At 69.0% G+C, this 56,199-nt stretch carries 55 protein-coding genes and 1 pseudogene (2 of these 56 running past the window's edge); 23 read left to right on the top strand and 33 right to left on the bottom strand.

The features are described from left to right. The 5 genes from ACOCEP_RS17980 to ACOCEP_RS17960 all read left to right on the top strand — a co-directional run. Positions 1-83, top strand: partial view of a carbohydrate ABC transporter permease gene (locus tag ACOCEP_RS17980; RefSeq protein ID WP_482338583.1) — the final stretch only. It extends 904 nt beyond the left edge of the window; the window shows 83 of its 987 coding nt (coding positions 905-987); its start codon lies beyond the left edge, outside the window; the stop codon is at positions 81-83. Next, entirely contained in the window at positions 80-910 is an 831-nt protein-coding gene (locus ACOCEP_RS17975; protein ID WP_482338582.1) for a carbohydrate ABC transporter permease, read from the top strand. Before ACOCEP_RS17980 ends, ACOCEP_RS17975 begins: the two co-directional genes overlap by 4 nt. A gap of 3 nt (positions 911-913) precedes the next feature. Beyond that, on the top strand, positions 914-2,356 hold the full coding sequence (locus tag ACOCEP_RS17970; protein WP_482338580.1) for a glycoside hydrolase family 3 protein: 1,443 nt from the start codon (positions 914-916) through the stop codon (positions 2,354-2,356). A gap of 205 nt (positions 2,357-2,561) precedes the next feature. After that, complete coding sequence (locus tag ACOCEP_RS17965) at positions 2,562-4,481, top strand: GTP-binding protein (RefSeq protein WP_482338579.1); 1,920 nt, start codon at positions 2,562-2,564, stop codon at positions 4,479-4,481. Between the two features lie 15 nt (positions 4,482-4,496). After that, positions 4,497-5,462 (top strand): LLM class flavin-dependent oxidoreductase, encoded by a 966-nt coding sequence (locus ACOCEP_RS17960; RefSeq protein ID WP_482338577.1) that lies wholly within the window; start codon positions 4,497-4,499, stop codon positions 5,460-5,462. Between the two features lie 54 nt (positions 5,463-5,516). On the opposite strand, the gene ACOCEP_RS17955 is transcribed toward ACOCEP_RS17960, so the two are convergent. From ACOCEP_RS17955 to ACOCEP_RS17940, 4 genes are all read right to left on the bottom strand, one after another. Then, positions 5,517-6,371 (bottom strand): NAD(P)-dependent oxidoreductase, encoded by an 855-nt coding sequence (locus ACOCEP_RS17955; protein ID WP_482338576.1) that lies wholly within the window; start codon positions 6,369-6,371, stop codon positions 5,517-5,519. 197 nt (positions 6,372-6,568) lie between these two features. Continuing rightward, positions 6,569-7,306, bottom strand: coding sequence for a GNAT family N-acetyltransferase (locus tag ACOCEP_RS17950; protein ID WP_482338574.1), 738 nt, complete (start codon positions 7,304-7,306; stop codon positions 6,569-6,571). Positions 7,307-7,360: 54 nt separating this feature from the next. Then, a complete protein-coding gene (locus ACOCEP_RS17945) occupies positions 7,361-8,422 on the bottom strand; it encodes a glycosyltransferase family 4 protein (protein WP_482339756.1) in 1,062 nt (353 codons plus the stop codon). A 91-nt stretch (positions 8,423-8,513) separates the two neighbouring features. Beyond that, on the bottom strand, positions 8,514-9,302 hold the full coding sequence (locus ACOCEP_RS17940; protein WP_482338573.1) for an inositol monophosphatase family protein: 789 nt from the start codon (positions 9,300-9,302) through the stop codon (positions 8,514-8,516). An 18-nt stretch (positions 9,303-9,320) separates the two neighbouring features. Between ACOCEP_RS17940 and ACOCEP_RS17935 the strand changes: the two genes are divergently transcribed. After that, on the top strand, positions 9,321-10,016 hold the full coding sequence (locus ACOCEP_RS17935; protein WP_482338571.1) for a creatininase family protein: 696 nt from the start codon (positions 9,321-9,323) through the stop codon (positions 10,014-10,016). Between the two features lie 68 nt (positions 10,017-10,084). Here ACOCEP_RS17935 and ribA read toward each other — a convergent pair whose 3' ends face one another. From ribA to ACOCEP_RS17905, 6 genes and pseudogenes are all read right to left on the bottom strand, one after another. Beyond that, the gene (gene ribA / locus ACOCEP_RS17930) at positions 10,085-10,708 is read right to left on the bottom strand and encodes a GTP cyclohydrolase II (protein ID WP_482338569.1); all 624 of its coding nucleotides are present in this window, start codon (positions 10,706-10,708) and stop codon (positions 10,085-10,087) included. 127 nt (positions 10,709-10,835) lie between these two features. After that, a pseudogene (locus ACOCEP_RS17925) lies at positions 10,836-11,600 on the bottom strand (lysylphosphatidylglycerol synthase transmembrane domain-containing protein); the annotation flags it as partial. 50 nt (positions 11,601-11,650) lie between these two features. Then, on the bottom strand, positions 11,651-12,469 hold the full coding sequence (locus tag ACOCEP_RS17920) for an SAM-dependent methyltransferase (RefSeq protein WP_482338567.1): 819 nt from the start codon (positions 12,467-12,469) through the stop codon (positions 11,651-11,653). Next, positions 12,466-13,533: a glycosyltransferase family 4 protein gene (locus tag ACOCEP_RS17915; RefSeq protein WP_482338566.1), complete on the bottom strand. Its 1,068-nt coding sequence runs from the start codon at positions 13,531-13,533 to the stop codon at positions 12,466-12,468. The genes ACOCEP_RS17920 and ACOCEP_RS17915 overlap by 4 nt, the downstream gene beginning before the upstream one ends. Then, positions 13,530-13,928: a 6-pyruvoyl trahydropterin synthase family protein gene (locus ACOCEP_RS17910; protein WP_482338564.1), complete on the bottom strand. Its 399-nt coding sequence runs from the start codon at positions 13,926-13,928 to the stop codon at positions 13,530-13,532. Before ACOCEP_RS17910 ends, ACOCEP_RS17915 begins: the two co-directional genes overlap by 4 nt. Positions 13,929-13,949: 21 nt before the next feature. Continuing rightward, complete coding sequence (locus ACOCEP_RS17905) at positions 13,950-14,930, bottom strand: zinc-dependent alcohol dehydrogenase (RefSeq protein WP_482338563.1); 981 nt, start codon at positions 14,928-14,930, stop codon at positions 13,950-13,952. Positions 14,931-14,990: 60 nt separating this feature from the next. On the opposite strand from ACOCEP_RS17905, the gene ACOCEP_RS17900 reads away from it, so the two are divergent. Beyond that, positions 14,991-15,686, top strand: coding sequence for a CDP-alcohol phosphatidyltransferase family protein (locus ACOCEP_RS17900; RefSeq protein WP_482338561.1), 696 nt, complete (start codon positions 14,991-14,993; stop codon positions 15,684-15,686). Here the strand turns inward: ACOCEP_RS17900 and ACOCEP_RS17895 are convergent, their stop codons facing one another. From ACOCEP_RS17895 to ACOCEP_RS17880, 4 genes are all read right to left on the bottom strand, one after another. Beyond that, complete coding sequence (locus ACOCEP_RS17895; protein ID WP_482338559.1) at positions 15,687-16,049, bottom strand: tautomerase family protein; 363 nt, start codon at positions 16,047-16,049, stop codon at positions 15,687-15,689. Position 16,050: 1 nt separating this feature from the next. Further along, complete coding sequence (locus ACOCEP_RS17890; RefSeq protein WP_482338558.1) at positions 16,051-16,614, bottom strand: TetR/AcrR family transcriptional regulator; 564 nt, start codon at positions 16,612-16,614, stop codon at positions 16,051-16,053. Positions 16,615-16,813: 199 nt separating this feature from the next. Then, on the bottom strand, positions 16,814-17,395 hold the full coding sequence (locus ACOCEP_RS17885; RefSeq protein ID WP_482338556.1) for an Rv1733c family protein: 582 nt from the start codon (positions 17,393-17,395) through the stop codon (positions 16,814-16,816). Between the two features lie 100 nt (positions 17,396-17,495). Further along, on the bottom strand, positions 17,496-20,072 hold the full coding sequence (locus tag ACOCEP_RS17880; protein ID WP_482338554.1) for a sensor domain-containing protein: 2,577 nt from the start codon (positions 20,070-20,072) through the stop codon (positions 17,496-17,498). Between the two features lie 134 nt (positions 20,073-20,206). Between ACOCEP_RS17880 and ACOCEP_RS17875 the strand changes: the two genes are divergently transcribed. The 3 genes from ACOCEP_RS17875 to ACOCEP_RS17865 all read left to right on the top strand — a co-directional run bounded on the left by ACOCEP_RS17875 (position 20,207) and on the right by ACOCEP_RS17865 (position 22,787). After that, the gene (locus ACOCEP_RS17875; RefSeq protein WP_482338552.1) at positions 20,207-21,358 is read left to right on the top strand and encodes a beta-ketoacyl synthase N-terminal-like domain-containing protein; all 1,152 of its coding nucleotides are present in this window, start codon (positions 20,207-20,209) and stop codon (positions 21,356-21,358) included. An 81-nt stretch (positions 21,359-21,439) separates the two neighbouring features. Further along, positions 21,440-22,105, top strand: coding sequence for a DUF998 domain-containing protein (locus tag ACOCEP_RS17870; protein ID WP_482338551.1), 666 nt, complete (start codon positions 21,440-21,442; stop codon positions 22,103-22,105). A gap of 55 nt (positions 22,106-22,160) precedes the next feature. Next, positions 22,161-22,787, top strand: coding sequence for an AAA family ATPase (locus ACOCEP_RS17865; RefSeq protein WP_482338549.1), 627 nt, complete (start codon positions 22,161-22,163; stop codon positions 22,785-22,787). 134 nt (positions 22,788-22,921) lie between these two features. On the opposite strand, the gene ACOCEP_RS17860 is transcribed toward ACOCEP_RS17865, so the two are convergent. The 4 genes from ACOCEP_RS17860 to ACOCEP_RS17845 form a co-directional block, all read right to left on the bottom strand. Then, positions 22,922-24,076 (bottom strand): 4-hydroxybenzoate 3-monooxygenase, encoded by a 1,155-nt coding sequence (locus ACOCEP_RS17860; RefSeq protein ID WP_482338548.1) that lies wholly within the window; start codon positions 24,074-24,076, stop codon positions 22,922-22,924. 71 nt (positions 24,077-24,147) lie between these two features. After that, positions 24,148-25,089 (bottom strand): non-homologous end-joining DNA ligase, encoded by a 942-nt coding sequence (gene ligD / locus ACOCEP_RS17855; RefSeq protein ID WP_482338546.1) that lies wholly within the window; start codon positions 25,087-25,089, stop codon positions 24,148-24,150. Positions 25,090-25,160: 71 nt separating this feature from the next. Further along, positions 25,161-25,676, bottom strand: a complete 516-nt coding sequence (locus tag ACOCEP_RS17850) for a lytic polysaccharide monooxygenase auxiliary activity family 9 protein (RefSeq protein WP_465459156.1) — start codon at positions 25,674-25,676, stop codon at positions 25,161-25,163. A gap of 211 nt (positions 25,677-25,887) precedes the next feature. Next, on the bottom strand, positions 25,888-28,377 hold the full coding sequence (locus ACOCEP_RS17845; protein WP_482338545.1) for a CHAT domain-containing protein: 2,490 nt from the start codon (positions 28,375-28,377) through the stop codon (positions 25,888-25,890). 754 nt (positions 28,378-29,131) lie between these two features. Between ACOCEP_RS17845 and ACOCEP_RS17840 the strand changes: the two genes are divergently transcribed. Further along, entirely contained in the window at positions 29,132-29,764 is a 633-nt protein-coding gene (locus ACOCEP_RS17840) for a hypothetical protein (RefSeq protein ID WP_482338543.1), read from the top strand. After that, positions 29,682-30,095, top strand: coding sequence for a hypothetical protein (locus tag ACOCEP_RS17835; RefSeq protein WP_482338541.1), 414 nt, complete (start codon positions 29,682-29,684; stop codon positions 30,093-30,095). Before ACOCEP_RS17840 ends, ACOCEP_RS17835 begins: the two co-directional genes overlap by 83 nt. A gap of 454 nt (positions 30,096-30,549) precedes the next feature. Here the strand turns inward: ACOCEP_RS17835 and ACOCEP_RS17830 are convergent, their stop codons facing one another. Then, the gene (locus ACOCEP_RS17830) at positions 30,550-31,008 is read right to left on the bottom strand and encodes a hypothetical protein (RefSeq protein WP_482338540.1); all 459 of its coding nucleotides are present in this window, start codon (positions 31,006-31,008) and stop codon (positions 30,550-30,552) included. Between the two features lie 156 nt (positions 31,009-31,164). On the opposite strand from ACOCEP_RS17830, the gene ACOCEP_RS17825 reads away from it, so the two are divergent. After that, positions 31,165-32,061, top strand: coding sequence for an ABC transporter ATP-binding protein (locus tag ACOCEP_RS17825; RefSeq protein ID WP_482338539.1), 897 nt, complete (start codon positions 31,165-31,167; stop codon positions 32,059-32,061). Continuing rightward, positions 32,051-32,875: an ABC transporter permease gene (locus ACOCEP_RS17820; RefSeq protein WP_482338537.1), complete on the top strand. Its 825-nt coding sequence runs from the start codon at positions 32,051-32,053 to the stop codon at positions 32,873-32,875. Before ACOCEP_RS17825 ends, ACOCEP_RS17820 begins: the two co-directional genes overlap by 11 nt. A gap of 61 nt (positions 32,876-32,936) precedes the next feature. On the opposite strand, the gene ACOCEP_RS17815 is transcribed toward ACOCEP_RS17820, so the two are convergent. The 3 genes from ACOCEP_RS17815 to ACOCEP_RS17805 form a co-directional block, all read right to left on the bottom strand. After that, positions 32,937-33,794: an oxidoreductase gene (locus ACOCEP_RS17815; RefSeq protein WP_482338535.1), complete on the bottom strand. Its 858-nt coding sequence runs from the start codon at positions 33,792-33,794 to the stop codon at positions 32,937-32,939. 75 nt (positions 33,795-33,869) lie between these two features. Further along, positions 33,870-34,541: a TetR/AcrR family transcriptional regulator gene (locus ACOCEP_RS17810; RefSeq protein ID WP_482338533.1), complete on the bottom strand. Its 672-nt coding sequence runs from the start codon at positions 34,539-34,541 to the stop codon at positions 33,870-33,872. A 20-nt stretch (positions 34,542-34,561) separates the two neighbouring features. Then, on the bottom strand, positions 34,562-34,975 hold the full coding sequence (locus tag ACOCEP_RS17805) for a PGPGW domain-containing protein (protein WP_482338532.1): 414 nt from the start codon (positions 34,973-34,975) through the stop codon (positions 34,562-34,564). 127 nt (positions 34,976-35,102) lie between these two features. On the opposite strand from ACOCEP_RS17805, the gene ACOCEP_RS17800 reads away from it, so the two are divergent. Continuing rightward, positions 35,103-35,561 carry a YciI family protein gene (locus tag ACOCEP_RS17800; protein ID WP_482338530.1) on the top strand — a complete coding sequence of 153 codons (459 nt, stop codon included), beginning with the start codon at positions 35,103-35,105 and terminating at the stop codon, positions 35,559-35,561. A 14-nt stretch (positions 35,562-35,575) separates the two neighbouring features. On the opposite strand, the gene ACOCEP_RS17795 is transcribed toward ACOCEP_RS17800, so the two are convergent. Both ACOCEP_RS17795 and ACOCEP_RS17790 read right to left on the bottom strand, forming a co-directional pair. Further along, entirely contained in the window at positions 35,576-36,160 is a 585-nt protein-coding gene (locus ACOCEP_RS17795; RefSeq protein ID WP_482338528.1) for an FMN reductase, read from the bottom strand. Then, positions 36,157-37,230, bottom strand: coding sequence for an LLM class flavin-dependent oxidoreductase (locus ACOCEP_RS17790; RefSeq protein ID WP_482338526.1), 1,074 nt, complete (start codon positions 37,228-37,230; stop codon positions 36,157-36,159). The genes ACOCEP_RS17795 and ACOCEP_RS17790 overlap by 4 nt, the downstream gene beginning before the upstream one ends. A 136-nt stretch (positions 37,231-37,366) precedes the next feature. On the opposite strand from ACOCEP_RS17790, the gene ACOCEP_RS17785 reads away from it, so the two are divergent. Then, positions 37,367-38,791, top strand: a complete 1,425-nt coding sequence (locus ACOCEP_RS17785; RefSeq protein WP_482338525.1) for a glycoside hydrolase family 76 protein — start codon at positions 37,367-37,369, stop codon at positions 38,789-38,791. On the opposite strand, the gene ACOCEP_RS17780 is transcribed toward ACOCEP_RS17785, so the two are convergent. After that, positions 38,775-39,662: a hypothetical protein gene (locus ACOCEP_RS17780; protein WP_482338523.1), complete on the bottom strand. Its 888-nt coding sequence runs from the start codon at positions 39,660-39,662 to the stop codon at positions 38,775-38,777. The two genes, ACOCEP_RS17785 and ACOCEP_RS17780, sit on opposite strands and share 17 nt — an antisense overlap. A gap of 278 nt (positions 39,663-39,940) precedes the next feature. On the opposite strand from ACOCEP_RS17780, the gene ACOCEP_RS17775 reads away from it, so the two are divergent. Both ACOCEP_RS17775 and ACOCEP_RS17770 read left to right on the top strand, forming a co-directional pair. Beyond that, positions 39,941-41,992: a DNA gyrase/topoisomerase IV subunit B gene (locus tag ACOCEP_RS17775; protein ID WP_482338521.1), complete on the top strand. Its 2,052-nt coding sequence runs from the start codon at positions 39,941-39,943 to the stop codon at positions 41,990-41,992. A 29-nt stretch (positions 41,993-42,021) separates the two neighbouring features. Beyond that, positions 42,022-44,508: a DNA gyrase/topoisomerase IV subunit A gene (locus tag ACOCEP_RS17770; protein WP_482338519.1), complete on the top strand. Its 2,487-nt coding sequence runs from the start codon at positions 42,022-42,024 to the stop codon at positions 44,506-44,508. 314 nt (positions 44,509-44,822) lie between these two features. Here the strand turns inward: ACOCEP_RS17770 and ACOCEP_RS17765 are convergent, their stop codons facing one another. Genes ACOCEP_RS17765 through ACOCEP_RS17745 form a run of 5 tightly spaced genes read right to left on the bottom strand, consistent with a single transcriptional unit; the run spans position 44,823 to position 49,392 of the window. Beyond that, on the bottom strand, positions 44,823-46,034 hold the full coding sequence (locus tag ACOCEP_RS17765) for an acyl-CoA dehydrogenase family protein (protein WP_482338517.1): 1,212 nt from the start codon (positions 46,032-46,034) through the stop codon (positions 44,823-44,825). Continuing rightward, a complete protein-coding gene (locus ACOCEP_RS17760) occupies positions 46,031-46,900 on the bottom strand; it encodes an SDR family oxidoreductase (RefSeq protein WP_482338515.1) in 870 nt (289 codons plus the stop codon). Before ACOCEP_RS17760 ends, ACOCEP_RS17765 begins: the two co-directional genes overlap by 4 nt. A 10-nt stretch (positions 46,901-46,910) precedes the next feature. Beyond that, positions 46,911-47,753 (bottom strand): MaoC/PaaZ C-terminal domain-containing protein, encoded by an 843-nt coding sequence (locus ACOCEP_RS17755; RefSeq protein WP_482338513.1) that lies wholly within the window; start codon positions 47,751-47,753, stop codon positions 46,911-46,913. Next, the gene (locus ACOCEP_RS17750) at positions 47,750-48,181 is read right to left on the bottom strand and encodes a type II toxin-antitoxin system Rv0910 family toxin (protein ID WP_219145707.1); all 432 of its coding nucleotides are present in this window, start codon (positions 48,179-48,181) and stop codon (positions 47,750-47,752) included. The genes ACOCEP_RS17755 and ACOCEP_RS17750 overlap by 4 nt, the downstream gene beginning before the upstream one ends. A gap of 17 nt (positions 48,182-48,198) precedes the next feature. Continuing rightward, a complete protein-coding gene (locus tag ACOCEP_RS17745) occupies positions 48,199-49,392 on the bottom strand; it encodes a lipid-transfer protein (RefSeq protein WP_482338511.1) in 1,194 nt (397 codons plus the stop codon). A gap of 116 nt (positions 49,393-49,508) precedes the next feature. Between ACOCEP_RS17745 and ACOCEP_RS17740 the strand changes: the two genes are divergently transcribed. Both ACOCEP_RS17740 and ACOCEP_RS17735 read left to right on the top strand, forming a co-directional pair. Further along, positions 49,509-50,216 (top strand): RraA family protein, encoded by a 708-nt coding sequence (locus tag ACOCEP_RS17740; RefSeq protein ID WP_482338509.1) that lies wholly within the window; start codon positions 49,509-49,511, stop codon positions 50,214-50,216. A gap of 52 nt (positions 50,217-50,268) precedes the next feature. Further along, a complete protein-coding gene (locus ACOCEP_RS17735) occupies positions 50,269-50,715 on the top strand; it encodes an anthrone oxygenase family protein (RefSeq protein ID WP_482338507.1) in 447 nt (148 codons plus the stop codon). On the opposite strand, the gene ACOCEP_RS17730 is transcribed toward ACOCEP_RS17735, so the two are convergent. Beyond that, positions 50,666-51,487: a ThuA domain-containing protein gene (locus ACOCEP_RS17730; RefSeq protein WP_482338506.1), complete on the bottom strand. Its 822-nt coding sequence runs from the start codon at positions 51,485-51,487 to the stop codon at positions 50,666-50,668. The two genes, ACOCEP_RS17735 and ACOCEP_RS17730, sit on opposite strands and share 50 nt — an antisense overlap. A 124-nt stretch (positions 51,488-51,611) precedes the next feature. Between ACOCEP_RS17730 and ACOCEP_RS17725 the strand changes: the two genes are divergently transcribed. Next, positions 51,612-52,496 carry a LysR family transcriptional regulator gene (locus ACOCEP_RS17725; protein ID WP_482338504.1) on the top strand — a complete coding sequence of 295 codons (885 nt, stop codon included), beginning with the start codon at positions 51,612-51,614 and terminating at the stop codon, positions 52,494-52,496. Between the two features lie 118 nt (positions 52,497-52,614). Here the strand turns inward: ACOCEP_RS17725 and ACOCEP_RS17720 are convergent, their stop codons facing one another. Beyond that, complete coding sequence (locus tag ACOCEP_RS17720; protein ID WP_482338502.1) at positions 52,615-53,409, bottom strand: DsbA family protein; 795 nt, start codon at positions 53,407-53,409, stop codon at positions 52,615-52,617. 2 nt (positions 53,410-53,411) lie between these two features. Next, positions 53,412-53,900, bottom strand: coding sequence for a MauE/DoxX family redox-associated membrane protein (locus tag ACOCEP_RS17715; protein ID WP_257489770.1), 489 nt, complete (start codon positions 53,898-53,900; stop codon positions 53,412-53,414). Between the two features lie 91 nt (positions 53,901-53,991). Here ACOCEP_RS17715 and ACOCEP_RS17710 point away from each other — a divergent pair, with 91 nt between their 5' ends. Further along, the gene (locus tag ACOCEP_RS17710; RefSeq protein WP_482338501.1) at positions 53,992-54,819 is read left to right on the top strand and encodes a glutamate ABC transporter substrate-binding protein; all 828 of its coding nucleotides are present in this window, start codon (positions 53,992-53,994) and stop codon (positions 54,817-54,819) included. Next, on the top strand, positions 54,816-56,199 hold the 5' portion of the coding sequence (gene hrpB, locus ACOCEP_RS17705; RefSeq protein WP_482338499.1) for an ATP-dependent helicase HrpB. 1,010 nt of this gene lie beyond the right edge of the window; only the first 1,384 of its 2,394 coding nucleotides appear in the window; the start codon lies at positions 54,816-54,818; its stop codon lies off the right edge, out of view. The genes ACOCEP_RS17710 and hrpB overlap by 4 nt, the downstream gene beginning before the upstream one ends.

Raw genomic sequence — 56,199 nt, 5'->3', positions numbered from 1 at the left:
TGCTGATGATGCTCGTGCTGATCCTGCTCACCGCCCGGTACGTCCAGCTGCTGGTGCGCTCGAAGGAGGCCGACCTGTCATGAAGAAGTCCTTGACCCAGCGGATCGGCCTCGGCACGTTCGGCGTGCTCGTGGCCCTCCTGTTCGTCTTCCCGACGTACTGGATGGTCACGTCCTCGCTGAAGACGCCGGGCCAGGTCCTGTCCCCGGACTACGACCTGATCCCGTCCGCGGCGACGCTCGACAACTTCGTCACGGCGCTGACGAAGCCCGGGTTCACCACGTACCTGACCAACAGCCTGATCGTCACGCTCGGCGCGGTGCTGTGCTCGCTCGTCGCGGGCGTCCTGGCCGCGGTCACCCTGTCCCGGATGCGTTTCCGCGGGCGCAAGGGTTTCCTGATGCTCGTGCTGGTCGCCCAGCTGGCGCCGTTCGAAGCGCTGCTGATCCCGATGTACCTGCTGATGCGTGACGCCGGGCTGCTCAACCAGCTGCCTTCGCTGCTGCTGGTGTACTTCGCGGCGACGCTGCCCTTCACGTGCTGGATGCTCTACGGCTTCGTCAACGGCATCCCGTACGACCTCGAAGAGGCCGCGATGATCGACGGCTGCAGCCGGGCGGGCGCCTTCCGCCGGGTGACGCTGCCGCTGCTCGCGCCGGGGCTGGTGACCACGTCGGTGTTCAGTTTCATCACCGCGTGGAACGAGTTCCTGTTCGCGTTCGTGTTCATGCGCGACCAGAGCAAGCAGACGCTGCCGGTGTGGCTGTCTTCGTTCCGCACGGCGTTCTCCGTGGACTGGGGCGGCATCATGGCGGCGTCGGTCATCTACGCCGTGCCCGCGCTGGTGTTCTTCATCATCGTCCAGCGCAAGCTCGTGTCCAACCTGACCGCAGGCGCAGTGAAGGGGTAATCCTTGTCTTCACCGGAAAAGCTCGCCGCATCCGTGCTCGTCCCCGGCTTCGACGGCACCACCGCGCCGGATTGGCTGCGCCGCAAGGTGGCCGACGGTCTCGGCGGCGCGATCCTGTTCGGCCGCAACGTGGTCGACGACGAGCAGGTGGCCGCGCTGAGCGCGCAGCTGCGGGCCGAACGGCCCGACGTGCTCGTCGGCATCGACGAGGAGGGCGGTGACGTCACCCGGCTCGACGTCGCCACCGGCTCGTTCGTGCCGGGGCCGCTCGCACTCGGCGCCGCGGACGACGTCGAGCTGACGACCTCGGTCGCGGCGGCGCTCGGCGAACGGCTGGCCGCGTGCGGGGTCACGATCAACTTCGCCCCGTGCGCGGATCTGACGCTGGCGGCCGAGGATCCCTCGATCGGGGTCCGGGCGTTCGGTTCGGATCCGGTGAAGGCGTCACCGCATGTCGCGGCGTACATCACCGGGCTGCAGAAGTACGGCGTGGCCGCGTCCGCCAAGCATTTCCCCGGGCACGGGGCGGCCACGGACGATTCGCACCACGCGCTGCCGGTGCTGCCCAGGACCGAGGCCGAACTGCACGAGATCGAGCTCGTCCCGTTCAAGGCCGCGATCGCGGCCGGGGTGCGCGCGGTGATGACCGGGCATCTCGTCGTACCCGCGTGGGGTGAGCTGCCCGCGACGCTCAACCCGAAGGCGCTCACCGACGTCCTGCGCGGCGAGCTCGGCTTCACCGGCGCGGTGATCACCGACGCGCTCGACATGGGTGCCGTCGCCGGGGAACTCGGCAAGACCGAGGGGGTCGGCCGGGCGTCGGTGCGGGCGCTGATCGCCGGCGCCGACGCGCTGTGCCTGGGCGGGGTGTCGTTCGAAGAGGACGAGCTGAACCGGATCGCGGCGGTCATCGCGGCCGCCGTCGAGTCCGGTGAGCTGCCGATGGAGCGGCTGGTGGAGGCGTCGGAGCGGGTCGCCGCGCTCGGCAATCCCCCGGTGTCGACGCCGATCTCGCCGGTGGATCACACCCTCGGCCTGGAGGCGGCGCGCAAGGCGTTGCGGATCAAGGGGTCGCCGAAGCTGGACGGCCCCCCGCTGGTGATCGACATCGAGACCGAGCCGATCATCGCGGCCGGCCCGATGCCGTGGGGGCTCGGCTCGCACTTGACCGGGCTCGTGCCCGGCACGCGCGCGGTCAAGGTCACCGGGGACGAGATCGCGATCGCGATCGAGGCCGTCCAGGGCGCCCGCGACGTCGTCGTGGTGACCCGCGAAGCGCACCGGCACCCCGAGGTCCGCGAATTCCTGAGCTGGCTGCGCGAGTCTTCCGTGGACTACATCCGGGTCGAGACCGGCGTTCCCGGCCCGGAGACCGAGGGGCCGCGGATCGACACGTTCAGCGGGTCCTACGTCAGCCTCCGTGCCGCCGCGGAGTACCTGGCCTGATCCCTCTCGCATTTCGTCCTCTGAATGCGGTACTTGCACACGCAACTACCGCATTCAGAGGACGAATTGCGTTATTCGGTTGCGGGGCCGGAGCAAGGGTGTTGTAGTCCTGGGGATCGGTTCCCGGCCTAGGAGATGATCGTCTTGCGAGTGACCACGTCCTTCCATCAGGTAATTTCCGCCTACCTCAAGGACGAGACCACTCGTGAAGACCCTCAATCTGGGGATTCTGGCGCATGTTGACGCCGGGAAGACGAGCCTGACCGAGCGGCTGTTGCACACCGCCGGGATCATCGGCGAGCTGGGCAGCGTCGACGACGGCAGCACGCAGACCGACACACTGGCGCTCGAACGTGCCCGTGGCATCACCATCAAGGCGGCCGTGGTGTCGTTCGCCCTCGGCGACGTCACCGTCAACCTGATCGACACCCCGGGCCACCCCGATTTCATCGCCGAGGTCGAACGCGCTCTCGGCGTGCTCGACGGCGCCGTCCTGGTGCTTTCGGCGGTCGAAGGCGTCCAGGCGCAGACCCGCGTCCTGATGCGGACGCTACGACGGCTGGGCATTCCGGTGCTGCTGTTCGTGAACAAGCTGGACCGCCGGGGGGCCGATCCCGGCAGGGTGCTCCGGGAGGTCACCGCAAAGCTCACGCCGTCGGCGATCGCGATGGACCCCATGGAGCCCGATCGGGTGATCGACCTCCTGGCGACCGTCGACGAGGACTTCCTCACCGAGTACCTCACGGCCCCGGACGCGTTCACGCCGTCGCGACTCCGCGCCGAACTGACGGTGAAAGTCGCCGAAGGTCTCGCTCATCCGGTCTACTTCGGATCCGCGATCACCGGCGCCGGGATCGACGCGCTCCTCGATGGTATCGAGAACCTTTTGCCCGCCGGGGAAAGTGACGTCGACGGGCCACTGTCCGGCACGGTGTTCAAGGTCGAGCGCGCGCCGGGTGGCGAGAAGATCGCCTACGTGCGGCTGTTCTCCGGCAGCGTCTCCGTGCGCGAGAAGGTCCCGCTCGGGGACGGCGAAGGCAAGGTCACCGCGATCAGTGTCTTCGAAAACGGCTCGGCCGTGCCATCGGGATCGGTCGGCGCCGGGCGGATCGCGAAGCTTTCCGGGCTCGACGTCCGGGTCGGCGACATGCTCGGGGCCCGGACCCGAGGGTGGGAAGGGCTGTTCTCGCCACCAACGCTGGCAACCGTCGTCTCGCCGGTACGCCCGTCCGATCGCGGGCCGCTGCACCAGGCGCTCACCCGGCTGGCCGAGCAGGACCCCCTGATCGGGCTGCGGTACGACGGGGTCCGCCAGGAGACTTCCGTTTCGTTGTACGGAGAAGTGCAGAAGGAGGTCATACAGGCGACGCTCGCGGAAGAGTACGGCCTCGACGTCACGTTCAGTGAGACGACGACGATCTGCGTCGAGCATGTCTCCGGCACCGGGTCGGCCGCCGAACTCATCGGCAAGGCACCGAACCCCTTTCTGGCGACGATCGGGCTCCGGGTCGGACCGGGGTCACCCGGAAGCGGGATCTCGTTCCGGCTGGAGGTCGAACTCGGCTCCATGCCGTATTCCTTCGTCAAAGCGGTGGAGGAAACGGTGAAGGAGACGCTGCGCGAGGGCCTCCACGGCTGGGAGGTGCTCGATTGCGTGGTGACGATGACGCATTCGGGCTACTACGCCCGGCAAAGCCATGCGCACGGCACCTTCGACAAAAGCATGTCCAGCACCGCGGGCGACTTCCGCGACCTGACGCCGTTGGTGTTGATGGCGGCGTTGCGCGAGGCCGGGACCACCGTGCACGAACCGATGCACCGGTTCGTCCTCCAGGCCCCGGCCGACACCCTCGGTCCGGTCACCGCCCTGCTGGCGCAGGCTCGTGCCGTCCCGCGCACGACGGTCACGAAAGCCGGGACGGCGGAGCTGGAAGGCGAGATCCCGGCGGTGAAAACCCATGAGGTGCATCGGTTCCTGCCCTCGGCGACCCGGGGCGAAGGCACGATGGAGACCGCGTTCCACGGCTACCGGCCTGTCCGGGGTGCCGCGACGACTCGGTCGAGAACCGATCACAACCCGTTGAACCGCAAGGAATACCTGCTACACGTGCTGCGGCGCGTCTGAGGAACGGAGAGCGACATGGTTTCCCGGCTCGGAGTCAGGATCCCCCGCGAACTGCCCGCCGCCCGGCTGACCGGCCTCGCCCGGCGCGCGGAACAGGAGGGCCTGGACGAGGTCTGGATCGTCGAGGACTGCTTCTACGCGGGCGGGATCGCGACGGCGTCGGCGGTGCTGGCGGCGACCGAGAAGATCACCCTCGGCATCGGCATCATGCCCGCCGTGGCGCGGAACCCGGCCATCGCGGCGATGGAGATCGCGGCGCTGGCGGAGCTGTACCCGGGGCGGCTGATCGCCGGGTTCGGGCACGGCGTGCCGAGCTGGATGCGGCAGATCGACGCGTGGCCGAAGTCGGCGCTGGCCGCCTTCGAGGAGACGCTGACGGTGCTGCGGCGGCTACTGGCGGGTGAGCGCGTTTCGTTCGAGGGCAAGCATGTCCGGCTCGACGAGGTCGAGCTGGAGTTCCCGCCCGCGCTGCCGCCGAAGCTCATCGCCGGCGTCCGCGGCCCGAAGTCGCTCGCGGCGGCGGGCCGGGTCGCCGACGGGACACTGCTCGCCGAACCGGCGACACCGGAGTACGTCCGCGCGACGCGGGACCTCATCGGCGTGGAGGGTCATACGATCGCCACCTACAACTGGCTCGCCCTCGACGCCGACCCCGAACGGGCCCGCGAGCGTGCCAGGGCCGACGTCGCTTCCGCGATCGGGCCGAACTCGGGCCCGGCGCTGGAACCACTGGACTTCGGCGCCGAACTGCTGGCCGAGGTCGCGGCGGCGAACGGCGACCGGGCAGACCTGGCGCGGCGGTTGCGGCCCGAGTGGATCGACCGGCTGAGCATCAGCGGGCCGCTCGACCGCTGTGTCGAGCAGATCCGCGCGCTGTACGCGGCCGGGACCGAATCCGTCATCCTCCTCCCCCTGCTCGGCGAGCCGGAGGAAGAGTCCTTCGCCGCGGCGGGCCGGATCGCCTCGGCCCTGCGCGGCTGACGTCTACCGCGTTTAGTCCTCTAAATGCGGTCCTTGCACACGCAACTACCGCGTTTAGAGGACGAAACGCGGCCGGGCGTCGAGGGCCTTGACGACGGCGACCATGTCCTCCGCGCCGAAGCCGAGCCGTGCGGTTTCGGCGTAGAGCGCGCGGGACGCCTCGATCAGCGGCAACTCGAGTCCTGCCTCCCTCGCCGCGGCCGCGATCAGCTCGACGTTGGCCAGGACGTTCGCGATCGAGGCCTGCGGCGCGAAATCCTCCTCGACGAGCTTGGGCGCCTTGACCCGCAGGATCGGGCTGGCCAGCTGTCCCGCGCCGAGGACGTCGGCGAGCAGGCCGGGATCGAGTTCGTAGGCCCGGGCGAAACGCACGGTCTCGGCCAGGCTCGTGACGACCGCGGTCAGATGCACGTTGACCGCGAGCTTCATCAGGAGCCCGTTGGGCACCGGCCCGCAGTACACGGTTTCCCGGCACATCGGCGCGAACAGCTCGCGTACCTCGTCGATCGTGCCGGGGTCCCCCGCGAGCATCGCGACCAGCTCCCCCGCCTCCGCCGGGACCCGTGAGCCGGAGACCGGCGCCTCCACGTACTTCGCCCCGGCCGCGAGGAGCTCCGCCTCGAGTTCGCGGGAGTGGCCGGGCGCCGTCGTTCCCATGTGGACGATCGTGCGGCCGGCCAGCGCGGATCGCCCGCGCTCGAGCACGGCGTCGACGGCGTCCGCGTCCTTGAGCATCAGGATCACGACCTCGCACCGCGCGAAGAGCTCGGCCACGTCTTCGACCGTTTGGCCTGCCTTGCCCGGCGTGCGATTCCAGGCGAGAAGCGGGATTCCGGCCCGCGCCAGGTTCCGTGCCATCGGCTCGCCCATGCTGCCCAGCCCGGCGAAACCGACTCGCGAGATTCCCATGGACCCACTGTGCGGCACCGACGGGCTCGGGTGCGGCCGATGAGACGATCCTGCCGGAAGTCGCGAGGAACGGGCTGGGCACGGAGCGCCCCGGCACCCGCGGCCGGAGCGTGTCGCGAAAGCCACTTTCGCGACGCCTGATGTCCCGAAAGTGGCTTTCGCGACACCGCCGCCGCGCGCCACCCGGGACCACCGGCTCAGAACGGGTGCTCCATCCACACGTTCGCCTCCACGTAGACCCCGCAGTCCCGCTCGACGTTCGCGTGCACCGGCGCGATCCCGCCAGGGATCACGTTGTCGCCGTCGGCGAGTTTGACGCCGGTCCAGTCGTGCCAGTCCGCGATCGAGCCCGAGATCGTCACCGCGAACGGGCACACCTTGATCATCCGCGCGCCGAGCCGTTCGTGGGTGCGCAGCCAGCGGTCGGCGAGATACCCGTCCTCGCGCCGCCGGACGGCGTACTCCTCCATGGGTGTGCCCGGTTCGTCCTCCTTGCCGATCGGGCGCACGGAGACGATCAACCGCTCCAGTCCCGTTTCGGCCGCCCGTGCCTTCAGCGCCTTCAGCATCGGCGTGGACAGGCCCGTCCCGCGCATCCGTGGCGCCACAACGACTTCGAGGGCGCACAGGGTGTCCGGCGCGCGGCCGTCCATGAGATCCTGCGCGGCCCACTGGATCGCCTCGTCCCAGCCGTGCGCCGGCAGTTCGCGGCGGTCCTCGGCCGGGTAGGCCAGCGGGACCGACAGCGCTCGCGCGATCGGTTCGCCGTCGTCGTCCAGCGCGATCAGGAAATACCGGGACCAGTGGCGCAGGAGCCGTTCCGGGGTGATCATCTTGCCGCTGAACCCGGCGTAGATGAACCCACCGCCGACATCACCGAGGTTCAGCGCGGGTTCGAGGAGATCGGGGCGGGACGCAAGATCGACGATTCGCATGCCGCCAAGTCAAGCGAGCCGGTGCCCGGCCCGATAGCTGCTTCCGGGCGATGATCAAGCCGGCTGACGCGGAGCCGCCTGCAGCCGGGAGAGCACGTCGGTGAGCCTGCCCGCGGCGACGTCCCACTCCTCCAGGACACTGCTCCGCGCGAGCGCCGACGTCCGCAGGGAATGGCGGAGTTCGGCGTCGAGCGACCAGCGCAGCAACGCCGCCGCGAGCGCCGAGGGATTGTTCGGCGGCACCAGCATGCCGGGGACGCCGCCGCCGGGCGCCGTGCCGAGCGCGTCGTGCGCGCCGGCGGTTTCGGTGGCCACCACGGGGATGCCGCGCGCGAGCGCCTCGGCGACGACCAGCCCGGACGTGCCGCCCCTGGCGGGCAGCACGAGCAGATCCGCGCCGTCGTAGACCAGGTCGAGATCGTCCGGCGGCTGGATGAGGCTGATCCGGGAACCGAGCCCGAGCCGTTCGACCGTCCAGCGCAGCTCGTCGACGTACGCGGGATCGTGCTGTGTCGCACCGGCGAACACGCATTTGAACGCCAGTTCGTCGACCAGCGAAAGCGCGCGGATGAGGACGTCCTGGCCGTGGCGCGCGGTCATGGGCGCCAGGCACAGCAGCCGGGAGACACCGTCGGCCCCGGCGGCGAGCGGGGCCGCGTCCGTGCCCGGTGTCGCGACGTAGACCCGCGTCGGGTCGAGGTCGTGCCGGTCGATCAGCTGGCGCGCGAGCCACGGCCCGGTGGCGACGATCATCCCCGTCAGCCGCAGGGTCTCCCGTTCGCACGCGTCGAGTTCGGCGGCCTGCGCCGGATCGAGCGCGGGGTCGTCGGCGAGCGGCCGGTGGACCAGGACTGCCAGCCGCAGCCGCCGCGCGTGCGGGACCACGATCTCCGGGACCCCGCAGGCGACCGTGCCGTCGATCAGGACGACGGTGTCGTCGGGCAGCGCGGCGAGCGACCGGGCCAGTCTCGACCGGGCCAGCGGGCCGGGCATCGGCCATTCGCCGGCGATCGGCAGTTCCAGCAGCGGGAGACCGGTGGCCGGGAGGTTCTGGCACATCCGGCGGTCGTATTCACCGCTGAAGTCCTCGGTTTCGCCCGGCAGGACGAAGACCACCGGTTCGGTCACGGTTACCTCCAGATGCGGGCGCCTTACCGATAGACACGGATACGGCGCCCGTCCGGTTCACTTCCCGCGTGCGGAAAGTTCAGCCCGCCGCGCGCGCGATCGCGGCGACGACCTCGTCACGCAGCCCGGCACCGACCGCGATGGTGGCCGCCGAACGCACCGTGTGGTCGCCGCCGCCGGTGTCGACGACCACTCCCCCGGCCTCCCGGACCAGCAGGACTCCCGCCATCGTGTCCCACGGCTGGTTGGCGAGGATGACGCTCGCGTCGAGTTTGCCGTCCGCGACCCAGGCCAGGTCGATCGCCGCGGAGCCGAGGAACCGGACCCGCTGCACCCGGCCGCCGAGTTCGGCCAGCAGCGCCATCCGGACACGGTTCTTGGCCTCCGCGCCCTCGCCGACCGCGAAGTCGCCGACACTCACGATCGCGTCGGACAGCTCCGTCGCTTTCGACGCCTCAAGACGCTCTTCGCCCGCATACGCGCCCTGCCCCTCGACGGCGGTGTAGGTGACGTCGAGGAACGGCAAGGAGATCGCCGCGACCGTGCTCTTGAGACCGTCGACGAGGCCGAGCGAAACGCCGCACAGCGGGATGCCGCGCGCGAAGTTCGCCGTGCCGTCGACCGGGTCGAGCGCCCACCAGAGGTCCTTGTCGCCCTCGTGCCCGCGTTCCTCGCCGAGGATGCCGATCTCCGGTGTCTCGCGGGCCAGGAATTCGCGGACGGCGTCCTCGACGGCGAGGTCGACGTCGGTCACCATATCGCGATCACCTTTGGCGGCAACGGAAAACGACGTCATCGAGCGGATGATCCCGGTCGCCTTGGCGACGGCCTCGCGGGCGACGGACAACAATGCGGTGTGGTCGGTCATCTGAGTACCGTAGCCGGAATGGACCTGTTCCCGACGGCCACGACGGCCGACGAAAGCGCCCGCGGTGCCGAGGTCGCGGTGCTGCCCGTCGGCAGTTTCGAACAGCACGGAGCACATCTTCCGCTCGCCACCGACGCCCTGATCGCGACGACGATCGCCGGCGCCCTCGCCGCGGCGTACCCGGTGCTGCGGCTCCCGCCGGTCACGATCGGCTGCTCGCACGAACACGCGGACTGGGCGGGCACGGTCAGCGTTTCGGCCGCGACCCTGTACGCCGTGGTGAACGACGTGGCGGCCTCCCTGCGCCGCTCCGGCGTACCGAAACTGGTGCTGGTGAACGCGCACGGCGGCAACTACGTGCTGTCCAACGTGGTCCAGGAGTCGACGTCGCCGATGGCGCTCTTCCCCGGTGTCGAAGGCTGGCAGGCGGCGCACGCCGCGGCCGGGCTGGAGACGTCGCTGGACAGCGACATGCACGCCGGGGAGCTGGAGACCTCCCTCCTGCTGCACGCGCACCCCTCGCTGGTCCGGCCCGGTTTCGCCGAGGCGGATCACCTCGCCGACGACAGGCGGCACCTGCTCACGGTGGGCCTGCGCCCGTACTCGGATTCCGGGGTCGTCGGGCGGCCTTCGCTGGCGACGGCGGAGAAGGGACGGCTGGTCCTGGAGTCACTGGTGGAGAGCTTCGGGGACACTCTGGCCGCGCTGGGCTGAAGGGGACCTTCCCCGCATGTCATGCGACGAAAGCGCCCTTCACCGCGTAGGACGCGGGAAAGTTCCCTTCAGCCCCCCGCCGAGCCCACAGCCTCGACCGCGTCCAGATGCGGCAGGAAGTGGTGCATCCGCTCCTGTTTCGTCCGCAGGTACCGCAGGTTCTCGTCGTTCGGCGTGACCAGCAGCGGCACCCGTTCGCTGATCCGCACCCCGTGCCGTTTCAGCTGGTCGACCTTCGCCGGGTTGTTGGACAGCAGCCGCACCGACCGCACTCCCAGGTCGTTCAGGATCTCCGCCGCGGCACGGTAGTCGCGCGCGTCCACCGGCAGGCCCAGCGCGATGTTCGCCTCGACGGTGTCGAGCCCTTCGTCCTGTAGCCGCATAGCCTTCAGCTTCGCGAGCAGGCCGATCCCGCGTCCTTCGTGGCCCTGGGCGTACACGAGGATTCCGGCGCCCTCGTCGACGATCGCTTGCAGCGCGGCGGCCAGCTGGTCGCCGCATTCGCAGTGCATCGAGCTGAAGACGTCACCGGTGAGGCATTCGGAATGGACCCGCGCCAGCGTGCCGGAGTTCGCGACCTCGCCGTGCACCAGCGCCATCTGTTCGGTGCCGTCGGCGTCCAGGTACCCATAGGCGCGGAAGACGCCGTATCGGGTGGGCAGTCTGGTCTCCACGACCCTCTCGACGGTCATCGGGTTTCTCCTCTGTTCGGTGACTCTTGACGGAACGCGCGAGCAGGACGCCCGCACCGGGAAGGCCGGCGAAGAGCGCGAGCACGCCGTAGACGACGGCCACGGTGACGCCTTGCGACGATCCGAGCCCCGCGGTGCCGAACAGCAGCGCGCAAACCCCTTCGCGCGGGCCCCAGCCGCCGATGTTCAGCGGCAGGCCCATCGCGAGCAGGGCGAGGATCATCAACGGCAGCAGGTCGCCGACCGGCGCGGTGACCCCGGCCGCGCGCGCGGCGACGACGAACAGCGCGAGATGCCCGGCCAGGGTGGCGGCCGAAAGCAGGCTCACACCGGGCCAGGTCTCCTTGGTCAGCAGACCGAGCCGGACGTCGGCGAGGGTGACGGCGAACCCGCGGCGCCATTTCGATCCACTGTGGATCCACCGCTTTCCGGCCGTCATCCCGGTGACGACGAGCACGAGGGCGAGCGCGACCACCACGATCCCCGCGCCCGTGACGACGCCGTCGATCGGCGGGGGCACCACGGAAGGCGCGACGAGCACGACGGCGACCGAAGCACCGATGACCGCGATCTGCCCGGCCGTCCGCTCCAGCACCACCGCGCGGACGCCGCGCGGGACGTCACCGGCTTCGCGGCCGTGCTGCACGGCCCGGTCGACGTCGCCGAGGACACCCGCCGGCAGGACCCCGTTGAGGAACAACGCGCGGTAGTACTCGCCGACCGCGCTCGGCAGCGACAACCGGAGGCTGAGCCGCCGCGCGACCAGGCACCAGCGCCAGGCGCTGAAAACCGTGGTGGCGAACCCGATCCCGAGCGCGGCGGCGATCCCGCCCGCGTCGACCTCGCGCAACCCGGCCAGGAACGCGCCCGTGCCCAGCTGCCAGACGAGCACCCCGAGGATGCCGAGCGCGCCGAGGATCCGCAGCCACGGCCAGAACCGTTTCACGCGGGCACCACCAGCAGGTCTTCGTGCTGGATCACCGCGTCCAGCTCGCCCGCCGCGCACTGCGCGAGCCGCCACCGCAGGTAGGCGTCCCCGTCCGCCGCCAGCTCCGGCCGCTGTTCGCAGGCGGCGCCGACCCAGCCGGTGAGCCATTCCGCGGTCAGCGCGGCCTGGTCGGCCCCGAGCCGCCACGGGCTGGGAGCGCGCCGCACGGTGGCGCCGAGCCGTTCGAAGACGCCGAAAGCGACGTCCACCGCGTCCGGGCCGAGCAGCCATCGCCCGTCGGTCACCCGGCGCTGGTGCGCGTTGAAGGCGTCGGAGATCTCGACGTCGAACTTGTCCTTGGGCGACAGCACCACCCGGCCCGAAACGCTCAACGTGAACAGGACCGCGCACCCCGCTTCGACGCAGGCCTCCGCCAGCCGGGACATCTCGTCGGCGGTGAGCAGATCGAGCAGTGCCGACGCCGCCACGAGCGAGGTCCCGGCCAGATCCTCCGCGCGTAACGCGGTGATGTCACGCTGTTCGGTGACGACCGTGACCTCGCTTCCGTCCAAAGCGTGTTCCGGACGGCTGGTGCGCGCCACCGCGTGGACGAGCAGGCCGGGGTCGCGGTCGTGCAGGATCCAGCGCTGACGGCCGGGCAGCCGCAGCGCCAGCCAGCGGCCGAGCGAACCGGTGCCACAACCCAGATCCCGGACGACCACCTCGTCCCGCCCGCGCAGGAACGCGCGCACCGGTTCGATCAGCTCGGTCGCGCGGGCGGCGGCGTCCGCGTCCTCACGCAACCGGAGCCAGCTGGGGGCGAACTTGGTCATGCCGCCGTCCTTTCGCTCAGCAGTACGGCGGCGACACCGCGGGCCGTCTCGTCCCAGCCGGTCAGCGTCTCGCGGCGAAGACGGGCGGAGGCGCGAAGGCGATCACGCAGTTCGGGTTCGGTGAGCCAGCGGCGAAGGGCCGCGGCCAGCGCGTTGACGTCCTCACCGGGGACGAGCATCCCGGGCACACTGCCGTCGGACGCCTGGCCCAGGGTGTCCGGCAGCGCGTCGACGGCGGTCGTCAGTACGGGAACGCCGTGGGCGAGCGCCTCGGTGACGACCATCCCGTAGGTTTCCGCGCGCGACGGCAGCACGAGAAGGTCTGCGGCCGCGTACGTCGCTTCGAGCGCTTCGCCGGATCGCGGGCCGGTGAGCGTGAACCGATCACCGAGCGCGTGTCGCCGCAGGCGTTCGACGTAGCGGGTCTCGCGGGGAACGGCGCCGACGCACTCACAGCTCCACGGGAGCTCCTTGAGCGACTTCAGCGCGTCCGCGAGCAGGCCCTGCCCCTTGCGCGGCGTCACGTTGGCGACGCAGACCAGCCGCGTCCCGTCCAAGCTCCCGGAAGCGACTTCGGCCCTGTCCACCCCGGGTGGCACCACGTACACGCGGTGCGGGGCGAGGTCGTGGTGCTCGATCAGCCGCCGCGCCGCCCAAGCGCTGGTCACGACCACGGCCTCGACCGCGGCGAGCGTCTCGCGTTCCAGCCGGTCCAGCTCGGCGGCGAGGGAAGGCGACAGGCCCGTCTCGTCGGCCAGCGGCAGATGCACCAGCACGGCGATCGACAGCCGCCGCGCGGCGGGCGCGATCACCTCGGGCACGCCGCAGGCGACCAGCCCGTCGAGCAGGACGGCCGAACCGTCGGGCAGTCCGGCGAGTTTGCGCGCCAGCACGGTGCGGGCCTCGGTGTCGGGCCGCGGCCAGTTGCCGCGCACGGCGATCTCGTGGACCTCCGTCCCCGCCGCGACGAGGCCGTCGCACAGCCGCCGGTCGTAGACGTTGCCGCCACTGGGCGCGCGCACGTCGTCGATGTCGTTGGGCAGGACGACGTGGAGGCCGGTCACAGCGCACGCTCGTAACTCGCCCACGCGACGTGGGATTCGTGCAGTGAGACGGTGAGCCCTTCGAGCCCGCGCGCGCCTTCGCCGAGCGCTCCGGTGTGGACGCGGTCGGCGAGCCGGTCCGCGATGACCTTGGCGAGGTACTCGGTCGAGGTGTTGATCCCGGCGAACTCGGGCACGTCGTCGAGGTTGCGGTAGTTCAGGTCGGCGAGCACCGCTTTGAGCTCTTCGGTGGCCTTGCCGATGTCGACGACGATGTTGTCCGCGTCCAGTTCGGACCGGCGGAACGTCGCGTCCACCAGGAAGGTCGCGCCGTGCAGCCGCTGCGCGGGCCCGAAGACCTCGCCTCGGAAGCTGTGGGCCACCATGACGTGGTCGCGGACGGTGATACTGAACAACGGACCTCCCGGGTCGAACCCTTAACGCGTGTCCTCCATCTGATAGGTGACACGGAGGCAGAGCGTTCCTGGTTCATTCGCGGCCAGACGCGGCAAGACGTCCGGTAGTTCGTGGAACTGACATTCCCCGCTGACCAGCACTTCGAATCCCGGATCGGCGAGAAGACGCAGGGCGAGCGCCAAGCGGTCGGCGTAGGTCCGGTTCAGCCGGCGGGACGGCGAGACCATGCCGACCTGGCTGCTGCGGATCGCGAGCCGTCGTGAGTGGAAGTTCTCGCCGAGCGGGACGCTGATCCTCCGGTCGCCGTACCAGCTCAACTCGATGACCTCGCCCTCCGGCGCGAGCAGCTCCAGTGACCGCGCGAGCCCCGCTTCGCTCGCGCTGGCGTGCACGACGAGGTCGCAGTCGCCCAGCGCGTCCTCGGGTGTCGAGAAGCCGACACCGAGTGCTTCGGCGATCTTCGCGCGATCCGGGTCGACGTCGATGAGCTGGACCCTGGTCGCCGGGAACCCGGCCAGCAGTTTCGCGACGCTGCTCCCGACCATCCCGGCGCCGACCACGGCGATCCGGTCGCCGAGTTTCGGCGACGCGTCCCAGACCGCGTTGACCGCGGTCTCGATCGTCCCCGCGAGGATCGCGCGCTCCGGCGGCACCCCGCGCGGCACCGGCGTGACGGCCGACGCCGGGACGACGTAGCGCGTCTGGTGCGGGTAGAGGCAGAAGACGACCTGGCCGACCAGGGCTTCCGGACCACGTTCGACCACGCCGACATTGAGGTATCCGTATTTCACGGGCCCCGGGAAGTCGCCTTCTTGGAACGGCGCGCGCATGGCCGCACGTTGGCTGGGTGGGACCTCGCCGCGGAAGACGAGCGTCTCGGTGCCCCGGCTCACGCCTGTGCACAGGGTGCGGACCAGCACTTCGCCGTCGCCGACCGGAGGGAGCGAGACCGGCCTCAGCTCACCCTCACCGGAACCACTGAACCAGAAGGCGCGTTCCATCGTGTCCTCTCATGCCGGACCCTGGAAGCGGGGTCACCGCCACCATAACGAGGAGGCCTCGTGATCAACCCCGGAGTTTTCCTGGGGGTCCTCGTCCAGCTGGCGCTGCTGGGGACGCTGGACGCCGTCGCCGGGCTGGGCCCGCTGGGCTGGCTCGCCGGAGCGGCCTACGGCCTCGCCGTGGGCGGATTCCTGACCTACGGCCTGAACCGGAGCACCGCGCGCTCCCTCGGCCCCGCCGACGCCGTCACGCTCGCCCGGTCCGGGCTGGTCGGCTGCGTGACCGCGCTCGTCGTCGACACCGCGGGCCGCGAGGTCGTCGCGATGGTCGTCCTCGCGTCGGTCGCGCTCGCCCTGGACGCCGTCGACGGCCAGGTCGCGCGCCGCACCGGGACGGCGTCCCCGCTGGGCGCGCGCTTCGACATGGAGGTCGACGCGTATCTGATCCTGATCCTGAGCGTGGTCGTCGCGCAGTCGCTGGGCCCGTGGGTGCTCACGATCGGCGCGATGCGCTATGTCTTCGTCGTCGCGGGCAGGCTGTGGCCGTGGCTGAACGCGCCGCTTCCGCCGAGCATGGCGCGCAAGACGGTCGCGGCGGTCCAGGGGATCGTGCTGGTCGTTGCGGCGTCGACGATCCTGCCGCTTTGGGCCGGCTTCGTGGTCACGCTGGGCGCGCTGGCGCTGCTGACCTGGTCGTTCGGGCGCGACACGTGGTGGCTGCTGGAACGGCACGCCTTCACCGCCGCGCCCGCGTGATCACGCGTACTGCGCTTCGCCGTTGCCGATCGACCAGTCGACGGGATTGTTCTCGGTGATCGTGACGAGCACGTTCCGCGGCTCGGTCCCCGCGTACTCCTGGGCGAGCTCCGCGATCCGCCGGTAGAGGGCCTTCTTCTGCTCGTCGGTACGTCCCTGCCGCATGGTGATCGCGACGTACACGACCCCTTCGTCGCGGTGGATCCCCAGGTAGTCGTCGTATTTCAGGATGCTCTGGCCGTTGAGGACCTGGAAGCGGTCGTCGTCCGGGATGCCGAGCGTTTCGACCATCGCGTCGTGGACCGCGTTGCCGAGGGCTTCGAGCTTGTCGGTTCCGATGGCGTCGATACGAACGAAAGGCATGTCAGTTCTCCTTGGTGGCGAGCAGGCCGAGGACGCCGTCGACGGCTTTCGCGAACACGTCCGGCGAGTCCGCGGCGCGGGCGAGGATGTAGCCGCCCTGCAGCACCGCGACCAGCGCGGTCGCCGTGGCGAGCGGGTCGAGCGCCTGGTCGAGTTCGCCGGCCGCGCGACCCTCTTCGAGCAGCTCGGCGAGGCGGCCGGTGAGCCAGCCGAAGAACTCCTCGACCGGCTTTCGCAGGTCCGCGTCGGCCATCACGTCGGGATCCTGGGCGAGCCTGCCGACCGGGCAGCCCTTGAGGACGGCGCGTTCGCGGCGCACGTAGACGGTGATGCGTTCGACGACCGAGCCGGGGCCGGAGAACTCGGCCTCCGCCCGGGCACGCAGGTCGTCGGCGCTGCGGGCGATCGCGGCGAGCGCGAGTTCGGACTTGCCCTGGAAGTGGTGGTACATGCTGCCCTGGCCGGCGCCGGAACGCTCCTGGATCGCCTTCGGGCTGGTGCCGACGTAGCCGCGCTCCCACAGGAGCTCGCGGGTGCTCTCGATGAGCCTTTCCCTCTTGTCCACGCCGTCACCGTACATACTAGTAGGTACAGTTCTCAAGGGGGGAGCAAGGGACCTTTGCTACCACTTTCGCGCTTCTCCGCAGGTCAGCGCCCTTCGCACGTGCCCCAAGTACGTGAAGGACCCCTTCCTTGCGCTAGACGCAAGCAAGGGGTCCTTCACGTACCTCAACGCTTTCAGTCGACCAAAACGCACCAAAGCCTCACGACCGCGAGCCCTGCCCGAACCGTTCCCACTCCCGGTCCCAAGCCGCCCACCGCACCCGGTTCAGCAGGTATCGCGCGAGCAGATATCCCGCCGCCAGCAGCGCCACCGCCGCCAGCCACACCCCCACCCCGACGCCGATCCCCGCGCTGGTCGCGTCCAGCGGCAGCACCGGCGGCTCGACCACGGCACCGGATTCGTCGAGCCACACGGTCACCGCGTCCCCGGCCGACGCGCCGAGATCGGCGTCGACGAAAGCCTCCTGAAAGTCCCCATCCGGCAACGCCCATCGCGCAGCCACCGAAGCCGTCTCCGCGGAGGGCGTCCCGTCGACGCCGATACGCGCCGGCGGCGCGTCTTCGAGCAGGAACGCGGTCGTCGAGTGACGCGAAGCCGTCTCAAGAGCCGAGCGTTCCATCATGGTCGCGTAGGCCTCCGAGCCGGCCGCCGCGGCCAGCGGCACACCGAGCAGCGCGATCAGGACACCGAAGACGAGGATCGCCGCCTCGACCCGGTCCGTGCCGCGAGCGAGCGGGTTCCGGCCGAGGTGGAGCCGGCGCCACAGGTACACGAGCGACACGACGGACCTCCTTCACCGGGTAAGCCTGCGCCGGGAAGAGCCGTCGCGACAGGAGGCTTTGGTCCCGCGTCAAGGACCACGTCCACAGTGGCCTGCCGGTTCATCGCACGACGTGGTCGTACGCGCACTTCAGGTCGTCGACCCGGCCAGGCGGCGCGACCAGCGGCCCTTTCGCCCAATCGCAGCCGAGTTCGTGCAGGACTTCCAGCTGCCGCGCGGTTTCGACCCCTTCGGCGACCACCACGAGGTCGACGGCGTGCGCCATCGCCATGATCCCGGCGACGATCGGCTCGGCGTCGCCCGATCTGCCGAGATCGGCCACGAACGACCGGTCGATCTCGATCACGTTCAAATCGAGGCGGCACAGCTGGGCCAGCGAGGAATACCCGGCGCCGAACCGTTCCGCGGTCACCCGCACCCCGGTCTTCCGCAGCGCGTCGATCGCGTCGGCCGCGTCCTTCAGCGCCGTCTCGTCGACGTCGAGGCTCAGATCCTGCGGCCCCAGCCCCGCCGCCTCCAGTGTTGTCTGAACCACTTGCAGCAGCGTGGGATCGCCCAGTTGGCGGACCGAAAGACTCACATTCACATTACAGTGCACACCATGATCGGCACGCCATCGAGAGATCTCGCGGGCGGCCTTGGCGAGAACCTCCGCTCCGATGACCGTCATGAGATCGCCTTCGTCGGCGATCTCGGTCAATTCCGCCGGATCGACCGGTCCGCGCTCCGGGTGATTCCAAGAGGACTTCGCCTTCACCGCGACCATGTCGCCGGTCCGCAAATCGACGACGGGCTGATAAACGGTCTCGACCAGGCCTTCGGCGACGGCGTTGCGCAGATCCTGCTCCAGAGCGAATCGATCCTGTACTCGTTTTCGCATGATCGGCGCATAGAACGCATAACGGCCGGGCCCGAATGTCTTGGCCTGATACATCGCCAGATCGGCGTCTTCCAGCAATTCGTCGGCACTGCGCGGATCGCCCGGTTCTGCGATCACTATTCCGATACTCGTATTTATATGCAGTTCGCGGCCGTGCACGGTGAGCGATTCGGCGAGCAGCCGTTGGAGATGGTCGGCCAGCGCCCGCACCTCGGCGGCTTCGGTATAACCGGTGGTGATGACCAGGAATTCGTCCCCGCCGAGCCGTCCGACCAGGTCCGAAGGCCCGGCGGCGGCCCGCAGCCGGTCGCCGATGATGCGCAGCACCTGGTCGCCGACGGTATGACCGAGCGAATCGTTGATGATCTTGAACTTGTCGAGGTCGATGAACAGCACGGTGGTCGTCCGCGCCGGATCGGCGATCGTGCGGCGCAGGTGGTTCAGCGCGAACGTGCGGTTCGCCAGCCTGGTCAGCGGATCGTGGGTGGCCTCGTAGGCCAGCCGTTCGCTGATCGCCCGCCGGTCGGTGATGTCGGCGAAGGACGTCAGCACCGACGGCACGCTCTGCCCCGGCGCCATCAGCGGGCCGGAGGTCAGCGAAAGCCATCGATGGGCGCCGTCGCGCCGCCGCACCTGCACGACCCGCCCGGTCTCGACCTTCCCGGAACGCCGCACGCGCGCGGACGGCAGATCGTCGACGGGCACCGGGACGCCGCGCTCGTCGTGCAGCCGCAACGTCCGGCTCTCCAGGCCGACCAGGGAACCCGGCGGCACCCCGGCGATCCGATGCGCCGCCGAGTTCGCCAGCTCGATCCGCCCGCCCGGGCCGACCACCAGCACTCCTTCGTCGAGCGTCTCGACGACGGTGGCGAATTCCGCCTCGGCCCGGCGCTGCGCGGTCTCGTCGGCGCACAGCAGCACGTAACCGTCGAACATCTCGGCCGCGGAGACCCGCACCGCCAGCGCCGTGCCGTCGGCGCTGTAGTGCGTGGCCTGCACGACGCCGCCCGCGGCGACGACCTGCCGAGGGCTCATCGGCGCGCCGACGACCTCGGCGACCGGAACCCCGATGACCTGGTCGAGATCATGGCCGTAGACGGCCTCGGCCGCCGGATTCCAGCTGGTCACCAGCCCGTCGGGAGAGGTCGCGATGATCGCGTCGCTCGCGTGGCCGACCAGCGCGGCCTGAAACCGCAGACCGGCCTCGGCCGCCTTCTGCGTGGTCAGGTCGCGCATGATCACCTGGTACGCGGGTTCGCCCTCCCACGTCGTGAGCACCGCCTGCGATTCGACGGTGACCCGGCGCCCCTGCAGGGTCCGCAGGGTCATCTCGGTCGGTTCGCTGAACGAGCCGGGCGAGACCAGCGAGCCGATCCGCGCCAGCAGCGCGTCCTGCGAGCCGGCGTCCACCAGATCCGTGATGTGCATCCCGATGATCTCGGTCGACACCTTCGCGCCCACGAACCGCATCGTGGCCGAGTTCACGAAGACGACTTTGCCCCGCTGATGGACGCAGATCCCGTAAGGGCTCGCCTCCACCATCGTGAGGTATTGCGTTCCCAATGCGCCGCCGTCGGAATTTTGCTCCAAAAGGCGGTACCCCTGACCGAGAAAGGCGAGCGCGGGTTCGCCGCGCTGATCCCTCTCGGCGGACAACTCGGTCAGCAGACGGACGAGCGACGCGTGCCGGTCGGGTTTTCCCACCGTGCGGGTCGCGGTGCCGTTCGCTGGCGAGGAATCCTGATCCGAGGGCCGGTGGGTGTCGGGAGTCCCACCGTCGAGATCGTCAGGATCCATCTGATCCAAACCCCCTACTCGACTGATGTAGCTTCCGATTAGATCACTAAATCGACGTAGCCGTCCTCCCCGGACAGCTGATCGGTGCGGCTATTCCACCCCAGCGTTGACTGAATGTAGTTGAAGGGAAACACGTGCGGAGCAAAACAGACATCTGCGGCATCGGCGCCGTAACCGCCTACGGCTGGGGGCGCGAATCTCTGTGGGAGGGCCTGGTGAGCGGCGTCCCCTGCGCCCAATTCACCGAAGGCTTCGGGGAAACACCGGACCAGCCGGGCTGGGTCGCCCACGTCCCCGAGGGCGGCCGGGCCAGGGACGGCAGCCTGCACGCGCGCGCCCTCCTCGCCGCGGCACGGGAAGCGATCGAGGACGCCGGCGCGCGGGGCTGGACGCCGGGACGCCGGGTCGGGGTCATCTCCGGCGGCGTCCGCGAGGACCTGCGCACCTGGGACCGGCTCACCGAGATGGGCGAGCAGCTCATGTACCGGCGCGAATTCATCGGCATGATGCCCTCGACCCCGATCGCGACGCTCATGTCGGAATTCGGTTTCCACGGCCCTTCCATGGCCACGTCCGCCATGTGCGCGACCGGCAGCGCCGCGGTGCTCACCGCGAAGATGTGGCTGGACGCCGGTATGGCCGACGACGTGGTCGTGGTCACCACGGATCTGTCCGCGACCAGGCCGATGGTGCGCAACTTCGTGCACTGCGGGGTGGCGATCACCGACGTGCCTCCACTCGACGCGTGCCGTCCTTTCCAAGAGGACACAAGGGGTTTCACCTTCTCCGAGGCCGCGGTCGCGGTGGTGCTGACCCAGCGGAAGACCGAGTCGTACGCGACGTTGCGAGGCGGCGCCATGACCCATGAGGCGCACAACGCGATGGCGCTCGACCCCGATTCGACGAACGCGATCGAAGCGGTGACCAGCGCGTTGGAGAACGCGAACGCCGCACCGTCCGACGTCCGCTACCTGAACGCGCACGGGACCGGCACGAAACTCTGTCACCGCACGGAATCCCAGATCCTCGAAGCGGTCTTCCCACGGGAGACCGAGATCTACTCGATCAAACCGCTGACCGGGCACAGCCAATCGGGCAGCGCGCTGACCGAGATCGCGGCGATCTGCCTCGCGGCGGAACGGGATCTGGTCCCGGCGCCGAAACCGGTGGCGGACGGGCATTCGCAGCTGATGGACGGGCCGTCCCGGCCGGAAGGCGGGCTCACCGTCAAGACGTCGATCGGCATGGGCGGCTACGTCGCGGCTGTCGTGTTGGAGAACGCCTAGCGAGCAATTCGATAACACACGGTCCCGTCGTCGTCACGAGCTGTCATCATATGGCGACCAGTACTGAGCACGGAGGCGACCATGGGCCCGCGAACGGCGACCGACAACCTCGTCCACAACTACCTGTTCCTGCGGCGCGCCATCGGTTTCCTCGGGACCGGCCTGCCCTTCGTGCTGGTCCTCGGCAAGCTGCTCGTCGACGGCGGTGGCCTGCTCAACTCGATCAGCGGGTACTACTACTCGGGAATGCGGGACGTGTGGGTCGGCGTCATGTGCGCCATCGGCGTCTTCCTGTTGTCGTATCGGGGTTACGGCCGGATCGACGACATCGCCGGGAACATCGCGGCCGTGGCCGCCGTCGGGGTGGCGCTCTTCCCCACGACACCGGCGAACGGCGACCGCACGGACGAGATCATCGGTCTCCTGCACCTCGGCTTCGCCGCGGTCTTCTTCCTCACCCTGGCGTTCTTCTGCATCGTGCTGTTCACCAAGTCGGACAAGGAGATCCCCGGCGCCCGCAAACCCGAACGGAACCGGCTCTACGTCGCGTCCGGCGTGATCATGCTGGTGTGCCTGGCGTTGATCGTGCTCTGCGGGCTGGTCTTCGACGAGCTGACGAAGGATCTGTACCCGGCGCTGTGGCTGGAGTCGGTCGCGATCCTCGCGTTCGGTGTCGCGTGGCTCACCAAGGGCGGGACGCTGCTGCCGGACAAGCCGGTGACGTCGGGAACCCGGGTGACCGCCTGACCTGCGCCGGCGAAGGTAAAGGAACCTTTGCCCTCGGCCGGGGCGTTGACGCCGTATGACCGATCGCATCGCACTCCGCCTCGGCCGCCGCGACCTGCTGGTGGTCGCGGGGATTCCCGGGGCCGGCAAGACCACCCTGCTGTCCCGGGCGGCGACCGGCGCGCTACCGGTGCTCGACTCCGATCAGGTCCGCGGACGGCTGCGGGAACGGCTGCCGCCCGCGCTGCCGTACCGGTGCTACCGGCCGGTGGTCCACCTCTGGCATCGCGCGCGGGTCGTCCGGTTCGCGCTGGCCGACGGCGGTCCGCTCATCGTGCACGAGCCCTCGACCCGGGCGACGACCCGTGGGCTGCTGGCCCTGCTCGGCCTGGTGAGCCGCCGCCCGGTCCGGTTGCTGTGGCTCGACGTCGCCCCGGAGGACGCCCGCGCGGGCCAAGTCGCGCGCGGGCGCGTCATCCGGCGGCATTCGTTCGCCCGCCACGTCAAACGGGCCGAGAAGATGCGCCGTGCCCTGCGTGACGGCTGGGTACCGTCGGGCTGGCACGACGCGCGGATGGTGACCCGGAAGGCCACCGGGGCGCTGCGATTCGTCACCGAGGAGGAGCCGGGGAGAGACCGCTCAGGCGACGTCCGGCTCCTTCGTGTCGAGCTGCCCGCGGCACCCGCCGTCCGCGCCGGCTAGCGGTTCCGGCTCGGGTTCTTCCGCGGGCACGGGGCGGTTCGGGTGCGGCTTCAACGGCGTCCAGCGGATTCGTACCGGCATCGTCGTCCGTCCTTTCCCTCTTCACCGGAATACGGACGCGACGGGCGATCGGTTCAGATACCCACGTAGTTCTCGGCGAAGAAGTCTTGGTGCGCGCGGGAAACCCGCAGGCTCTCCAGCCGCGCGTCCCGCAGTGCCCGCTGGAAGACGGCCTCGTCGTCGTATCCGGTGGGGCCGTGCAGAAGGTTGATCATCCAGAGGGAGAACTCCTGCGCGCGCCAGATCCGGGGCAGGCAGTCGGCGGAGTAGCGATCGAGTCCCGCCGTGTCGTCCTCGGCGAGGGCGTCGATCAACGCGCGCGCGAGGATCTCGGCCTCCATCAACGCGAGATTCGCGCCCTTCGCCGCGGCGGGGCTGATCAGGCTCGCCGCGTCCCCCGCGAGGAACAGGTTTCCCCGCTGGATCGTGTCCATCACCCGCGACGCCATGTCCACGACGCGGCGTTCGATGATGGCGCCACGTTTGAGTTCGCCGTAGCGGTCGGCCCGCATCCGCAGCCGCAGTTCGTCCCAGATCCGGTCGTCTCCCCAGCTCTCGGGGTCCTCGCCGCGCGGTACTTCGAGGTAATAGCGAGTCACCGTCGGTGTCCTGGCCATATGCCCGGCGAATCCGCGTTCGTGGATCGCGTAGCCGATCGCGGACATGCTCGGCGGCGCCTCGGCGAGGATGGCGAGCCACGAGATGTCGTGGTCCCGCCGGAAGACCCGGGCGGGCACGGATCTCAGCGAGATCCCGCGCCTGCCGTCGCAGCCGGCGATGTACTTGGCCCGCAAGAGAAGATCGTCGGCGATGACCGTCGCGTCCATCCCCGAGACCGAGCCGACCTCGGTCCCGAACCTGATCTCCCCGCCACGGGCGAGGAATTCCGCGATCAGGTCGGTGACCAGGAACTGCTGCGGATAGACCGTGTGCACCTCGCCGTTCCCGAGTTCGCTGTACTTGAGCTCGAATTCGGCCTGATCATGGCGAAAGGCGCAGGTGTCGTGCCTCAGGCCGTTCGCGAGCAGCCCTGCGGCGAGCCCGTTCTCCGTGAGCACACGGACACTGTTCGCGGCGAGAAAGCCCGCCCTGGCCCGGTTTTCGACGTGCTCCCGGCTTCGGCGCTCCAGGATCACGCAGTCGATTCCGGCGGCCCGTAACAGGTTTCCCAGCAGGAGCCCCGCCGGACCGGCTCCCACGATCACCACGTCGGCATCGATCTTCCCCACGAAAGCCCCCAGTACCTTCGCCCGCCCCAGTGCGGTCCAAGGTACACAAAACGCCGTGGTGTCGTGGGCGTTCAGTCCTTCCGAGCGCGCGCCCGGCGCTTCCCTTCGTGCATCGCGACGACGCGGGCGATCGGGATCGTGTGCCCTTGCTCGACGAGGTCGGCGGGCAGCGTCCGAGGCTCCGGCATCGACTCGGCCCACGGATCCTTGTCACCCAGGAGCCCGGGCGCCGTGTGGACGGTGAAATCGGCGGGGACCACGTTCTCGAGTTCCTCCCAGGCCACCGGGAACGACACCGTCAGCCCCGGGCGCAAGCGCGGGCTGTACGCCGCCGCGACCGTGTTCCCGCCCGCCCTCGTCGAATCGAGGAACACCTTCCCCTCGCGGTCTTCCACGATGTACGCCGTCGTCGCGATAGCCGGATCGACCTGCTCCGCGCGGGCGGCGAGGGCACGGGTCGCGGCCGCGACGTCTTCGAAACCCTGCCCCGGGGTCAGCGGGACGAAAATGTGCACGCCTTTGGAACCGCTGGTCTTCACCGCTCCGGCGAGCCCGGAGTCGGCCAGGGCCTGCCGCACCAGCATCGCGGCCTTCACGACATGGGCGAAATCGTCCCCCGGCGGCGGGTCGAGGTCCAGCACCAGGTGGGTGGGGCCCGCGTCGACGTCCGCGGTCATCAGCGTCGGGTGGTACTCGACGGCGCGCTGGTTCGCGAACCAGAGCAGCGTCCGGCGATCGTCGCAGAGCGCGTACGACACCTGCCGTTTCGACGTCTCCGCCCACATCCCGTACCGCTTCACCCAGTCCGGCGTGTATTTGGGCAGATTCTTCTGCATGAACGGGTCCTGGCCGCGGAGGACGCGAATGACCGAAAGCGGCCTGTTCTCCAGGACCGGGAGAATTCGGCCCGCGACGGCGTCCAGGTAATCCACCAGGTCGCGTTTGGTCACGCCCTCGAACAACGGCTGGTCGAGGTTGGTCAGCTTGACACCGTCGCGCTCCTCATCGCTCATGAGGTGAGCGTGGCACAAAAAATCTCGTGAGTGGTAGTGACGGCCTCACTACCACTCACGAGAGTCGATACCTAGCCGATGTTGGCGTCGATGCAGGCGTAGAACGCGTTCGCCGTGTCGTAGACGTTCCAGCGGGCGAGGATCTTGTGCCGCCCGCTCTGCTGCAGGTTCACGCTGTGGGTGACCGTGGCGCCCGGCTGCGCGCCGTTGTCGTTGAAGCTGGCGACCTTGGCGCCGTCGACGAAGTACTCCCAGGTGCTGGTGCGGTGGCGGGCCGTCAGCGTCCACCGGAACGTGGTGGTACGGCCGAGGGAATGCACCTTCCAGCCCTTGCTGTCGTCGTTGAGGTCCGCGAAACGGCCGACCCCGCCGTTACAGCTCATGAGCCCCTTGGGGCCCTCGACGCTTTGCGGCTCCCATTTGATCGAGCCACAGGAAACGGTGTTCTGCGCGCACTGCGCCTGCCTGCTCGCAGGCGAGGAAACGTAACCGTGCGCGCTGGCGGTGCCCGCCGGGATCGCGACCAGGGCCGCCGGCACCATCGCCGCACCGGCCGCCAGGGTCAAAAGCCGTCGTTTGAAGCTCATGCCTACCCCTTTCCCATCTCTACACCCACCGCGGACTCGAGATTCCTGGGTCACAGCGAGCGAAATACCAATGAAGGTCGGGACACATCCGCGGGAACGCGAAGCGAGCGAATGTGGTCTAGACCATAATTGGTTCAGACGACTCGGTCAAGAGTAACCAACCGGGCACTTGGAGTCGTGAAGATCGAACAGGGTTTGTCAAGCCGGACGTTCAGCCCGCACCCAAACAGACGAACGGTCGCCGGAACGGATCAACGGCGATGGTGTCCGCCAGGGCCGTCGCCGGTCCGGCCCCTTCGGCGAGTCCGCGGTGGTAATCGTCCATCGCGGCCGCCGCGGCCTCGTCACCGACTCGGCTCAACGGCGCGATCACCGTCCGCGAACCGCTCGCGAGCAGCGCGCTGGCGAAACCGAGCACCTCGTCGCCGGGCCGGATCCGGTTCAGCGCCAGTTCGCAGGCCGCGAAGACGACTTGCGCCGGGGGCTGCGCGAGCCCGGCCATCTCGTGCGCGAAAAGCGCGCCGTCGGCCAGCTCCAGCCGGGAGAACAGGGCGTTCTCGGGTTCGTGCGCCCCGTGCGCGGCGATGTGCGCGAGCTTCGCGCCGTCCAGCGCGCGCAAGACGGAAGACACGGTCGCGTCGGCCCCCGCCAACGTATGCGCGGCCCGGTAGTGCGTGGCGAGCTTGTCCAGCTCACCCCTGGTCCCGACGAGGCCGGGCCCGCGGACGAGCACGACCTTCCGCGCGCGGGACATCGCCGAACGCTCCGCGCCCAGCCACGCCGTCGCCGAGGGCGCCACGACGATCGGCCGCGACCGCAGCGCCGGCAGCACCCCCCAGGGAACGGCGAACAACGGGCCGGTCGGCACGACGACCAGGCCGCGGTCCCCGAGCAGCGCTTCGAGCGGCCGGATCAGCTGGCCGTCCAGCCGTTCGGCCTGTTTGCGCGCCGACGCCAGCACCGACCGGACCAACGGCTCCGGCAACCGATCCGGAGCGAGGGCGTCGAGATCGATGTTCAGTGTCCGCGCGGACTCCGCCGCCCGCTCGGCCGAACCGAGCCGCACCAGTTCGCACCGCCCCCCGACTACGACCATCGCCACCAGGTCGTCGCCCGACGACGCGAAACTCACCAGCGCGCGTTCGCCCAGCTCCGCGGCCACCTCCGCGAGCCGCGCGACCGGCCGCGGCCTGCCCCAGCGCCCGGTGTGCCAGCCGAGCCGATGCGCCTCACGCAACCGCTCGGCGTGCTTCGACCGCAAGGCCGCCGTCGGATGCCCGTCGTGCTGCGCCTGGTGGATCGCCTGATCGAGCCCCCGGACCTCGGCGACCCGCTCGGCGAGCTCCGGATCGGCCGCCACAACGGGTTCGTACCGGTAACTCTGGGCGCGGGTCCGTTCCGTCCAGCCGAACAACCGGGCCGCGTCGGCACGTTCCAGCACGATCTTGACGGCCAGATCCGCCAGCTCCCTGCCGTGCAGCGCCGTCCCGGACACCAGCTCGATGCCGCCCATCCGATCGCGGACGCGGTCGAGCTCGGTGAGCCCGGCCCGGATCTCGGCCAGCGCCCCGCGCTTGTCCCCCTCGGCCACCGCGAGTTCCGCGCGGCAAAGCCTGCGCAACATCCGATGATCGACGGAAGTCAGCCGCCCCGGCCGCGGAATCCGCTCGAGCAATTCGGCGGCACGCTTGCGTTTTCCCTTGCGCAGCTCGACCCGGACGGCCAGCATCCTGGCCAGCGCCGCCTGATCGGCGAGCCTCGGCATCGGCATCCCGTTCGCCGCACGTAGCGCGCGTGACGTCAAGGCCGGTGGGATCACGTTGTCGCGCAAGGCTTCCCGCACGTCGGCGCGGAGCCCGACGATGGTCGCGTTGGCGACGCAGGTCTGGCAGCCCCAGCGGAGCATCCGGCGGCGGGCGGACGCGGCATACGAGCGGGCGAGTTCGAGATCGTCGCTCATCAGCGCCGCCGAAGCCCGGAAGAGTTCACCGTAGGCCAGCTCACGGGTGACCGTCCGTCGCGCACGCATCACCGGAAGCGCCTCGTCGAGAAAATCGCCCGCCTCGTCGGAGAGGCCCGCGGTCAGCAACGCCTGCGCCTGATCCAACCTCAACAGGGGCGGAACCTCGCCCCGCAGAGATCGGTAGATCCGCTCGCTTTCCTGGTGAAGCCGCAGAGCGGCCGGGACATTGCCGATTCTGAGTTCCAAGGAGCCCAAGGGCCTCCGGACGTCGCCGGCCGTCAGGCGCAGACCATGGCGGTCGGCCAGCGCGATCGCTTCGACCAGATCTTCGCGAGCTCGCCGGACGTTACCCAACCTGGTGAACGCGAGACCTCGCGTCGCCAGGGTGTTCACCAACGGGTCGAGCTGCGAATCCCGGTCTTCGGCGGTCTCGAGGCTTTTCCTCTTGTGCACCAACGACGAGTCGAAGTACTCGACGCTCTCTTCGTTCCGCCCGGCGGCCATGAGCAGCAAGGCGTAGTTGTGGTCCACCGACCCGCTCAGTTCGGCGCGGAGCCCGGGATCGGGTACGGCTTCGAGCAGAAGCCTGACCTCGTCCAGCCCGGCCAGGCCCGCGGCCACCCCGCCACCGGCCTCCGAGGAAAGCGCGGCGAGCGAGTTGGCCAAGCGAATCCGCACCACAAGCCAGTCGGAACGGTTTTCCCCGACGACCGGATGTATCGAATCGAGCAACGTCATTCCACGACGAAGCAACCGGTAGCCCTCGTGGGAGCGCGCCGCACACGCCGCGTCGACCCCGGCCCGGTGCAGGGCGCGGGCCTCGCGGATGGCCTCGGCTTGACCTGACTCCGTTACAACCACTGGTCTATGACAGCACAGTCCGTAGCCGAAAGAAGCCCGCCCTCGGGCTTAGCCTGATCGGGCGGGCCAGAACTTCCGGCGGATAGGCCTCAGTTGGTGGGCGGCGGGGTCTGGATGCAACCACCGCCACAATCGAAACGCGGGTTTCGATTGTGCTCACAGTCGGGGCCGTGCTGGTGTTCCCCCTGGTCGGGCTTGGGCCGAGCCGGGTCGACCGGCCCCTCTTCGCCGGTGGGGTCCTTGACATCCGTAGGCGTCGACATGTGACGATCTCCTCCCCTGATGATCTTTCTTTGTCGTACCAGGCAGCCTCGACTACGACGGCCCCCTCTGTTCGCAGGCCCTCTTCCTGCGAACGGGGCAATAGTGCCACAACGGAGCAGTGATCGGGAGTTTTTACCTACACTGAGTCATCGTCGGCACCCGAAAGAGGGACGCCTGGTTAGCGAGCCTCACGACCTCCGTCACATGGCCGCGCCCACCCACGAGCAGTCCCCGAAGCGGGGTCATTCCGCTGCGCCATCCGGCCTAAGATCCAAAATTTCTTGCGACACAAGGGTTTCCGTCCGAAAAACCGGGGAACTCACGGCCTGTCGGGGGTTGACCGGCGAAACATCCGGAGGAGATAGCGATGCCCACGTGGTTGGTCGTCATCATCGTCATCGCCGCGATCCTGGTGGTGGGCGCGGCCGCTTGGTTCGTCGTCGCCGAGCAGCGCAGGCGGCGATTGCGAGAGACGTTCGGGCCAGAATACGACCGTGCGGTCAAGGAACACGAGAACCCGAGGGAAGCCGAACGCGAGCTTTCGTCGCGGGTGAAACGACATTCGGATCTCGACATCCGGCCGCTGCCGGAGACCACAAAGGACCGGTACGCCCAGGAATGGGCGCTGATCCAGGAACAGTTCGTCGACCGCCCGTCCGGTGCCGTCGTCGAGGCGGACCGGGTGCTGGTCGCCTTGATGGCCGAGCGCGGCTACCCGACCGAAGGGTACGACCAGCAGCTCGCGGACCTGTCCGTCCGGCACGCGAAAGCGTTACGGCACTACCGCGCCGGACACGACACACTGGTACGCCACAAGGAATCCGAAATGTCCACAGAGGACATGCGTGAAGCGATGAAGCATTACCGCGAAGTGTTCGAAGAGCTGTTGACCGACGCCGGCGAAGGAGCGGAAAGCCATGGAAAGCAGGCCCCTGGAGACCGAGGGAACGGAACGCGTCGCGGGGACGACGGATCGGCTCGGCGAGGAACGGACCGCTGACGGGCAGGCCTTGAGTACCGAAGACCTGGTGGCCACGAAACCCGAGAGCACCGACGAGGACGAAGCTCGGACGTTGTTCGCCGGCACCGACGTCGACCGGTTCCGCGAGAGCTGGCAAGGCATCCAAACGGCCTTTGTGGACGATCCGCGGCGGGCGGTCAAGGAGGCCGACGAACTCGTCGCCGTGGTGATCCAGAACCTGGCCACGACGTTCGCGGACCACAAGAAGGAACTCGAGTCCGCGTGGAGCCAGGGCGAACCGGCGACCGAAGACCTCCGGATCGCGCTCCGCCGCTACCGGTCGTTCTTCAACCAATTGCTGAGCGCTTGAGCGAAACCTCGTGAGTGGCTAGGACGGTTAGCACCAAGGGTGTCTTGGCTACCTATCGGGCGCGGCCACGGCTGAGGCGTTGCGAAAGCCACTTTCGCAACCTTCAACGTTGCGAAAGTGGCTTTCGCAACCCCTCGGGTCGAGGCCGGCTACCCAGCGGGACCGGCGTGTCGCCTAGCCCAGCGTGGGCCGCGCGTGGACATCACGCGAGATCGCCAGCAGGGGCCAGGACACGGTTGGCTCCAACCCGAATCGCCACTCACGACGAGACCCACTCGGTACCGCCCGGGTGCTGGGCTTGGCCGGAGGTTGCGAAAGCCACTTTCGAGACGTCTGGTGTCCCGAAAGTGGCTTTCGCGACACCGGCTCCAGCCCCCACAGGCCGGGCCCGGGGGTCGACGGCGGCCGGAAGCCAGTAGGTACCCAAGAAACCGTCCTGGCCACTCACGAGGTTTCAGGCGCCGGTGGTGGATCCAGGCCGCACGATCATCAGCACCGTCACCACGACCCAGAGCAGATTGAACACCCCCGTGTACATCGCCACCCGCCCGGCCGTGACCGGTTCCGACGGCGGCTCCGCGCCCAGCGCGGCGAGGATCGCGTTCTGCCCCGGCAGGACCAGCAACGCCAGCACACCGGCGGCGGCCGCGGTGAGCACGATCGACACGATCACCCACATGTCGCCGAAGACCCGCATGCTGCCCGCCGTCGCCAGCCCGAAGAACGGCACCGCGATCCCGAAGATCGCGTAAACCCGGCAGATCCGGTTGAGCGCGCGAAGCACGGACAGCCCGGAACCCGGTTCGGCGTAGGCCTTACGCGCGGCGGCGGGGAACATGCTCGCCGCGACGGTGACCGGACCGACCGCGATGACGGCGGCGAGCACGTGGAGGATCAAAAGGATTTTCGACACGCGACCGAGCCTATGATCATCGCCGCGGTGTCCGGTACCGGTGTTTTCGACAGATGTCGCAGGATTCCGGCCAACCGGCTACGTCCGCCGACGTACGCGCGGTGCCGCCCCTGAACGGATGTGGTGACGGCCTCTCCAGGGACACCATTCGTCACCATGAACCTTCCCGTGGACACAGACGAACTCACGAAACGGTACGGCGAGCAGCTCGCCGTCGACCGGATGAAGCTGACCGTGCTGCCCGGTGAGATCTACGGCTTCCTCGGCCCGAACGGCGCGGGCAAGACGACGACGTTGCGGATGCTGCTGGGGCTGGTCCGGCCGACTTCGGGCAGCGTCCGGCTGTTCGGCAGGCCGCCCGGCGACCTCGGCGGGGTCGGCGCGCTGATCGAATCGCCGGGGTTCTACCCGTATCTGTCCGGATCGGACAATCTCAAGGTGCTGGCCCGGTACAGCGGAACGGATCCGCGCCGCGTCGGCGAAGTGCTCGAAATGGTCGACCTCGCCGATCGCGGCAAGGACCGGTACGCGACCTACTCACTCGGGATGAAGCAGCGGCTCGGCGTCGCGGCGGCGCTGCTCAAGGATCCGCGGCTGCTGATCCTCGACGAGCCGACCAACGGGCTCGACCCGGCCGGCATGGCCGACATGCGGGTACTGATCCGCCGGCTCGGTGCGGAGGGCTGCACCGTACTGCTGTCGAGCCATCTGCTGGGCGAGGTCCAGCAGATCTGCGACCGGGTCGGTGTCGTCTCGCACGGGCGGCTGGTCGCGGAGAACACGGTGGCCGAACTGCGCGGCGGCACGGTGCTGCACGTCGAGACGGACGAGGTCGAGCGCGCGACGGACCTGGTGCGGCGCTGGATCGGCGCGGAGAACGTGCGCGCGAGCGGGACCGGTCTCGACCTCACCGTCGACCCGGAACGCGCGTCGTGGCTCAACCGCGAACTCGTCACGGAAGGGATCGCGGTGCGTGAACTGCACGTCCGCGAACGGGATCTGGAGCAGGTGTTCTTCGAGCTCACCGGAGAGGTGGCGGATCATGTGGGGTAGCTTCGGCGCCGAGCTGGCGAAACTCGTCCGGCGGCCGGCGAACTGGTTCATGCTGGGGATCGCGGTCGTGCTCGGGCTGACCTTCACCTATCTGCTGCCGCTCGCGGGTGCGGCGGGTTCGTCGAGCGGGGCACCCGGGACGGACCGCGGGCTGGCCGCGACGCTTCCGGCGAATCTGGTCGGCAACTCGATCGGCGGGCTGCCGGTGTTCCTCGGGGCGATCCTGCTCGTGCTCGGGGTGCTGGCCGTCGGCACCGAATACGGCTGGAGCACGTGGAAGACCGTGCTGACGCAAGGACCTTCGCGACTGACCGTCTACAGTGGAAAGTTGTTCGCGCTGGCCGTCGCGTCGCTGACGGTCGTGCTGACGAGCTTCGCGACCGGCGCGGTCACGAGCGCGCTCATCGCCTCGTCGGAGGGCGAACCGATGGACTGGCCATCGGTCGGCTCGCTGCTGACGGGGATCGGCGCCGGCTGGCTGATCGCGATGACGTGGGCGGCGCTCGGCGCGGCGCTCGCCATCGCGATGCGCGGGGTGGCGCTGCCGATCGGGCTCGGCCTGGTGTGGCTGCTGGTGGTCCAGAACCTGCTGTTCGGCGTCGCGGCCCCGCTGGTGGACTGGGTCGGCACGCTCCAGCTGGCGTTGCCGGGAGCCAACGCCGGTTCGCTGGCCGCGTCGCTGGGCGCCTCGGGCGCGACGCCGGGCGTCGGGGAGCTCGTCGGTGTCTCCCAAGCGACGCTGGTCGTGGCCGGCTATCTGGTGGTCTTCGCCGGGCTCGGCGGCTGGCTGCTGCGGCGCCGGGATGTCCTCTGAACGCGCGTGAAGGCCCCCTTCCCTCGGCTGAGCCGAGGGAAGGGGGCCTTCACGCGGGAAGTCAGGCGAGGGCGTCGAGATCCGCCAGGACGTCCGCCGGCAGCTCCAGTTCCGCGGCGGCGACGTTTTCGCGCAGGTGCTGCGGCGACGAGGTGCCAGGGATCAGCAGGATGTTCGGCGACCGCTGGAGCAGCCACGCGAGCGCGACCTGCATCGGAGTCGCGTCGACCCGGCGGGCGCAGTCGTCGAGGACACCGGACTGGAGCGGCGTGAACCCGCCGAGCGGGAAGTACGGCACGAACGGGATGTTGATGGCCGCGAGCGCGTCGAGGAGGCCGTCGTTGGCCCGGTTCGCGACGTTGTACTCGTTCTGCACGCAGACGACCGGCGCGATGGCGCGGGCTTCCTTGACCTGTTCCGCCGACACGTGGCTCAGGCCGAGGTGCCGGATCAGGCCCTGCTGCTGAAGCTCGGCGAGCACCTCGAACGGCTCTGTGATCGAGACCGGGATCGGGAAGACACCGTGCTCCCCCGCGAGCCGCAGGTTGACCACGTCGAGGACGTCGAGGCCGAGGTTGCGCAGATTGTCATGGACCGCGGAGGTCAGCTCCTCGCGTGAAAGCGCCGAAGGCCAGCCCTTGTCCGGAGTCCGCTTCGCGCCGACCTTGGTGACGATGTGCAGCTCGTCCGGGTAGGGGTGCAGCGCCTCGCGGATCAGCTCGTTGGTCGTGTGCGGACCGTAGAAGTCGCTGGTGTCGATATGGGTCACGCCCAGCTCGACCGCCTCCCGGAGGACGGCGATCGCGGTCTCGCGGTCGCTCGGCGGCCCCCAGATGCCGGGGCCGGACAGCCGCATGGCGCCGTAGCCCATCCGGCTCACGGTGAGATCGCCGAGGGTGAGGGTGCCGCCTGGGCTCATGATCGCTCCTTGTGCAAGTGGGTTCCGCTCACCTTATGCAGGCTCGCCCGGCCCGGCGCGAGCAAGGGACCTTTGCTACCACTCGGGGCTCTGACCTGCGCGAACAGCCAGACCCACCAGCTGGTTCGCCAGTCCTTCGGTCAGCCCGTCGACGAACATCGCGTGGCCGGCGGGCATCCCGCGTTCGGCCAGGACCGTCGCCACGGCCTCCCCAGGGTTCGCGTAGGGCCACAGCCCCGCGACGAGGATGAAGACGGCCTTCGCGAAGTACCCGGCCGCTTCGGCGTCCAGCGGGACTTGAGCGCGGACGAGGCCGGCGAGCCGTTCGGTCCGGTCGGCCGCCCTGGTCTTGAACGTCCGGGCGGTCTCCACGGAGATGTTGCGTTCGAGCACGGCGGCCATCGTGCTGATCAGCTCGCACAGCAGGCGCTGCCGCGAGATCGACGTCGCGATGACGGCCGCGACACGCTCGTAGCCGTCGAGAGCGCTCAGCTCGCCTTCGAGTTCGTCGAGCCACGCGACCCAGACCGAGTCGAGCACTTCCAGGAAGATCGCCTCACGGCTGTCGAAGTACCGCAGCACGTTCGATTTCGCCAAGCCCACGCGGTCGCTCAGTTCCCGCAGACTGATCCGGGAGACGGGCCGCTCGGACAGGAGTTCGCGCGCCGCACCGAGGATCGCCGCGCGCCGGGCCTCGACCTGTTCCGGACGCCGAGCGCGCTGGAAGTCGGGGGCCACGCGCCGCACGGTACCAGACCACCCGGCTGTTATTCGGTCTTCGCGGCCCTCCTGGCCTGCACCCGTTTGTAGCTCCAGATCAGCAACGCGAACAGGATGAGCCCGGACAGGATCAGGCTCGACCCGGTGCTCCAGCCTCCGAGCGGCAGACCCGGCACAAGCCCCCAGACGATCCCCGCGGCCAGCAGACCCAGCCCCGCCAGCACCGAACCCGCGATACGCAGCGGCGACGAAACGCTGTCCTCGGCCGCCTTCATCGCCCTGTCGCGGATCGGATCGACGTACTTCTCCACCACGGGGAACTCCGAGGCAAGCACGAGCAGGCCCGCGAGCACGAGCAGCAGGCCCGGCCCGGGCAGCACGAGGAGCGCGATGCCCACCAGCAGCAGAACGCCGCCCGCGACCAGGATCAAGGCCTGCTTCACGGGTTTTCCGATGCCCACCGTCTCCTCCTCGCCGTCGTCCCTCTCGTCGATTGTGCCGGTCGCGCGGGGAACGCGCTGGTCCTGACGGTCTGTTTCGGAGGAGACCGTTCGTCGGGGTGATGAACCGTTCGACCAAGGAGGACCGATGCGCTACATGCTGCTGATCTGCGGGACGCCGTTCCCCGCTGCGGACGACTGCGAAGACCCGCTGGACGAACGGACCCAGGAATGGGTCGACGAGATGACCGCTCGCGGCGTGCGGTTGTCCGGCAGCAGGCTCCGGTCGGCGGCCACCGCGACCACCGTCCGGCACCGCGACGGCGAACTGCTCGTCTCGGACGGGCCGTTCGCGGAGACGAAGGAACAGATCCTCGGCTACGACCTGATCGAGTGCGCCGATCTCGACGAGGCGATCGAGGTCGTGTCGAAGCATCCGGTCGCCGGGTTCGCGACATCGAGATCCGGCCGCTCTGGCCGACCCCCTGAATGCGCGAGTGAGGGGTGTGTGGATATAGGGACATTCAACGTCCCTATATCCACACACCCCGTCGTGACAGGACCGGTCGCGGAGGGCTGTGTCGGCCACGAACGCGCCGCGCGGTAGCAAAGGTCCCTTGCTCACTCCCCCGCGCGCAACAGCTGCTCGAACGGCACGAACCCGCTGTCCGGAGCCCCGGCCGGCGAATCCGGAGACAACCGCGACGCGAATTCCCGCCCCGCCCGCGAAGCCCGCGTGTCGAGGTCTCCCGGAGACGCCCAGTCCGACGAAGCGGCGTACACCGCCGTCGCGACAGGCTCGGCGCGCAGGTAGGCGAAGAGCGGACGCAGCGCGAAGTCCAGCACCAGCGAATGCCGTTCGGTACCGCCGGTGGCGCCGATCAGCACCGGCTTCCCGTCGAGCGCCTTCTGGTCCAGCACGTCGAAGAACGACTTGAACAGCCCGCTGTACGACGCGGTGAACACCGGCGTCACCGCGATCAGCCCGTCCGCGGCGGTCACGGTGTCGATGGCCGTCCGCAGGGCCGGCGAAGGGAATCCGGTCAGCATGTTCTTCGTGACGTCGACGGCCAGGTCGCGCAGTTCGATCACCTCGATCCGCACGTCCGGCAGCACCGAACGGGTGGCCGCGGCGAGTTTGTCCGCGAGCAGCCGTGTCGAGGACGGCTGGCTCAACCCCGCGGTCACCACTGCGATCGTCGTCATGCCAGCACCTCCGAACGAGAAGCGTGGGTGGGGGCCTCCGGCACGTGCGCCGGGCGGAGCGAGTCGAGTTCCTTGCGCAGCACCGGAATCACGTGCTCGCCCAGCAGGTCGAGCTGTTCCAGCACGGTCTTCAGCGGCAGACCGGCGTGGTCCATCAGGAAGAGCTGGCGCTGGTAGTCGCCGAAGTGCTCGCGGAAGCTCAGCGTCTTGTCGATCACCTCTTGCGGGCTGCCGACGGTCAGCGGCGTCTGCTCGGTGAACTCCTCCAGCGAAGGCCCGTGCCCGTACACCGGCGCGTTGTCGAAGTAGGGCCGGAACTCCCGCACCGCGTCCTGCGACTTCGGCCGCAGGAACACCTGGCCGCCCAGACCGACGATGGCCTGGTCCGCCTTGCCGTGCCCGTAGTGCTCGTACCGCTCGCGGTACAGGTTGATCAGCGCCTGGAAGTGCTCCTTCGGCCAGAAGATGTGGTTTGCGAAGAACCCGTCGCCGTAATAGGCGGCCTGTTCCGCGATCTCCGGGCTGCGGATCGAACCGTGCCACACGAACGGCGGAACCCCGTCGAGCGGACGCGGCGTCGAGGTGAACTCCTGCAGCGGCGTCCGGAACTTGCCGGACCAGCTGACCACGTCCTCGCGCCACAACCGGTGCAGCAGGTGGTAGTTCTCGATGGCCAGCGGGATGCCCTGGCGGATGTCCTGCCCGAACCACGGGTACACCGGGCCGGTGTTGCCGCGCCCCATCATCAGGTCGACACGGCCGTCGGCCAGATGCTGCAGCATCGCGAAGTCCTCGGCGATCTTCACCGGGTCGTTCGTGGTGATCAGCGTGGTCGAGGTGGAAAGGATGATCTTGGACGTCCGTGCGGCGATGTAGCCGAGCATCGTCGTCGGCGACGAAGGCACGAAGGGCGGGTTGTGGTGCTCGCCGGTCGCGAAGACGTCGAGGCCGACTTCTTCGGCCTTGAGCGCGATGCGCACCATCGCCTTGATCCGCTCGTACTCGCTGGGCGCCTCCCCGGTGGTCGGGTCGGTCGTCACATCGCCCACCGTGAAGATTCCGAACTGCATGACCTGCTCCCTAAGCCGGGTTGTTGTTGCTTGAGCGTTCAACCTCACGCGCGCAAGAAGTATTCCAGACCATCGGCGCGAGCTGAAAGGGTGGACTTGATCCACCCGCGAAGTGACCGCCCCCACACTCGAATCCATGTGGCTCACTTCCCTGCTTGTGACAACGTTGACATTCGCTCTCGCGCCGGCCACCACCACTCCCGAACCCACCGTCGCGGCGACGATCTGCGCCAAGTACTGCGACAGCCGCGACCCCGCACTGGCCGTCGGCGAAAGAAGACCCGGCACGGCGTCCGTCTGGGGCCGCGCCATCACGCTGCACCTCTCCGACGGCGACAACATGGGCTGGGGCAGCATCGGCGACGGCGACCCCGGCGACGAGGTCTGGCTCGACCGCTCCTTCGACGGCGGCCGCACCTGGGCGGGCGACAGCCGGATCGGCGACACGAAGATCCCGTCCGGCCAACGCGGCTGGCGCACCCTGATGTTCAACGTCGACGACCCCGCCACTCACCGCTTCGGCGCCCTGCGCGCCTGCGGAAAGGCGGGCAACCGGCCGGAAATCGCCTGCACGCCGTGGTTCCGCACCACGGTCGCCGCCAAGGACCGCGCCGAAGCCGCGGCCACCGCGCTCATGCAGTTCTACGACAACGGCACGGGACTCTGGCAGACCACGGGCTGGTGGAACTCGGCGAACGCGCTCACCGCGATCCTCGACTACAGCACCCGCACCGGCTCGCAGAACTACCGCTACGTCATCGGAAACACCTTCGACCGCAACCGCGGCGACAACTTCACCAACGAATACATCGACGACACCGGCTGGTGGGCACTCGCCTGGATCCGCGCCTACGACCTGACCAAGGACCGCAGATACCTCGACACCGCCGTCATCGCGGCGGACTACATGTACTCCTACCGCGACGGGACCTGCGGCGGCGGCCTCTGGTGGTCGACGGCGAAGACGTACAAGAACGCCGTCACCAACGAGCTGTACGTCAAGGTGGCGGCGTCACTGCACAACCGCCTCCCCGGCGACACGCTCCAGCTCGCACGGGCACGCGAGGTCTGGGACTGGTTCCGCGCGAGCGGCATGATCAACGACGCCGGCCTGGTCAACGACGGCCTGAACTCCTCCTGCGTCAACAACGGGCAAGCCGTCTGGAGCTACAACCAGGGCATCGTCCTCGGCGCGCTGGTCGAACTGAACCGCGCGACCGGCGACGCCGCCCTGCTCGCCACCGCCCGGCGGCTCGCGGACGCCTCCACCACGACGTCACTGCTGCACTCGAACGGCATCCTGCGCGACCCGTGCGAGTCCGGTGACTGCGGCGCGGACGGGCCGTCCTTCAAGGGCGCGTACGCCAGAGGCCTCGGCGAGCTGGACCGGGCGCTGTCGGGCAGGCCGTACCGCGCTTACCTGACGCGCCAGGCGAACGCGACGATCGCGAACAACCGCACCTCGCTCGATCAGCACGGCCTGCGCTGGGCCGGGCCGGTCGACAAGATCGACGCCGCCCGCCAGCACAGCGCGCTGGAGGTTCTCACGGCAGCTCTCTGAGCCCCGGAACGTGCAGCCAGGCGCGGACCTCGGTCTCCTTCTCGTGCACGAGCACCTGCCGGTAGCTCATCGTGTCGAGACCGGGGCCGCCCTGGTCCTGGACGTCCTCGTGGAACCGGTCCGAGACGAGGACCACGACGGGAGACCCCTCCGGCGCGTCGGCGAGCGCGTCCCGCAGCACCCGCGAATCGAGCAGCCTGGCGAGCAGCACCTTCGGCCGTCCCGTCACGCCGTATTCGTCGAGCGCGATCTCGCCGGCGTGGATCGCCACCCGCACCCGGATCCGCGGGCCGGGCCCGGCGACGACGTTGTACCTGGCCAGTTCCCCGGCCAGCCTCGAAAGCAGCGGATACACCAGGCGGAACTTCGGGAAATGCGGCGGTACCACGACGATCATGCCGTCCCCGGTGTCGCGTTTCAGGCAGGCGTCCCAGGCGATCCCGCTGGTCTCGAAGGCTTCGGCCAGCATGCCGAAGAGCATCCTCCGGACCTGGACGAAGACCTCGCTGCTGCGCCCGACCTGGCCGAAACCGGCGATGTCGATCGAGAACAGCCCGCAGTGCATACCGGACTCGACCCACGCCGTCGGCGGCGGATAGAGGATCTTCCTCCGCAGCAGGGCGAGATGGACACAGGCCACGGTGACCAGGAGGATCGTGCCGACGAGCCAGGCGAACGAGAGCATCGCCTCGGACTCGCCCTCCGCCGCCGCCCGTTCGAGCAGGAGCAGCATCGCCACGGCGACGCCGCCGTAGCCCAGCACGAACAGCCAGAGGGCGGCTCGCCGCAGGCGGATCGCGGCGTGCGCGACCGGTACCAGCGCGAGCATGCCGAACGACCCGACGACCACCACGAAATACCAGAGACTCACGACGCGTTGTGCGGTCGAGACGCGTGTGGGACCGGTTCCGACGGCCACCTTCTTCCCCCCGTCACCGTGTGACACCGGGAACGATAACGCCTCGTCCGAGCCCTGAGGAAGCAGCTTTCCCCAGCCGTGACCCGGCCATCGGGACGGCGTGATGCGCCACACCGGAGGCTCGGGAGGACGAAGCTGTCGGAGGGGACGGATATCCTCCAGTACGGTGTCGCGTTGAACACCACCTCCACGAGCTAGTTCGCGAGCCATGACTCCAGGAGAAGTACCCAGTGACTGCTGAGACCCTGTACGGGGCCGACGACCTGACGCATCTCGAGGGTCTGGAAGCGGTCCGCAAGCGCCCCGGGATGTACATCGGTTCCACCGACAGCCGCGGCATCAACCACCTGTTCTCCGAGGTCGTCGACAACTCGACCGACGAGGGTGTGGCGGGTCACGCCACGAAGATCGTGGTCACCCTGCACGCCGACGGCAGCGTCCAGGTCGACGACGACGGCCGCGGCATCCCCACCGGCACGCACGCCAAGTCCGGCCTGTCGGGTGTCGAGCTGGTGCTGACGAGGCTGCACGCGGGCGGCAAGTTCGGTGGCTCCGGCTACAAGACCTCCGGTGGCCTCCACGGCGTCGGCGCCTCGGCGGTGAACGCGCTGTCGCATCGCTTCGACGTCACGGTGAAGCAGAGCGGCAAGGTCCACCAGATGTCCTTCGCGCACGGCGTCCCCGGCGTGTTCGACGGGCCCGGCCCGAAGGCGAAGTTCACCCGCAAATCCGGCTTGAACGTCACCGGCAAGATGAAGCGCGGCGAGCGTTCCGGCACGTCGATCCGGTACTGGTACGACTCGCGTTACTTCGAAAGCGGCGCCGCGCTCGACGTCGAAGGCGTCCGCGCGAAGATGCGCAACACCGCGTTCCTCGTCCCCGGCGTCACGTACGTGCTGCGCACCGCCGTGGACGATTCGATCAGCGAAGAGACCTTCCACTTCCCCAACGGTCTCGCCGACATGGTCGATTTCCTCGCCCCGGACAGTGAAAAACCCGTCTGCGGCACGCTGATCATCAACGGTGAGGGCACGTACAAGGAGAACGCGGCCGACGCCAGCGGTGTCATGCAGTCCAATGTGGTGCGTCACGCGGAGGTCGAGGTCGCGCTGCGCTGGGGCACCGGCTACGAGCGCACGGTGGAGTGCTTCACCAACACCATCCGCAACGTGCACGGCGGCACCCACCGCCGCGGTTTCGACCGCGCGGTGCTGAAAGCCTTGCAGGACGCCATTTCCAAAACCCGCGGGCTGCTCAAGCCCAAGGAGGACATGCCGACCGTCGAGGACGTGCTCGAAGGCATGACGGCGGTCGTCCACGTCCGGCTGCCGGAGCCGCAGTTCACCTCGCAGACCAAGGACGAGCTGTCCACCGCCGGTATCACCCGCGTCATCCAGGGCATCGTCGACAAACACGTCCGCGCCTGGACCGAAGAGCGCAAGACCAAGTCCGAGGCGAAGATCGTGCTGCAGAAGGTGGTCGACGCGGCACGCGTCCGGCTCACCCAGAAGCAGCAGAAGGACGCCGCCCGGCGCAAGACCGCGCTCGAAGGCGCGGCCATGCCGCCGAAGCTCGTCGACTGCCGCACCACCGGTGTCTCCCGCAGTGAGCTGTTCCTCGTCGAGGGGGACAGCGCGCTCGGTTCGGCTCGGATGGCGCGCGTGTCGGAGTACCAGGCGCTGCTTCCCTTGCGCGGCAAGATCCTCAACGTCCAGAAGGCGTCGCTCGGCGACACCTTGAAGAACGCCGAGATCGCCTCGATCGTGCAGGTGCTCGGCGCGGGCAGCGGACGCACGTTCGACCTGTCGACCATGCGCTACGGCCGGGTGATCCTGATGGCCGACGCGGACGTCGACGGTTCGCATATCCGCACGCTGCTGATCACCCTGTTCGCCAAGTACATGCGGCCGGTCATCGAGGACGGCAGGCTCTACGCCGCGATGCCGCCGCTGCACAAACTGGTCACCAAGGGCCGCAATCCGGAAACCCATTTCACCTTCACCCAGAAGGAGATGGAGACCAAGTTCGCGGAGCTGGAGCGGGCGGGCAAGCAGATCGTCACGCCGGTGCCGCGGTTCAAGGGTCTCGGCGAGATGGACGCGGACGAACTGTGGGACACCACGATGAACCCGGCCACCCGCTCGGTCCGCCGCATCACCCTCGACGACGTCGAAGCCGCGGAGAACGCGCTCGAACTGTTGATGGGCGAGAAGGTCGAGCCGCGCCGCAACTGGCTGGTCGAATCCTCCGACCGGGTCGACCGCGAAGCCATCGACGCCTGATTTCGCTGCTATTCAAGGAGCTTTGAGCAATGGCACGCCGTAAGGGCACCACCACCAAGGTCGACCCGTCAGCGTTCGACCAGCCCGGCGCGAACGTCTTCGACAACTCGCTGAAGACGGAGATCGAGGATTCGTACCTGGAGTACGCGTACTCGGTCATCCACTCGCGGGCGCTCCCGGACGCGCGGGACGGGCTGAAGCCGGTGCACCGCCGGATCATGTACTCGATGAACGAGAACGGCTACCGGCCGACGCACGCGTACGTGAAGTCGTCCCGCGTGGTCGGTGACGTGATGGGCAAGTACCACCCGCACGGCGACACGGCGATCTACGACGCCATGGTCCGGCTCGCGCAGGACTTCTCGCTCAACGTCCCGCTGGTCGACGGGCACGGCAACTTCGGTTCCCCCGACGACGGCCCGGCCGCCTCGCGGTACACCGAGGCGCGGCTCTCCCCCGAGGCGATGTTGCTGGTCGGCGAGCTCGGCGAGGACACCGTCGACTTCCGGCCGAACTACGACGGCTCGCTCGAAGAGCCGTCCGTGCTGCCCGCGGCCTTCCCGAACCTGCTGGTCAACGGCACTTCCGGGATCGCGGTCGGAATGGCGACCAACATGATCCCGCACAACCTGACCGAGGTCATCGGCGCGGCGCGGTGGCTGATCAACCACCCGAACGCCACGCTGGACAAGCTGATGGAGTTCGTCCCGGGTCCCGACCTGCCGACCGGTGGTTCGCTGCTGGGGCTGGACGAGGTCCGCCGCGCGTACGAGACCGGCCGTGGCGTCGTGCGGATGCGCGCCAGCGCCGAGACCGGGCCGCTGGAAGGCAGCCGCGGCCGTCAGGCCATCACCATCACCGAGCTCCCGTACGGCGTCGGCCCGGAGAAGGTGATCGAGAAGATCACCGACGAGGTCAACAAGTCCAAGCGGCTCACCGGCATCGCCGACGTCAAGGACCTCACCGACCGCGAGAACGGCACCAGGCTGGTCATCGAGTGCAAGGTCGGGGTGAACCCGCAGGCGTTGCTGGCGGATCTGTACCGGCTCACGCCGCTGGAGCAGTCGTTCGGCATCAACAACCTGGTGCTGGTGGACGGGCAGCCGCAGACGCTGGGGCTCAAGGCGCTGCTGGAGGTCTTCCTCAACCACCGCTACGAGGTCGTCACCCGCCGCACGCGGTACCGGCGCCGCAAGCGCGAAGAGCGTCTGCACCTGGTCGACGGCCTGCTGATCGCCCTGCTCAACATCGACAAGGTGATCAAGCTGATCCGCGAGAGCGAGAACGCCGCGGCCGCGAAGGACGGCCTGATGAAGCGGTTCAAGCTCTCGGAGATCCAGGCGACCTACATCCTGGACACCCCGCTGCGACGGCTCACGAAGTACGACCGGATCGAGCTCGAATCCGAGCAGGACAAGCTTCGCGACGAGATCGCCGAGCTGTCGAAGATCCTCGACGACGAGTCGGTGCTGAAGAAGGTCGTCTCGGCCGAGCTGGCCAAGGTCGCGAAGGACTCCCCCGCCGAACGCCGCACCGCGCTGATCGACGGTGACCTCAAGGAGGTCCTCGCCGCGTCGAAGCCGTCGGGGCCGCTGGAGGTCGCGGACGACCCGTGCCAGGTGATCCTGTCGGCCACCGGGCTGGTCGCGCGGACGGCGGCGGAGTCGGAGGAGGCGTCGGAGGTGCGGCGCCGCAACGGCCGCGTCAAACACGACTCGGTGTCCGCCGTGGTCCATTCGACCGCCCGCGGGCAGGTGCTGCTGGTGACCAACCGCGGCCGCGCGTTCAAGACCGACGTGCTGCCGCTGCCGGTGCTGCCCGAGCAGGCGGGCACGGTGTCGCTGCGCGGCGGGATGGCCGCGAAGGAACTGGTGCCGCTGGAGAAGGGCGAGCGCGTCATCGGCGTGGCCCCGCTCGGTGAACAGGCGGCCGGTTCCCCTGGGCTAGCGCTCGGCACGAAGCACGGCGTCGTGAAGGTGTGCGCGCCGGAGTGGCCGGTCCGCTCGGACGAGTTCGACGTGATCAGCCTGAAGGACGGCGACGAGGTCGTCGGCGCCACCTGGCTCACCGACGGCAACGAGACGCTGGCGTTCCTGACGTCCGAAGCGTCGCTGCTGCGCTACGCCGCTTCGCTCGTGCGGCCGCAGGGTCTCAAGGGCGGCGGTATGGCCGGGATCGCCGTGCGCGGCGAGGCGGAAGTGGTCTTCTTCGGCGCGATCCGCACCGACGACGCCGAACACGGTGAGCCGCTGGTCGTCACCGCGACCGGCGCGAGCGTGAAGGTGACCCCGTTCAGCGAGTACCCGGCCAAGGGCCGCGCGACCGGCGGTGTCCGGGCGCAGCGGTTCCTCAAGGGCGAGACGCGGCTGGTCGTCGGCTGGATCGGCCCGCGTCCCGCCGGCGCCTCGCGCACCGGTGACCCGGTGGAGCTGCCCGAAGTCGACGTCCGCCGCGACGGCTCCGGCCACGCCCACCCCGGCCCCGAGGTCGTCGGTCACCTCATCGAACGAGACTGACCCCGCCCCCGCGTGATCGACCGCGTAACTCACGTGATCGAGCACGTAACTCGCGTGCTTGAGCACGAGACTCGCGTGCTTGGAGCCGTAACTCGCGCACCTCGTGAGTTACGCCTCCAATCACGTGAGTTACGCCTGCAATCACGCGAGTTACGCCTCCAAGCACGCGTGTCGTCCACCTGATCACGCGTGTCGTCCGTCCAGGCACGCGTGTCGTCCGGTTGGACCCGGTGCAGTCCGTCGGGAAGCCGGCCCCCGCGTGGTAGCAAAGGTCCCTTGCTCCCCCTGCCGCCCGCCCCACCGCATTCAGAGGACTAAACGCGAGGGCCCAAGAGGCCCTTCGCGATGTGCGTCACCTGGATCTCGTTGCTGCCCGCGTAGATCATCAGCGACTTCGCGTCCCTCGCCAGCTGCTCCACCCGGTACTCCGCCATGTACCCGTTCCCGCCGAACAGCTGCACGGCCTCCATCGCCACCTCGGTGGCCGCCTCCGACGAGTACAGCTTCATCGCCGAGGCCTCGGCCAGCGTCGGCATCTTGCCCGCGCGCATGGTCTCGATCAGCTGGAACACCATGTTCTGCACGTTGATCCGCGCGACCTCCATCTTCGCCAGCTTGAGCTGGATCAGCTGGAACCGCCCGATCTCCTGCCCCCACAGCTTCCGGTTCTTCGCGTAGTCCACGCACAACCGGTGGCATTCGTTGATGATCCCGAGCGCCAGCGCCGCGACACCGATCCGCTCGACGGCGAACCCGGACTTCACCTCGGCCTTGCTGTCGCCGTCGCGGCCGGTCTCGGATCCGCCGAGCAGCCGGTCCCGTCCGAGCCGGACGTCGCTGAAGAACAGCTCGCCGGTCGGGGACGACATCATGCCCATCTTCTTGAACTGCTTGCCCTGCGTGAGCCCGGGCATGCCCTTGTCCAGCACGAACGTCAGCACCTTGCGGTCCCGCACATCCGAGCCGTCGTCGAGTTTCGCGTACACGATGATCGTGTCGGCATAAGGGCCGTTGGTGATGAACGTCTTCTGTCCATTGAGGACGTACTCGTCACCGTCGCGCCGCACCGACGTCTTCATCCCGCCGAAAGCGTCCGAGCCCGAGTCCGGTTCGGTGATCGCCCACGCGCCGACCTTCTCGAACGTCGCCAGCCCGGGCAGCCACCGTTCCTTCTGCGCCTGCGTGCCCTTGGTCAGGATCGTCTGCGCGGTCAGCCCGATGCTCACACCGAGCGAAGCGACGATGCCGAGACTGACCCCGGCCAGTTCGCTCACCGCGATGAGCGCCATCGCCTCCTGCCCACCGAATGCCAGACCGCCGCCGGACCCGCGCTCCCCGGACAGCAGTTTCGACACCGATTCCCGCGCGAGCGCGTCGATGCCGAAGGACGCGAACATCTTCCGGATGATGTCGTACGGCGGCAGTGCCCCGCTTTCCAGCGCGTCGAGGTGCGGCCGGATCTCCTTGTCGATGAACTCGCGGATCGCGTCCCGGATCAGCAGTTCGGTCTCGGACCACTCGATCACGGCAGCCTCGCGGCGATGTCGTCGATCTCCCAGGCTGCCTCGGTTTCGATCACCTTGACGTCGTGCCAGCCCGCGAGTTCGGAGATCGCGCCGCCCTGCACCGCGAACACCTTGCCGGTGAGCGGGCATTTCTCGGTCGCGAGGTAGGCCACCAGCGGCGAGATGTTCGCCGGGGAGAACGCGTCGAACTCCCCTTCTTCCACCTCCTGGGCGAAGATCGCGCCCATCCCCGGCGTCGCCAGGGTGAGCCGTGTGCGCGCGATCGGCGCGATCGCGTTGACCCGCACGCCGTAGCGCTCCAGTTCCTCGGCGGCGACCAGGGTCAGCGCCGCGATCCCCGCCTTCGCCGCGCCGTAGTTCGCCTGCCCGGCATTCGGCAGCGTGGTCCCGGACGCCGAAGCGGTGTTGATCACCGAGCCCGCCACCGGCTCACCGGCCTTGCTCGCGGTCTTCCAGTACGCGGCCGCGTGCCGCAGCACCGCCGCGTGCCCCTTCAAATGCACGGCGATCACGGAATCCCATTGGGACTCCTCAAGCCCGGCGAGGAACGCGTCGCGCAGGATGCCGGCGTTGTTCACGACGACGTCGAGCTTGCCGAACTCGTCCACCGCCTGCGTCACCAGTTCGGCGGCGCCCGCCCACTCGGCGACGTTGGCCGTGTTCGCCACGGCCTTCCCGCCCGCCGCGCGGATCTCGTCGACGACCTCCTGTGCTGGCCCGGCGTCGCTGCCGCTGCCGTCGTTCGCCCCGCCGAGGTCGTTGACCACGACGCTCGCGCCCTCCCGCGCGAACAGCAGCGCGTGCTCGCGGCCGATCCCGCGTCCGGCGCCGGTGATGACGGCGACACGCCCGTCGAGTGCTCCCATGGCTTTGCTCCTACTCCGCGAATTCCGCGAGACCGTCTTTGATCACGACGGTCTCGCCGACGGTGGTTTCGAACGCGTAGCTCCCGCCACCCGCGCTCCAGATGGACGTCGTCAGGTCCTGGCCGGGCAGCACCGGTTTGGCGAACCGGACGGCGAATCGCTTCAGTCTGTCCACATCGGACCCGGCGACCTCGGTCAGCAGCGCCCACGAGGTGAACGCCATGGTGCACAGGCCGTGCGCGATGATCCCCGGCAGCCCCGAATCCTTCGCGACCTCTTCGTCGAGATGGATGGGCATGGGGTCGCCGGCGGCGGGCGCGTACCGGTACGTCTGATCGTCGTCGACGTGCTGGCTGACCTTCGCCACCGGCGCCCGCGCACGCAGGCCTTCGTCGAACTTGTGCTCCGGCCCGAGTTCGCCCCGCGTCTCGCCGGTGTCGAATCCGCGTACGAACAGCGTCACGTACTGCTCGTTGACCAGGTCGCCGTCGTCGGTCCGGCATTCGAGGTGGACGGTGCCGCGGGTGCCGTTCTTCAGCCCTTCGTAGCCGGTCATCCGCGCCCGTGACACGAGTTGGTCGCCGGGCCGGATCGGCCGGTGGAACCGGAATTCCTGCTCCCCGTGCACGATCCGGCCGAACAGGCCGACCGGGACGACCTCCAGCGCGGGTTCCATCAGCGACTCGAACACCGGCACGATCGCGAACACGGGGCTCGCGACGTCACCGGCGAGGTGCGCCGGGATCGGATCGTTGGTGGCCTTCGCGTACTCGATCAGCCGCTCGCGGGTGACCTCGAACCGCGACTCGCCGGTCCACTTGCCGAGCCCGCCGGGGTCGAACCGCTCGGTCACGAGACCAGCGCCTTGAAGTTCTCGAGGGAGGCGTCGAGGTTCTTCTTGCCGTCCTTCTCGACGGCCTTGCCGAGCGCGCCGACGATCATCTGGCCGGCGAACTCCGCGTCGATGCTGGCGAGCGAACCTTCGCCGGAGGCCTCCACCGACAGCTCGAACTTGACCTTCACCCCGGCCATCCCGGTCCCGGAGATCGCCAGCTTCGACGGCGCCTCGAACTCGTCGACCGTCCAGGTGATGGTGTTGGGCATCCCGAGCATCGTGACGACCTCGGAAGCCTGTGCTCCCTTGGAGAACTCCGCCGGGACCTCGCCCTTCCACTTGGTGTGGATGGTCAGCCACTTCTCGAAGTTGTTGGGGTTGGAGAACTCCGCCCACACCTTGCCGGGAGCGGCGGGGAGTTCGACGGAGGCACTGATCTTGCCCATGGTTCTTCCTTTCGGGGTCAGCGCTCGGCGCGCTGGTAGGCGGTGACGACGGCGGCGCCGCCGAGTCCGATGTTGTGCTGCAGCGCGGCCTGGACGCCGTCGACCTGGCGTTTGTCCGCGGTCCCGCGCAGCTGCCAGGTGAGTTCCGCGCACTGCGCGAGTCCGGTGGCGCCGAGCGGGTGTCCCTTGGAGATCAGCCCGCCGGACGGGTTGACGACCCACTTCCCGCCGTAGGTGGTGTCTCCGGAGTCGACGAGCTTCCCGGCCTCCCCTTCGGCGCAGAGCCCGAGCGCTTCGTAGAGGAGGAGTTCGTTGGCGGAGAAGCAGTCGTGCAGCTCGATGACCTGGAAGTCCTCCGCGCCGAGCCCGGCCTGGTCGTACACCTGGCGCGCGGCCTGGACGTTCATGTCGTAGCCGATGATGTTCTTCGCGGTGCCGTCGAAGGTGCTGGCGAAGTCGGTGGTCATCGCCTGCCCGACGATCTCGACGGCCTGCCCCGCCAGCCCGTGCGAGTCCACAAAGGACTCGCTGGCGAGGATCGCCGCGCCCGAGCCGTCCGACGTCGGTGAACACTGGAGCTTGGTCAGCGGGTCGTAGATCATCCGCGAGTCCAGGATGTCTTGCAACGAATAGCTTTCCTGGAACTGCGCGTACGGGTTGTTCACCGAGTGCCGGTGGTTCTTCTCGCCGATCTTGGCGAAGTGCTCGGCGGTGGTGCCGTAGGTCTTCATGTGCTCACGGCCCGCCGCGCCGAACATCCACGGCGCGGGAGGGAAGAGCACCTCGGAGATCTCCGCGAGCGCCTGGAGGTGCCTGCCCATCGGCTGCTCGCGGTCGTCATAGGTCGAGCCGAGTGATCCAGGCTGCATCTTCTCGAAGCCCAGCGCGAGCGCGCAGTCCGCGCGACCGCCCCGGATCGCCTCCGCGGCCAGGTACAACGCGGTCGACCCGGTCGAGCAGTTGTTGTTGACGTTGACCACCGGGATCCCGGTCATGCCCAGTTCGTAGACCGCGCGCTGCCCCGAGGTCGACTCGCCGTAGACGTAACCGACGTAGGCCTGCCGCACCTCGTCGAAGGAGATCCCGGCGTCTTCGAGCGCCTTGGTCCCGGACTCCTTGGCCATCTGCGGGTAATCCCAGCCCTCGCGGCGTCCGGGTTTCTCGAACTTCGTCATGCCCACGCCGACGACGTACACCTTGTTGGCCACCACGACGCTCCTTGTCGTTGCTGTTGAAACTGAAGATACAGACAGGACTGTATTTATCAACCCCTTACATACAGGTCTGCACGGATGTTACTTAGCGCACGTGCCGCTAAAGTCGAGGTATGGATCCCGAGGAGCTTCGGCAGCGGTTCTCCCTGCTGACCACCGCGCATCTGACCGACGGCTGCGTCCGCGCCGGCGTCCCGGTCCGGTGCGCGCCCGCCGGTACACACGCGGTCGTGCCCGGCGGCCGCGTGGCCGGACGGGTCTCCCCCGCCCGGCACGTCGGCAGCGTCGACGTCTTCCTGGAGGCGTACGAAACCGCGAACCCCGGCGACGTCCTCGTCGTCGACAACGGCGGCAGGCTCGACGAGAGCTGCGTCGGGGACCTCGCGGTACTCGAAGCCGAGGCCGCCGGGCTGAGCGGCGTCGTCATCTGGGGGCTGCATCGCGACACCGCCGACATCAAGAAGATCGGGCTTCCGGTGTTCAGCCTCGGCTCGATCCCGACCGGTCCGCTCTCGGTCTCCGCCCGCCCGGCCGACGCGCTCGAATCGGCCGTCGTCGGCGAGTGGACGGTGACACGGGAAGACCTCGTGTTCGGCGACGAGGACGGCGTCCTGTTCGTCGCGGCCGACCGGGCGGACGAGGTCCTGGACCGCGCCGAGGGCATCCGCGACACCGAGCGGCTCCAGGCCGACCGGATCCGTGCCGGAGAGTCGCTTCGCGAGCAGGTGCGCTTCGCCGACTTCCTCACGGAGCGCGCGAAGTCGCCTTCGCTGACGTTCCGGCAGCACCTGCGGTCGGTCGGCGGTGCCATCGAGGAGTAGCAAGGGACCTTTGCTACCACGTCGACGACCGCCGCTGTGGCAATCTGGGTCCATGCAGGTCAAGACCGGCCTCTGGGCCCGGATCGCCACGGTCGGCCACGCCCACTGGTTCTTCGGCAACCTCTACGAAGCGGTCGTCGACGTCCCTCGCCTCACCGGCGAACGCGCCCCCGGGCTCCTCGCCCCGGGCAGCCCCGCGCGCTACTTCATTCCGGCCGCGCCGGCGACACTCGCGTCGACGGCCCTGGCGCTCACCGGCGGTTGGCAAGACGGCGGCGACCGGCGCGCGATCGTCACCGCCGCCGCGGGGACGATCGCCGCCACCGGCATAACGGTCCACCTCGTCCGCTCGGTCAATCTGACGCTGCTGAGGGACCAGCCGGACCGGATCCGACGCGAGCAATTGGCCAGGAAATGGCACCGCGCGAACCTGGCCCGGCTGGCCCTGCTCATCGTCGTGCGCTTTGCCTTCCGCCGAGCCACAGCAGACCGTCGATGACGAAGCGGTTCTGCACCTCACTCGCGAAGGTCGACGAAAGCGGCTGATTCGTCTCGTAGTTCATCTTGTTGTGCCCGAAGTTGGCGTACAGCATCTTGTACTTGGTGTTGGTCCAGAGGATCGGGTAGTACCCGCTGTACCAGGATTGGTTCGGATCGGTCCCGAGCGGGAAGCTCACCGGATCCACCGACGCGAGGATCCGGATGTCCGGATTCCTCCGGAGGTCGCTGTTCCAGGCGTACCACTCGCTCACCGACGAGGTGAAGGCCGCGGGCAGCCGCGTGGTCGACGGATGCGGCCTGTTCTCCACCTTCAGCGTCGCCGTCGTCGGCCCCCAGGTGTTGGACTTGAACGCACCCGTGCCGAGGAACCGGTTGTGATACCAATCCCAAGTAGACGGATTGGTGGTGAACGCCGCCACGTGGAAGCCGAAGTAGGCGCCGCCCGCGTTCATGTACCGCTCGAAGCCCGAACGCTGCGCCGCAGTCTGCGGAAGGTCGTCGAGGAACAGCACGACCTGGTACTGCGAAGGCTGTAGCGAGTTCAGCCGGTTCCAGTCGTTGGTAGCGGTGTAGCCGAAGTTGTTCTGCGAAGCGGTTTTCGGGAACCACTGGTTGGCTTCCTTGACGAAACTGATGTGCGCCGCGTCGTAGGTGCCGTTAGAGAAGGCCAACACCTGGAACGCGGGAGCCGCCTGCGCCGTCGCCGGCGCCAACGCCAGCGCGAGACAGGAAACGAACAGCAGAGCGAGCTGGACCGCGAATCTCCTCATCCTCACCACCCATGCCGGAAGTGTGTAAGTTCATATCTTGAATTAACACATGACAAAGCACCAGGCCTCCGAAGAAGACGGTTCCCGCTGACCGGCATCGGCCCGTATCGATAACCTGGAGATTATGGAACTGCGGGACATCGAGATCTTCCTGGCGTTGGCCGACGAACTGCATTTCGGCCGCACCGCGGAACGCCTGCACGTCTCGCAGGCGCGGGTGAGCCAGACGATCAAACAGGTGGAACGCCGGATCGGCGCGCCGCTGTTCGCCCGCACCAGCCGGCGGGTCCGGCTCACGCCGATCGGTGAACGGCTGCGCGACGACCTCGGCCCCGCCTACCGTGCGCTGCACGAAGGCATCGACCGCGCGATCGCGGCCGGACGCGGGATCGGCGGCGTGCTGCGGCTGGGTTTCGAAGCTCCCGGCGTCGCCGACCTGATCGAAGACCTCCTGGACCGGTTCCGGCAGCGCTACCCGGACACCGAACTGCTCATCCGCGAGGCCGACTTCGCCGACCCGTTCGCGATGCTGCGATCGGGTGAGGTCGACGTCCTGGTGACCCTGCTTCCGGCCGACGAACCGGAGCTCACGACCGGACCGGTCGTGCACACCGAACCGATGGTGCTCGCGATGTCATCGAAACACCCTTTCGCACGGCGGAAGTCCGTGACCCTCGACGACCTCGCCCGCGACACCGTCCTTCGCGCGGCGCATCCGCCGGAGCCGTATTGGATCGAGGAGCCCCGGCAGTGGCTGACGCCGGCCGGGCACCTCGTGACCCGGGGCAAGCCCTTCGCGACCTTTCAGGAGCTGCTCGCCGCGATCGCCACCGGCGCCGGCATCTGCCCGCTCGCCGCTCATGCGCGGGAGTACTTCAGCCACCCGCGAATCCGCTTCGTGCCCTTCGCCGGCTCCCCCGACGTCGAGTGGGGCCTCGTCTGGCCGCGCTCCGCGGAGACGGCCCGCGTACACGCCTTCGCCGCCGTCGCCGCCGATTCGCGCCCCTGACCTGCGGAAAGGGAGCAAGGGACCTTTGCTACCACCCCGGCCGCCCCCTCGACCCCGAACAGCGTGAAGGCCCCCTTCCCTCGGCTGAGCCGAGGGAAGGGGGCCTTCACGGGGAAAGCTAGCCGACGACCTTCTGCACCCAGTCCTGCTCCAGCTTCACGACCTGCCCGTTCGCGGTCACGGTCGGCGTGCCGAAACCGGGGCCGTTGCCGAAGTCCTGCTGCAGCGACGGGTCCGTCGAGATCTTCTTGTACGCGTCCTGGATCTCCTGGTCGTAAGCGCCGCTGTTGACCTTGAGCGCGAAAGCCGGGTCGGTGATGCCGACGTCCTGGCCGAGCTTGATCAGCTGCGCCTTGTCGAACCCGCGACCGCCTTCCTCCGGCTGGTCCTTGAACAGCGCGTCATGGAAGGCGACGAACTTGCCCGCGTCGGCCGCGGCGAGCGAGGCGTTGGCGGAGTCCAGCGAGTAACCCGGCGGGTCGGAGCGCTGGTTGAGCATCGGCAGCATGTGATACCGGACCTGCAGGGTCCCGTTGTTCACCTGCTCCTCGATCTGCCCCTTGAACGACTCTTCGAACTGCTTGCAGACCGGGCAGAGGAAGTCGGCGTAGATGTCGACGGTCTTCGTCGCCTCGGGCTTGCCGACGACCACGGCCGCCCCCTCGCGCTTCTCGACGACACCGGGCGCCGACGCGGTCGGCTGTGCCCCGATCACCTTGCCCTCGGTGCTGTCCTTGCTGGACGTCGTCCAGATCACGCCACCGATCACCAGCGCGGCGAGGACGACCACCGCGACGGTGATCGCGACGACCTTCTTCTTGTCGCCGCCCGCGACGCCCCTGGCCTGTGCCACCGAGCGCGCCGCGGTCTGCTGCTGCTTGCGTTTCCGAGCGTTGCGCTCAGCTCCACCCACGATTATTCGTTCCCTTCAGCGATACCCACATAGTCGTCGTCGGCAGGGGCCCCGGAGTTCCCGAGCCAGCCGTCCACCGACAGCCAGGTCCGCGGCCGCACGATCAGCCACACACCCAAGAGCGCGAATCCGAGATCCCTGGCGATCTCCTGCGGATACTGCGTCTGATCCGCGGCGATCTGACCGCCACCGCCGAAGCAGCCGCAATCGATGCTCAGCCCGCGCGCCCAGGATTGGGCGATCGCGGCGATGAGCACCGCGAGCAGCAGCACCGACAGCACCGACACCCACCGGGTCACGAATCCGGCGAGCAGGAACAGGCCGAGCGCCAGTTCGACGAGCGGCATCCCGATCGCGACCGGGCGGACGAGCCCGTCCGGCAGGACGTCGAAAGCCTGGACCGCGATGTAGGTCTGCCCCGGATCGCTGATCTTCAGCGCTCCGGAGACCAACCAGACGGCGGCCAGTCCGAGCCGGGCGAGTGTGCCCACGGCGTCGAGTACGACTTGGGGCGGTCTACGCACGGGCCTAGGCTAACCGCCGACCCTGAGAACAACGTGAGGCGGCGGACGGAGGCACCCGATGAGGGGACGCGCCCTGCTGATGGCCTGCTTGATGCTGGTCACAGCGGCGGCCTGCGGCGACGAGGCCGGTCCGTCGGATTCCCTCGTCGCGCGCGCCGTCGCGTCCAACAAGCTCACCATCGGCATCCGCTTCGACCAGCCGGGTCTTTCCCGGCGGACGATGGACGGCCGGTACGTCGGTTTCGACGTCGACGTGGCCAAGTACGTCGCGGGCGAATTGGGGGTCGACGAGGATCACATCACCTGGCACGACAGCAGGCCGTCGTCGCGCGAGACGGACATCACCTCGGGGATCACGGATCTGATGGTGGCGACCTACTCCATCACCGAAAAACGCAAACAGGTCGTCGGTTTCGCCGGGCCGTATTTCGACACGGGCCAGGATCTGCTCGTCCGCCTCCGATCGACCGACATCACCGGCCCCGAGAACCTCAACGGCCGCAAGCTGTGCGCCGTGGGCGGCACCACCTCCGCCGAACAGGTGCGCGACAAGTTCGCGCAGGCCGTCCAGCTCGTCGAGTACCCGCGCTACCAGGACTGCGTCACCGCGCTGCTCGCCGGACAGGTCGACGCGGTGACCACCGACGACGTCATCCTCGCCGGTTACGTGGCACAGAACCCGGAACTGCTGCGAGTCGTCGGCAAACCGTTCTCGAAGGAGAAGTACGGTGTCGGCCTGCGCAAGGAGGACACCGAGGGGCGGGCGGCGGTGGCCAAGGCGATCCAGAAGATGATCTCGTCCGGGGAATGGCTCGAATCACTGAACCGCAACATCGGCCCGTCCGGCTACCGGATCCCGGCCCCGCCCCAGGTCACCGAGAAGTGACCCTTCCCGATCTGCCGGTTCGCGCCGTCCTGCCCGAACTCGAAGCCGCGCTCGACGCCCACGGCACCGCCGTGCTCGTCGCGCCCCCGGGCACCGGCAAGACCACGCTGGTGCCGCTCGCGCTGGACAACGGTGCAGGCCGGGTGATCGTCGCCGAACCGAGGCGGCTGGCGGCGCGGGCCGCGGCGGCGCGAATGGCGTCCCTGCTGGGCGAACGGGTCGGGGAGACGGTCGGTTATTCGGTCCGCGGTGACCGGAAGGTGTCCTCGTCGACACGGATCGAAGTGGTGACGTCGGGCTTGCTGGTGCGGCGGGTGCAGGGCGATCCCGAGCTGGCCGGGGTGTCGACCGTGCTGCTCGACGAATGCCACGAACGCCATCTCGACGCGGATCTGCTGCTCGCGCTGCTGCTGGACGTGCGCGCCGGGTTACGGGACGACCTGCGGCTGCTCGCGACATCCGCCACGGTGGCCTCCGGACGGCTGGCCGCCCTGCTCGGCGACGCGCCGGTGATCACCGCGCACGCCAGGACCTATCCGGTCGACGTCTCGTACTCCCCGCCGGCGCGTGGCGAGCGGATCGAGGCGACCGTCGCCAGGGTCATCCACAAAGCACTGTCCGAAGGGGACGGTGACGTACTCGCCTTCCTGCAAGGGACGGGAGAGATCGCCAGGGTGAGCGGTCTGCTCGACGGCCTCGACGCCGACGTGCTGCCCTTGCACGGGCGGTTGTCGGCGGCACACCAGGACGACGCGCTGCGCCCGCGCGCCCGGCGCCGGGTGGTGCTCTCGACGTCGGTCGCCGAGTCCAGCCTGACCGTGCCGGGCGTACGCGCGGTGGTGGACTGCGGTTTGTCGCGCGTGCCCCGGGTCGATCACCGGCGCGGCCTGCCCGGTCTGGCGACGGTCCGCGTTTCGGCCGCGGTCGCGGAACAGCGAGCCGGCCGCGCCGGACGTGAAGCGCCGGGCCGCGCGTACCGATGCTGGGCCGCGCACGAGCAGGGGTCGCTGCCCGCCTATCCCGAACCCGAGATCCGGACGGCCGAGCTGGCGCGGTTCGCGCTGGAGCTCGCGTGCTGGTCCACTCCGGACGGCTCCGGCCTGTCCTGGTGGGATCCGCCCGGCGAGGGTGCGCTGGCCGCCGGGCGCGCGTTGCTGACCACGCTCGGGGCGACCGAGGAAGACGGCACGGTGACCGAACGCGGCCGGAAAATGGCCGGGCTGGGCCTGCATCCCCGGCTGGCGAGGGCGTTGCTGGACGGAGCGGAGCGGACCAACGCGCGTTCGGCGGCCGAGGTCGTCGCGCTCCTGGACAGCGGCGGCACGCTGACCGACCTCGAAGCCGAGCTGCGGCGAGTACGCGGTGACGAGCGCTGGAAAC

Source organism: Amycolatopsis sp. CA-211722 (genome assembly GCF_056828465.1).
Note: the sequence above shows the minus strand (reverse complement) of the source record. Positions and strands in the feature narration are given on the sequence as shown.

Bases quoted from the DNA above. Each gene is read 5' to 3' on its own strand.
- ACOCEP_RS17820 (WP_482338537.1), top strand. From the start codon at position 32,051: ATGTGGGGTAGCTTCGGCGCCGAGCTGGCGAAACTCGTCCGGCGGCCG.
- ACOCEP_RS17845 (WP_482338545.1), bottom strand. From the start codon at position 28,377: ATGACGTTGCTCGATTCGATACATCCGGTCGTCGGGGAAAACCGTTCC.
- ACOCEP_RS17940 (WP_482338573.1), bottom strand. From the start codon at position 9,302: ATGACCGACCACACCGCATTGTTGTCCGTCGCCCGCGAGGCCGTCGCC.
- ACOCEP_RS17835 (WP_482338541.1), top strand. From the start codon at position 29,682: ATGGAAAGCAGGCCCCTGGAGACCGAGGGAACGGAACGCGTCGCGGGG.
- ACOCEP_RS17850 (WP_465459156.1), bottom strand. From the start codon at position 25,676: ATGAGCTTCAAACGACGGCTTTTGACCCTGGCGGCCGGTGCGGCGATG.
- ACOCEP_RS17760 (WP_482338515.1), bottom strand. From the start codon at position 46,900: ATGGGAGCACTCGACGGGCGTGTCGCCGTCATCACCGGCGCCGGACGC.
- ACOCEP_RS17795 (WP_482338528.1), bottom strand. From the start codon at position 36,160: ATGACGACGATCGCAGTGGTGACCGCGGGGTTGAGCCAGCCGTCCTCG.
- ACOCEP_RS17815 (WP_482338535.1), bottom strand. From the start codon at position 33,794: ATGAGCCCAGGCGGCACCCTCACCCTCGGCGATCTCACCGTGAGCCGG.
- ACOCEP_RS17770 (WP_482338519.1), top strand. From the start codon at position 42,022: ATGGCACGCCGTAAGGGCACCACCACCAAGGTCGACCCGTCAGCGTTC.
- ACOCEP_RS17950 (WP_482338574.1), bottom strand. From the start codon at position 7,306: ATGCGAATCGTCGATCTTGCGTCCCGCCCCGATCTCCTCGAACCCGCG.
- ACOCEP_RS17895 (WP_482338559.1), bottom strand. From the start codon at position 16,049: ATGCCTTTCGTTCGTATCGACGCCATCGGAACCGACAAGCTCGAAGCC.
- ACOCEP_RS17880 (WP_482338554.1), bottom strand. From the start codon at position 20,072: ATGGATCCTGACGATCTCGACGGTGGGACTCCCGACACCCACCGGCCC.
- ACOCEP_RS17825 (WP_482338539.1), top strand. From the start codon at position 31,165: ATGAACCTTCCCGTGGACACAGACGAACTCACGAAACGGTACGGCGAG.
- ACOCEP_RS17740 (WP_482338509.1), top strand. From the start codon at position 49,509: ATGGATCCCGAGGAGCTTCGGCAGCGGTTCTCCCTGCTGACCACCGCG.
- ACOCEP_RS17955 (WP_482338576.1), bottom strand. From the start codon at position 6,371: ATGGGAATCTCGCGAGTCGGTTTCGCCGGGCTGGGCAGCATGGGCGAG.
- ACOCEP_RS17730 (WP_482338506.1), bottom strand. From the start codon at position 51,487: ATGAGGAGATTCGCGGTCCAGCTCGCTCTGCTGTTCGTTTCCTGTCTC.
- ACOCEP_RS17725 (WP_482338504.1), top strand. From the start codon at position 51,612: ATGGAACTGCGGGACATCGAGATCTTCCTGGCGTTGGCCGACGAACTG.
- ACOCEP_RS17935 (WP_482338571.1), top strand. From the start codon at position 9,321: ATGGACCTGTTCCCGACGGCCACGACGGCCGACGAAAGCGCCCGCGGT.
- ligD (WP_482338546.1), bottom strand. From the start codon at position 25,089: ATGAGCGATGAGGAGCGCGACGGTGTCAAGCTGACCAACCTCGACCAG.
- ACOCEP_RS17840 (WP_482338543.1), top strand. From the start codon at position 29,132: ATGCCCACGTGGTTGGTCGTCATCATCGTCATCGCCGCGATCCTGGTG.
- ACOCEP_RS17790 (WP_482338526.1), bottom strand. From the start codon at position 37,230: ATGCAGTTCGGAATCTTCACGGTGGGCGATGTGACGACCGACCCGACC.
- ACOCEP_RS17975 (WP_482338582.1), top strand. From the start codon at position 80: ATGAAGAAGTCCTTGACCCAGCGGATCGGCCTCGGCACGTTCGGCGTG.
- ACOCEP_RS17960 (WP_482338577.1), top strand. From the start codon at position 4,497: ATGGTTTCCCGGCTCGGAGTCAGGATCCCCCGCGAACTGCCCGCCGCC.
- ribA (WP_482338569.1), bottom strand. From the start codon at position 10,708: ATGACCGTCGAGAGGGTCGTGGAGACCAGACTGCCCACCCGATACGGC.
- ACOCEP_RS17920 (WP_482338567.1), bottom strand. From the start codon at position 12,469: ATGACCAAGTTCGCCCCCAGCTGGCTCCGGTTGCGTGAGGACGCGGAC.
- ACOCEP_RS17905 (WP_482338563.1), bottom strand. From the start codon at position 14,930: ATGGAACGCGCCTTCTGGTTCAGTGGTTCCGGTGAGGGTGAGCTGAGG.
- ACOCEP_RS17870 (WP_482338551.1), top strand. From the start codon at position 21,440: ATGGGCCCGCGAACGGCGACCGACAACCTCGTCCACAACTACCTGTTC.
- ACOCEP_RS17710 (WP_482338501.1), top strand. From the start codon at position 53,992: ATGAGGGGACGCGCCCTGCTGATGGCCTGCTTGATGCTGGTCACAGCG.
- ACOCEP_RS17785 (WP_482338525.1), top strand. From the start codon at position 37,367: ATGTGGCTCACTTCCCTGCTTGTGACAACGTTGACATTCGCTCTCGCG.
- ACOCEP_RS17800 (WP_482338530.1), top strand. From the start codon at position 35,103: ATGCGCTACATGCTGCTGATCTGCGGGACGCCGTTCCCCGCTGCGGAC.
- ACOCEP_RS17865 (WP_482338549.1), top strand. From the start codon at position 22,161: ATGACCGATCGCATCGCACTCCGCCTCGGCCGCCGCGACCTGCTGGTG.
- ACOCEP_RS17750 (WP_219145707.1), bottom strand. From the start codon at position 48,181: ATGGGCAAGATCAGTGCCTCCGTCGAACTCCCCGCCGCTCCCGGCAAG.
- ACOCEP_RS17735 (WP_482338507.1), top strand. From the start codon at position 50,269: ATGCAGGTCAAGACCGGCCTCTGGGCCCGGATCGCCACGGTCGGCCAC.